Here is a 57,671-nt window from a genome sequence, read left to right as displayed (position 1 = left end):
GGGCTGGAGATGTGCGTCGAGACCCATTCGGCCATGTGCTGCGGAGCCTGATCGAACGTCAGAACCCAGCCGACCGCCGCGCTGCCCATGATCACGAGCATGACGACACCCGTCGCGACGCCCGCCTCCACCATGTTCTCGCAGAAGCGTTTCCAGGTCAGGTCACGGTAGAAGAGGATGCTGAGCAGCAGCGAGTAGACGACCGACAGGACCGAGACCTCTGTCGGCGTCGCCAGGCCGGACCGCAGAAAGACGATGATCAGGATCGGCAGCAGGATTGCCGGGAAGCTTTGCACTGCCAGCCGCGCCAGCTCGCGCTTGCGGACCTTCACGGCCTCAATGGCATACCCTCGCCTTACTGACACGTACCAGCAAACGAACACGAAGCTCGCCGCCATGATCAACCCTGGAACAATGCCAGAGATGAAGAGGTCGCCGACGCTGACGCCGCTGATCAGAGCGTAGAGGATCATTGGAATCGACGGCGGGATGAGGACGTCGATGACAGCGGAGGTCGCATTGTTGGCGGCGCAGAGTGCCGGCGGAAACCCGTGCTTCTTCTGCCAGGGGATGAGAACGGAGCCGAGCGCACTCGCATTCGCCACGGCCGAACCGGATACGCCGCCAAAGACGACCGAGGATACGACCGTGGTCGAAAGCGGTCCACCGCGCCACCGCCGCATGGCGCGTGAGGCGAGTTCCAGGAGCTGACGCCCCAGTTCGCCGCCAAGCATCAGCGTGCCTGCAAGCATGAAGAACGGAAGCGCCAGCATCGGGAAGGACTGGGTCTGGTCGTAGACCTGCTGGGCGACCACCGAGAGCGGGACGTAACCGTTGAACAGGACTCCAAGCCCCGCTGCAATGATCAGCCCATAGCCGACGGGAACCGCGAGGACCATGAGAACGCAGAAGGAAACGATCATCACGAGTGTCATAGCGCGATCTCCTCCGGCTTGATTTCGAGGCGGTGATCCCAGCCGAGGCGGAGAACGCGGACGGTCGCAGCGATGGTGACGATGGACACGAGCACCGCGCCGATCGACAGCGAATAGTATCCAATGCTGTTCGGAAGCTGCAGAACGGGGCTGTGTTCTGCCCCGGCGATCTCGGCCACCACGGTCGCCTGATACGCCAGCACCAGAAATGCGGCGACGCTGATCGCGTTCGCTACGATGAGGGCAGTCGTCCGAGCACTGCCGTCGAGCTTTTCGTAGAGCCATTCGACGGCCATATGCCCGCCCGCGTGGGCCGCAATGATGATCCCGGCGATGATGAACCATGGAAACATCAGCATCGGCAGCTCCTGGGCGAACGACAGTCCCCCACTCGCCGAAACATATCGAGCGATGACATTGGCCGTGGTGACCACCGTCAGCGCGATGCCGCTGACGATGATGACCGACCTGGCTAAGATGACGATGATACCGGCGACCAGATCGACGGCTGAATAAAACCTGCTCATGAGGCCTCCGGATCTTGGGGAGGAGCCTCAGCCCCTCGCCGCCGCTTCCACCTGGGTGACAAAATCGCCGAACGGCTTCTTCTTCCAGGTGTCCGCGACGGAAGCGGTCGCCTTGACGAAAGCATCGTGATCGACTTCCACGACCTCGACCGCGGCGTTCTTCTTGAAGTTCTCGAGCACCTCAGCGGCCTTCTCGTTCGAGAGCTTCCGCTGCAGAGCACCCGCCTCCTTTGCCGCGGCCTTGACCGACTCTAAATCAGACCCCAAGCGGGCCTGAGCAATCTTCGACATCAGGAACGGTGTGGATTCCCATTTGTGGGCGGTCAGGCTGATGAATTTGTTGACCTCGTGAAGCTTCGAGCTTTCGATATTGGCGAGCGGATTCTCCTGCCCGTCGACAACACCTTGCTGCAGGGCGATGTAGAGCTCGCCGAAGGCGATTTGTTCGGTGCCTGCTCCCAATGCCTGGAAGATGTCGATTGTCATCGGATCGGCCGGCGTCCTGATTTTCATGCCCGCTAGGTCGGCAGGCGAAGCCACCTTCCGCTTCGAGTTCGTCAGGTGCCGGATGCCGTTGTCCCACCAGTCGAGCGGTACGACTCCGACCGCTTCGAAGCGCCGGTTGAGCTCGGCCCCCACTGGACCGTTCAGGACGGCCATCGCCTTGTCGGTGTTTTCGAACAGAAACGGCAGGCCGAGCGCGCTGAGCTCCGGAACGATCGCCGAAGTTGCGCCCTGGCTGTTGGCGGTGAAATCCAGCGCGCCTGTCCTGAGACTGGTGAGCATCGCGGAGTCGCTGCCAAGAGTCTCGGCGCCTGCGACGTTGATCTGGATACGACCTCCGGTCTTCTGCTTGACGAGTTCCGCGAACTTATCCGCGGCCACGGTTCTGGGATTGCCGGGAGCGGCGCCGTGGCCAAGGGTCAGGGTCGTGGCGGCAGCGCTGGCGGATCGGCTTGAAAGCACGATTGCCGGGGCCGCGAGCGCAGCAGTGGCAGTCGCCAGGAAAAATCTTCTGTTCATCTGCAAGCTCATTTCATCCTCCATCACAAGCTTGTTTAGACGACCGTCATCTCCTCAACCGGCCGACATCGTCAGGTCGAGAGCCAGGTCTTGACTGCCTCCGTCACCTTCCCGGTCGACAGGCCGTATTGGTCATGGAGCGTCGGCAAGGCGCCCGCCTCCAGGAACTGGTCGGGCAGGCCGATCTGGCGGAAGGCCGGCGGTGCGACGCCGGCACGCAACAACGTCCCGGCGACTGCCTCTCCAAGGCCGCCTATGACGGTGTGGTTCTCGGCCACGACCACGAGCCGCCCACCTTTGCGGCACTCGGCGACGATCGTCGCCTCATCGAGCGGCTTTATGGTCGGGACGTGCAGGACGGCAGCGTCGACGCCGTCGTTTCGAAGCTGCTTGGCAGCCTCGAGCGCGCGCATCGTCATCAGGCCCGACGAGATTATGAGAGTGTCCTTGCCATCCCGGAGGAGCTTGGCCTTCCCGAGTTCGAACTTGTAGCCGTATTCCTCCAGAACCAGCGGAACGTTGCCGCGCAGCAGGCGCATGTAGACCGGCCCCCTATGGGCGGCGATCGCCGGAACCGCCTGCTCGATCTCGCTCGCATCGCACGGATCGACGATCGTCAGGTTCGGCATGCCGCGGAACATTGCGAGATCTTCCGTCGCCTGGTGGCTCGGCCCATATCCCGTCGTCAGGCCCGGGAGGGCGCAGACGATCTTCACATCAAGCATCTCTTCGGCAATCGCCAGGCAGATGAAGTCGTAGGCCCGCCGGGACGCGAAGACGGCATATGTCGTCACCCAAGGCTGAAAGCCCTCGCGCGCCATGCCCGCCGCCGACATCATCAGCAGCTGTTCCGCCATTCCCATCTGGTAGAAGCGGTCGGGATGGGCAGCACGGAACACATGAAGGTCCGTGTATTTCGCGAGGTCGGCTGACATGCCGACAATTCGGTCGTCCTTCCGCGCCAGGGCGGCAAGCGCGTTGCCGAAGGGTGCCGGTCTCGTCGGCTGATCGGGACCGGCAATCGATGCGATCATCGCCGACGTCGTCAGGCGGGGCTTGTCGACGCCGCTTTCAAGATGCGCAGGCCGGATGTACTTCGAACGCCTCATGCTTCCACTCCCGCATCGATGATCCTGAGGGCCTCGGCCCATTCGTGGGGTTCGACGCGCAGGAAGTGGTTTCGATCGCGCGCCTCGAGGAAGGGCACCCCCTTCGCCATCTTCGTGTCGCATATGATGATGCGAGGCTTCGGCTCGGCGTGGTGACGAGCAGCGTCGAAGGCCTCGACCAGCGCGCCGATATCGTTGCCGTCGACCCGCTGCACGAACCAGCCGAAGGCTTCGAATTTGGCGGCAAGCGGTTCGAAATTGAGCACACCGATCGACGGGCCGTCGGCCTGCATCTGATTGACGTCGACGATGCCGATCAGATTGTCGAGCTTATAGGAGCCGGCCGACATCGCGGCCTCCCAGGTCGAACCTTCATCGAGTTCGCCGTCGGAAAACAGGTTGTAGACGAAAGAGGACGATTTCTTCCGCTTCAGCGCCAAGGCCATGCCGACAGCAATTCCGAGGCCATGGCCGAGCGATCCGCCGGTGATTTCCATGCCGGGCGTGTAGGCGGCCATGCCGGACATCGGCAATCGGCTGTCATCCGTGCCGTAGGTTTCCAGCTCGTCCTCGGGAATGATCTTGGCTTCGATCAGAGCTGCATAAAGCGCGATCGCATAGTGGCCGATCGACAGCAGGAACCTGTCGCGGCCGTCCCATTCCGGATCTTCCGGCCGGTAGTTCGTGGCGTGGAAGTAGGACACGGCAAGGACATCGGCGACGCCGAGCGCTTGGGCGATGTAACCCTGCCCCTGCACTTCGCCCATGCGCAGCGCGTGACGGCGGATGCGCCGGGCGCGCTCTGTCAGGCTGATATTGTGGCCAATCTGGCTCATGTGGGTCTCTCTTCGGATTGAACCTCAGTGGATCAGCATGCCGCCGTTGACGTCGATGACCGCGCCGGTGACGTAGGCCGACAGATCAGAGGCCAGGAACAGATAGATGTTCGCGACGTCGGCCGCCTCTCCGAGCCGGCTCAGAGGGATGCCCTTGATGATGTCGGCGCGCATCTCATCGGTGAGCTTGCCACCCGTGATATCCGTCTGGATGAGGCCAGGCGTGACGGAGTTGACGCGAATGCCGGCTGGACCGAATTCGCGGGCCATCGCTTTGGCAAGGCCGAGCACGCCTGCCTTGGCTGCGGAGTAATGAGGTCCGCCGAAGATGCCGCCGCCCCGCTGCGCCGACACCGAGGACATGCAGGCAATCGATCCGCCACCATTGTCGCGCATGTAGGGGATGAAGGCCTGGCTGAGGAAGAGTACCCCGGTCATGTTGACCGCGACGATCCGCTGCCAGTCGGCTTCGGTGATATCGAGCGTGCCGACCGGCTGGGTGATGCCGGCATTGTTGACGAGCGCGTTTATCGAACCGAAGGAGGCGATCACCTTGGATGCGGCCTCGGCGCAGGATGCCTTGTCGGCGACGTCGCAGCGCAATCCCACGTGGCTACCGGCCTTGACGCTGGGCAGCGACGCGGCCGCCTGCGCAGCAGCGTCAGCGTCGATATCGAGGATGGCGACGCGAGCGCCATGCTCGGCGAAAAGCTGCGCCGTCGCACGGCCGATGCCGCGCCTGCTCGCCGCGCCCGAAATGACCGCGGTCTTCCCATTGAGTAACATGTAATCTCCTCCCGATGCGTCCCAGCATCTGGCAAATCTTCGGCAAGTCAGTTGGCTTGCGGGGTCGAAACTGATCGAGTTGACGCCATTCGACAAACGCGAAGTTTACAACGGTGGGTGAATCTGGTTCACTAATCCGATGTTGCAGATGGCCTCGCTCTCCGCGGTCCGCATCTTTGAAGCCGCAGCCAGGCTGGCGTCTTTTCGCGCTGCAGCCGAGGAGCTGCACCTGTCACCCAGCGCCGTAAGTCACGCCATTGCAAAGCTCGAGCGTGACCTTGGCATATCCCTGTTTGAACGGAGCACACGCAAGGTCACCCTTACCCTCGCAGGGCAGACACTCCTCTCCCATGCATCCAACGCATTCGAAGAGCTTCGTCGCGGTGTTGAGATGATTTCATCCAACAAGACCCACCTGCTGCGGGTTCACTGCGCGCCGAGCTACGCCGCGCAGGTGCTCTCGGCACGTCTTCCCGACTTCCTGGGCAAGAACGAGGGGGTTGAGGTCCGGGTGGCGGCAAGCACAAACTATGCGCGTTTCGTGGACGGCCTCTTCGATGTCGACATCGTTTACGGCGAACCATCGAACAGAGAAGATTTGATCGTTGTGCCGCTTGGAGAAGAGATCATTTCTCCGCTGTGTTCTCCAAAGATGCCTGAACGACTGAAAAACCCGCGGGACCTGGCGCGTCTTCCCCTCATCCGCAGCGACCTGAAAAGAATTCAGTGGATCGACTGGTTCGAACTTAATAACCTCGGCCCCCCGCCCCTCCCGGCCATGAGCTTCGATAGAAGCTTTCTGGCAGTCGACGCCGCGGCAAACGGGCTGGGAGTGGCGTTGGAGTCCAACACTCTGGCAAGGCGCGAGCTGGACAGCGGGCGTCTGGTTCGCCCGTTCAGCAACAGCCGCGACAACCGCTACATCGGCCACTACCTCGCCTATCCAAAAGCCGGCAGCCAGCGGCGGCTGTCAAAGGTGTTCGCCGATTGGCTGACGTCGCAAGCTATTTGACAATAGGTTTGTTCTCTCGGCAAAGCAGGGTATTGAAGCCGCAGAGATGACTGATGGACATGGTGCAGGAAGGCGGATCCGATCCCGTCGAGGCGCGCGATGCGGACGAAGCAATCGCGATCCTGGAAGCGCGGCGGGACATTACGATCGTGTTCACCGACGCCGACTTGCCGAGATCCATGAACGGGTTGAAGCTCGCAGCCGCGATCCGCGACCGATGGCCGCCGATCGAGATCATCATCACCGCTGGACATTTCCGCCTCGATGACAGCGACATTGAGAACCGTGTTCTTTCCGAAGCCATACGATCACGAACAGGTCGTGGCGGCTTTGAGCAGGATGTCGGCCTCATGTGAGACGGTTTTCAGAGGAGCGGATTCAATCGGGCAGGATTGGCTCCTCTGGATCACAATCCGATGGTACAAACTTGTTTGACATCGTGGTGACCGCCTCGCATTTTCGAACTACTCCGTCAGCGGCGGATCGAGCGCGGCAGATACAACGCGAGGCCCTTTGACCTATCCCCAACTCAGATCACAAGATCCCGAGATCGAACATGAAACCAGTAGCCGCCTTCCTAGCCTGGTGCTCGCCGCTCTCGGGGTCGTCTATGGAGACATAGGCACCAGTCCGCTTTATGCTTTCAGGGAGGCGCTGCATGCGACGATGGGGAGCGGATCGCATAGAGAAAACGTCCTCGGTATCCTTTCCCTCATCGTCTGGGCGCTGGCGATCGTCGTGACTGTCAAGTACGTCTCCTTCGTCCTGAAGGCGGACAACCGCGGCGAAGGCGGGACGCTTTCCCTGATGACGCTCGCGAGGGAAAGCCTGTCAAGTCGGCCTGCCTGGGTTCTTGTTCTTGGCGTCGCAGGTGCCTCGCTCTTCCTCGGCGACGCCATTATCACTCCGGCCATATCGGTATTGTCTGCTGTCGAGGGCATCCAGGTGGTCGCGCCTGCACTTTCCGCCTGGATCGTCCCAATCACCTTGGCAATCATCGCGGTTCTCTTCTTCGTCCAGCGGCTTGGAACGGGCGGAGTCGCTTCCGTATTCGGTCCCGTCATGGCGCTGTGGTTCGTGGTGCTGGGCGTCAGCGGGACCGCTCACATCGTCGACTATCCGGATGTTCTCTGGGCCGTCAATCCTCTCCATGCGCTTCGCTACGCCGCTTCCAACGTCGGCACCACAATCACCGTCCTCGGCGCCGTGTTTCTTGCCGTCACGGGAGCAGAGGCGCTGTACGTCGACCTCGGCCACTTCGGTCGGCGGCCGATCGTCACCGCCTGGTTCGTGCTTGTCTTTCCGTGCCTGTTGCTCAACTACTTTGGGCAAGGCGCCTTCGTGCTGGCAAACCCCGAGATGGCAGCCCATCCTTTCTTCGGGATGCATCCCGACTGGGCGAAGATTCCGATCGTCTGCCTTGCGACCGCCGCAACCGTTATCGCCAGCCAGGCGGTGATATCAGGCGCGTATTCCCTCGTGCGCCAGGCGATGCACCTGAACCTGCTCCCGCGCCTCCAGATCCTCCACACTTCGGAAACCCAGTCCGGGCAGATTTTCATGCCGCAGGTCAACTCGCTCCTCTTCATCTTCGTGGTCGCACTGGTGCTCCAGTTCCGCAATTCGAGCGGCCTCTCCGCGGCTTATGGCATAGCGGTCACCGGTGAGATGCTGATCACATCGGTGCTGCTCTATGTCGTCATGCGGCGCATCTGGAACTGGAAAACTATCATCGCCACAGCGGTGGTGCTGCCGCTTGTGATCATCGACGCCGGTTTCCTTGCCGCCAACGTCGCCAAGTTCGCGGACGGCGGCTGGGTGCCGGTCGCGGTCGCCTGTACGATGGGACTGATCATGCAGACGTGGATGTCGGGACGCCGGCTGCTTGCCGCCCGCACGAAGATGGACGAGATTCCCCTGGCTGCGATCATCGACAAGCTGGCCCAGAAACAACCGCCAACCGTGCCGGGGACCGCGATATTCCTGACGAGCGACATCGAGGGCGCGCCGACTGCCCTCCTCCACAGTCTGAAGCACTACAAGGTTCTTCACGAACACAACGTCATCCTCAGCGTGGTGACAGCGGCGACCCCCTTCGTTCCCGATGACGAGAAAATCTTCCTGGAGAGCTTCAATCCGCGCTTCAGCCGCTTGATCATAACGTTCGGCTACATGGAGACGCCGAACATCCCGCGCGCGCTCGTCCTAGTGCGCAAACTTGGCCTGAAATTTGACATCATGTCGACGTCCTTCTTCCTCTCGCGCCGGACGATCCTTCCCTCGAAGCGGCGCGGCATGCCGTTCTGGCAGGACCGGCTATTCATCGCGCTAGCGCCAGAACGCCGGGAACGCGACAGACTATTTCGGGCTCCCAACCGGCCGGGTGGTCGAACTCGGCCTCCAGACGACAATCTGACCCGCGACGGCGTCAGCGCTGCTTCATTAGGAAACGTTTTCTGATCCGTCGTCTATCTCGTCGTCCTGCTGCTCGCCGACTCCAATCGTGCCTTTCGTCGCCGAGGTCAGGCTCGGTGGCGAACCTCTCGGCAATCTCCGCCGTCTGGACATGGCACGCCGCCCGTATGGTCAGCACACCCCCTATTTCGAATGCGCTGAACATGACGTCTGCTCGCTGCCGCACGCCTGCAATCCCTTACATGTTTGGTTCGGACTGCAATGAAGGGGTGATCTTCCCGCGCTTTTGGCAATAGATGACTTCCTGATCCACATCATGTATCGAGTCCTTCATGCCCACTCCTATTGCTATTCCAAGGTCCTTCGAGGCTCTTGTCGCCGCTGGGTGAAGGTTCAGTTGGCAGGTCATCACCGTTCAAACCGCTCCAGCATTTTTCTCAGCTGTTCGTTCTGGAGCTTTAGCCTTCTGGCGAGCTGCCCCCTGAGCAGCCTGATCTCTTCATCCAGTTTCATCTCGTTTGCGGTGTCGCTGACCTGGGCGGCCTGGGGAGTGTTTGGAACGGCTACCGCATTCTTGCCGCGATTTCTTTGATTGCGCGGCGCGACCTCGACAGCCTGAATGTCCACAACACCAAGCGCAGCGATGATGTCCGTACCTGTCTCGCCGGAAAGAGCTGGATGAACAGCCTGCACGGCTCCGGCATCTTCGATTTCGACTTTATCCTGGCGATCGTTTTTGGCTTCTTCGGAACGCACAGGCTCTGCGGAAATTGAAGCGGATCGATCGTGGTGCGTCGCATCGCTTGTCGGTCGGCCGTCGCTATTCAGGTTCTCCTCGGCAGGCGCTTCAATCGGACCGGCAATAGCCAACGGGTCCGCGGCAACCCTCTTGGTCGAGCCGCCTTCTCTCCTTTGTTCGCGTCCCGGTGAGATCAGTCGAGAAAGAAATTTCCAGGGAGACGCCATCTATCTGACCTCGCGTTTAACCCGCAAGCAGGCAGTGAGTTTTGGTTCCGGCAACGGCATCTTCGCTGCCAAACTGTATGTCTTGATAAGCATAGCAATGCAGCCGGCGATTGACCGGCTACTCATATCAGTCGAGCTTGAGCCGTTTGCGCAGATCGGCATTCTCTGCACGAAGCTTTTCAGCCAGAAGCTTGCGCAGTCGCTGATTTTCCTCTTCCAACTGCAAGAGATCCGCCATCTCATCGATCGCCGTCATCGGCGCGGCCAAGGTGGTCTGTGCGGGCTTTGGAGCACGGCTAACACGCGTACGTTTAGTACTTGACGCAGCTTCGATCACCTTTGCCTTGCGCCCTCTCCTCTTCCCGCCACCGGCGCCGGTCAGCGCCGTTGCCGGCTCTGCAGTAGCGTCAGCTGACGAGGTCTCAAGTGCCGCCGCTTTCTTGGCGCGGGGTTTGCGCTGTTTCTTCGGCGCAGCGGGTGTTTCAACAACGGTCGGTCCATCGGCCTTGGTTGCCGTATCAGTCTCGTCGGCCATGCTCATCTCCTGTGTATCTGATACAGTTGTTGACGCCCCAAGAGACGGTGTCAACAACGACTTGCCGTCAGGTTCCGGGAAAGACGTTTCGCCGTCAGATTTGCCACGCTGAGAGCTATTTGATGGATGCGGCGATGTCTCTTCTTCTAGGTCGCGAGCGACTGACTTTAGATCCATGTTGCCCCAGATCGAGTTCGACTTGGGATCGAGTTTTCGCCTGCCGTTCTTGTACTCGACGGCAAAACTGCGTTGCGCTTTTTTCAATATGAGAGGCCTTGGGATAATAAGGGATGATTTGGTGATGTACGGTTACATGAATAGCGCCTACCGGACTACCGGTCTATGGGCATATCAGATCGATCGCACCATTCCGGGAGGAGAATTGGTGGCCAATCGAATGGGCCGAGGGCCGTCTATGCGCTCAAAGCCCTTGAAAGAAATCGGCACCAGAAGTTCGTGCCGAGACATTTTTCACAGGGTTCCCGACGATCCATTATGCGATCTTCCTGGCCCAGAACGTGAACACCATAGCAACAAGCCGGCCGCTGACCTCGAAAGCTCTCGCCATGCCAGGGAGGCAGGAACGTTCTGGGCCGAGGCGGATGTAGGCTGACTGCTAGAAATATCGGTTACTCGAGGGAAGCTTCATGCCTTCGAGACCTCATTCTTTTGGATAACTTTCCGCGCGCCGTAAAGGCGTCATACTATCTTGGCGGGGAATCCGGAGCGGGACATGCAATATCGCCAAAGGTCGGTGCTGTCTGCGGCACCTTGGCTGATCATCGGAGCTGCCGCAGTCAGCGCTTCGGGCGGCATAACCATTGCAGACTTCGAAAAGCCCGAACTGCTAATCGCCGCGCTGTTCGTGGGTATTATCATCGGCATGGCCGTTGAGCAGTTTCTAACCGCGACGAGCAGACAGGCGTGGCCAGAGAGAAACAGGTCGCAATCAGAGGAAAGGCGCTGGAGCGGGCGCGTCATACAGGGCCCCTGGCTTCAGACCCCAGCTGCTCAGCCATCGCGGCCAATCGATGCCACGGATCAACTGCGTATCGTGATGCGCTCGAAGTTTACCATCCAGCCATTGCTGAGCAAGAGTGAAGCCCGGGTGTTTCGGGAACTCGACAGCGTTGTAATCGGCTGCAATCCGTCATGGCAGGTGATGGCTCAGGTTTCATTAGGCGAGATCCTGCGAAGTGCGGACCCGGAGGCCTACAGTTGCATCAATTCCAAACGTGTCGACTTGCTCCTTGTCGACGGCAATTGCCAGCCGCGGCACGTCATCGAATACCAGGGCGGAGCTCACCATCAAGGCACCGCGGCGGCGCGTGACGCGGTCAAGAAGGAGGCGCTGCGCCGCGCCGGCATCGGCTATTATGAAGTGGTGGCTGGCCAAACCACGCCATCGGAACTCAGGCAGTTGGTCGAAAAGCTGGTGGACAAACCGAGTGTGACCTAAAGCGATCTCATCACGAACGCATGCGCGGTTGGACCCCTTCGCCTGGAGGAATAGATCGCCTTGTTGAGGGGCACCCGCGATGTTGTCCGATTTTGAAGCGGTGCGGCAGAACCTGTTTCCGGCCGGTATCGCAGCTATCGAGGATTGGGAAACTTTCGCCTGGCACCGTGACCCAACCAACAAAATTCAGGCCCATAAAGTGCACTCGTCGGAAGCTATTGCAATCGATGATTTCGGCACCCTCAAGATGAGTACAGATCGCGACCGTATCCTCGACGCTATGGCCGGGCGTGTGGGCGTGGCGCCAGGTGACCCAGGGGCAATAACACTCGAGTGGACGGATGCTGATCGGCTTCTAGGAGACGCGACTGTCAGTAGTTTCGCAGCGCTTGTTGTCAACTGATTGGCAGCTGCTTTGAGCTTCGCAATTGCGATAGGATCCGTGGCTTAGGATAGCGCGGCAGCATAATTGGATAGCGCCTTCAGGAAAGCAACTTGCTCCGCTAGATGCCGTTGAGGAGAATCGGTTCGTAGCGGCGCGACAGCGTAGCTCTGAGACCGGAGATAGCGACAGGCATTGAGTTCTGTTGCGTAGGCGAGTGCAAGTTCATCCTCGAGATGGCTTGTCTCCCCTACAACCGACACCGCGTTTGTTGTCGCTTCTCCAAAAGACGCAACCTCGACTGTATTGGGCGTCGCCGCACATCCCCCAACAATTATCAATAGTGAAATGGCCGCCGAGCGATACCACATCGTCCGACCCCTGAGGGTTCCCCCAATTTCATTCACACCTCCTCAATTCGAGGCAGTGCCAAGTATCGAAGCGCACCGCCCATGTGCATCGGCACCATTTCAGCCGGGCCCTGAGCTCCGCGTGCGCCCATGCCCGGGTAAGGGTCCAGCAAACCTACATTGACGACAGTTGGCTCCGGCGACGTCGGCATGTATGCTGCCGAAACCAGCACCATGGCATGGGAGACATTACCCATGAGCAGTGGGCGCTCCGATGAAAGTGCGTCGACTATCATCGAGTTGGTAATACCAAGTGTGCCGGTATCAACATCGTAAACGCCCTCGAGTTCGGCCGAGAAAGTGCGCCCGTCGTCATCGGTCCATTCCTTGCTGAGCTGCGCTGAAATCAGCGTTCCATTGGCCGGTAAATTCAGCGGCGAGCCAAACGCTTCGCTGACAATTCGCTGCTGACTGACGGAATAACCATAATAGCTAAAGATCATCGAGATGGATGCTGCCCAGCACCACATGCTCGATGTCTGGTTGTGATACGTATGTACAAACGCAGGCGGGGCTATACCTGCTTCGCACAATTGTCCGGTGAAATTCGGCGCGCCAACACACTGCTGATACGCGCGCGCGGCTGGCACATCCAGATGTCCACCCACCAAACATGCCAGACCACCTTTCACGAACGTTCTCCTGTCCATGGCTAAATCCTCAACAATCGATTGTCGTAGGGGAAATCAGGTGGCTGAAGACTTTCCAGATCAGATCCTGGGTAGCCCGCACGGTGACGGCTTCAAGTCGACACTTGCCGCCGTCGTTCGCAAATTTAGTGCGATAATTCAGCACTCGATACAGGCCGAGCGGGTATCCAGGCGGCGATTCAGCTCCACCGGTGCCCATCAGTTTACGTGATTGGACCTGGCCGAGGCGCGTCACGAAGTCCTTATACATCCGCTCCATATCGTCCCGGGATCCTATCACGATACCCTTGGCGGCGTCGTCCAGCTCGGACCATGCCTGCGTTATGTTTCCGGAGTCGGACGCAGCCAGATACGACAGTGCGATAGGCTCAGGCGATGCGGCGGGCGGAACGAATTTGACCGTAGCGCCTTCGATTGTCGGCCGGAACAGGAAAACCAAAACAAAAAGAGCCAAGGCGCCCCCTGCCCGTATCGCAGGCACACCTCCCGGACCTTTCCACTCAATGCCAAGAACACCCGGTAAGATGGCGCCAACACCAGCCGCGGCCAAACCAAGCACCACAACAAATGTAAACAATTGGCTGGGTGTCGGATTGGGGTACTGTGTGGCGAAAACCAGCATCACGGCCACAAACGTGACTCCGAATGCAAATCCCAGTAGGTTGTTGATGTTGATCTGCCCGACAAGCAATTTCCGGCGTGCGGACGTTCTTGAATTCATGCCAATTCCCCCAGATCTGATCCAGCTTCGCCAAATCTCGATTTCGAGTTTCCCCATCCACCCGGCGACACCATCCCCCGCAGATGGTTACCCCTCTAATTTCAGTCGGATGCTGCATAGCCCCATGAGCCACATCACCTCCTGCCCATGAACCCGTTGTTCCGCACCTGATACCCGCCGTTACGGTGATACCGTCCGGCTTCAACGAGACAGCTCAGCCATGTCACTCGCGGCGCAAAAGCAGTCCCAGTCCTGGCTCGACCAGGACACAGAAACGCCGCTCGGCTCGACATTGCTGAAACCTGTCGCATCAACGAATTTCTGACGCGTCAATCTAGATTTTCAGGCAAACACCCCTCATCTCTCAACAAAATCGCCAAGAGCACCCCAGACATCCTTAACCTATTACTTAATAATGCCTTTTTGTATTCAGCAGTCAACTGCTGCGGGAAATTTTCTTTAGCGCGAACTTCGACGACAGGTAGAGCGCCAAAACAATCCTTAAAGAATATTCGTTCAGTTCGGATGGTGCGGTATCACCGCTCGCGCAAGCTATCGTGCATCGCCTTAGTAAGTGGTTCAAAGAAGTAGCTGATCAACCGCGTTCGCCGGTAGTCACATCAACCGTTGACGTCATGCCGGCGGCCAGCCTGACGTCCCGCGCCGACGGCTGTGAAGGGATGGCCGTCAGCTTCAGGCGGGTGACCATTCTTGGGGAGAAATAGAAGCTTTCCGCGCGGGTTTCGACGATCTGAAGAAGGCAATACTGGCAGGACAAATCAAACCGGCAGAAGAGGCTCTCGCCGCATTCCGTCGGACGGTTCTCGTATGCCCAGACCTTATTACGTCCGACAAAATGCGCCTGCCGGCGAAGGCGAAAGAGCTGGTCGAGACGGCGTTCGCTGGCGGTATGGTGTCGGCCGATCGCCAGAAAAAGCAATCGCTAGAGCGTCTGTCAGTTACGGATCTCGATTTGTACAAATGAAGTGAAGTCCAAAATCATACTGCCAGATGGGGGAGGTGTAACTGTTGCAGACTTCGAAAAGCCGGAACTGTTCGTCGCCGGGCTGTTTGTCGGCATTATCATCAGCATTGCCGTTGAGCAGCTCCTAACGAGGACAAGCAACCAGGCGCGGCGGGAAAAAACAGGTCCTGCTGGGAGGAAAGGCTCTACCCTCGTCGGTGCTATGAGATGAGCTAAGGACAACTCACAGAGAACACCGTTGGTCTTCATCTGAAAGACCGCAAACGAACCCGTAGAGAGAGAAGTTTAGCTCATCAACCGCCGTCTCTAAGCTCCCGATACTGGAGTCGGGCGAGAGTTTGCACTCTATGTTCGATGAAGGGTGCCGGATACGTTCCAGGCAATAATGAATCGTTCCGAATTTCGGTTGGATGCTCCCTTCAAATACCTCGCCCTTGCCAAGATAGTAGCGGTTCAATCCTACGATGTTGATCATCAGATTCTCATTCCAGGCGTCGACCGTTGTCAGGTAAGCGTCCCACGTTTTGTCTTTTTCACTCTGATCGTAGCTATATTTTTCAGTAAGAATGACACGCCGCGTCCAGAACAGTCTCTTCCATGCGAGACGGGTTAAGGCTCGTGAAAATTCGCCTCGTTTGTCATCTTCTGCGAGTTGCAATGCATTTTTCTTAAGGCCTGCCCAGACGAGCAGTTTATCGACGGAATCGGTTGTTGATGCGCTAACCGTTAGGGCACCGGCCAGGGCGCCAAACGCTAGAATGAGGGTCGAACCTCGCACCCTCTCAACGAAATTCGTGGCCTTTGGCTTTCGAGCGCGAAGAACGTTTCTACCAGCCATTTTCCCTCCCCCAAGAAAATCTAGCCTTCAATAATTGAAACACTTCACAGTGGCGTCGGCGGTCACGCGTTGTGCAGCCCGAGCGCCGCCCAGCCCCGCTCATAGGCATCCTTGAACCGGTCAAAGCCGTGCGTGCCGCCGTTGACGAGGCGACGCGCCGCATAGAGGTCATTGCTGGCAAGCGCGCCACGAACACGATTTTCGGCGTTGCTCAGGAATTGCGCAAGAATGAGCCCGGCCGTCGCCGGGTCGTTGGCGTGGCCTGGGTCAGCAATTAGATCGACGCCGATCTGATCTCCAATACGGCGATAATTAGCCCGACCCGTCAGTTGGACATATCCCCGACCCTTAAATCGTGGACCGTCCCCAGCCACGTTGTTGCCAAGCCTGCCCTCATAGAGATCAAATGGCGTATGGAGCGTGTTGTATTTACTGATTCCCTCAGAGATCGGCAGAAATCCTTCCGTTTCCGCCCTTATGGTCGCAAGTGCCATCAGCACCATCGTCGCGTCCGCGATCTGGCGGGAACGCAGGCCCATAAGGACGAAGGGAAGATTTGCTGCAATATTGGCTTTCGGTGTCTGGGGAAACATCCTAGAGACCAAGTCAGTTGAAAAATCCCTGCTCTGATCGATAGCATTGACCGCCGCTGCTGGTTCCGCCGAAGCGTCGGCGCGCTTCAAATAGCTATAAAAAACATAGCCGTCCGCTTGCCCGTCGCCTTGAAGATCGACCAGCGCCCAATCACCATCACGTCTCAAGACTTTTAGTAATGTCCCTGTCGGCAGCGTCCTTGCGACGTCGCCGCTCTCGCTGGGCGTTGAGCGCAGTCTAAGCCCGCCGCGCGCAATGACGACGAACGAATCGTCGGATGAGCCGATTGCTGATTGAGGCGGCATCACGATCGCGCCCGCTCCAATGGTCGGCAACAATGGCAATGCGGGATCTGCACCGTCTGCAGCGGCTGAGAAAAGGCCGGAGGTTGGCCATCCGCGAACCGTGTCATGATCGATGCCAGCTGCAAGTTCCTCCGGGGACAGGTCCAACTCGAAATGCATGCAGTCCTTGGCCGTGTTATAGTGCCCACCCCAGTTGAAAACCTGTACCCCGTTCTTCGTCTTTATCGCCAGCACATCATCGATCATTTCAACAGTCATGTCGGTATCGGCGATATGAGCCTTGACATCAAGGGCACGCAACTCCTGCGTCGGCTTGTCTGAGAAGCGGACCTGCCGTTTATCGGGCGTCTTCATGTAGGGATTGGTCTTCCAATTAACGTCCAAGGCAATACCAAACGAGTGAAGGCTCGGGCCGGTCCCTCCTGTGATCTCCCGACAGTTGTAGCTATCGGTATCGTCAGTTCGGATCCTGTACTGATGCGCTTCGAGCACTGCCGAAAGCGCGTCCCAGGCAGCTGTCGTCGGCGGAGCGACCCGAATCCGGTCAGGACCAAACGGTATAACGACCATCTTGTGTTCGTCGCATCGAAACTGTGCCCATAATTCTCTGAGCTGCGCAGTGGTCTTTCCCATGTTACTCCCCCCCTACACGCAGTAATATTTCCTCAAGATCAATAATGACGCCCCCAAAGATGTGGGTTCTAGCAGTTTCGACTGCTTATCGCCCTTGCCCATCAGCCGGGGCAGGTAATGCCTCGCGCCGAGCACCGCGCCGACAGCTGCGCCGGGAACAGGCGGACGAAGTCGTTTCGTCCTCTTGGGCTGCAGATAAACATCCTACGATGCCATTTTAAATTGTAAATTCGCCTTAGTGAGATGGGCTAACGAATAGCGCTACTACTAATGATGTAAACAAATAGATGAGCCCATAAGGTTGTACTCCGTTTTTATGAGATAATGAGCACTAAACTTTAATATGCATTTCTGCCGAAGTTCGCTTTATTAGGGTTACAAGTTATGAATCCAAGTGCCTTTAGTGTCACTTCGGAATGAACCTTCCGCATTCCGTGTACTGGTGTCCGGAGAAAACTATGGCTACCGAAAGCCAGCAGGAATTTCAGATTGGCCTAGCTATGGCTGGCGCGATTTCTGCAGGCGCCTATTCCGCCGGCGTATTCGATTTTTTGGTCCAGGCGCTTGAAGCTTGGGAGGCGGCCAGAAACGATCCAAATTGCGTGCAGATCATTCCAAATCATCGCGCCGCTATCAAGGTCATCACCGGCGCTTCTGCCGGTGCGATCACAGGAGCGTTGGGCGCTGTTGCTCTCGCGGGTGGCGTCCAACCGACGCCTGCCGATCGGGAGGGAAACTCGAAGCAGAAGTACAAATTTCTGCTGCCGAACCTCTATGATGCCTGGGTGGTCCGCCCGCAAATGCTTTCGTCGGCGGGGCAATCGGACTTTCTCAATACGAGCGATCTTGAGAACGGTGCCGATGTCATTTCCGCCCTGAACAGCAAGGTGCTGATATCCATCAAGGACGCTGCGCTAAAGGTTAAGGCGATTGCAGATCCCTATCCCTATATTTCTTCCAAGCTCGACATATACCTGACAATTTCCAACCTGCGTGGCGTGCCGTACTCGGTGAATTTCACCGGCGGCGATTATGGCATGATGAGCCACGGTGACCGAATTCACTACCGCGTGCTCGGACTGGGGAACTGGAACAGCACGAGCGCCTTTGCCGACACAGACACCGGCCGTGTGCTCAAGGTTAAGAACCTGCTCGTCGATGGACAGCCGAGCGGAGACTGGAATGACTACTCACTAGGCGCGGTAGCGTCGGCAGCCTTCCCGCTGGGCCTTGCAGCGCGCGAATGGAGCGCTCGCGTTGACGACTACACGGGCCGCAACTGGCCGCTTGCCGACGCCGGCTATGTCAAGGAACGCATGACACCTGCATGGCCGAAAGGCTGGACAGGGGAACGGTTGTTTCCTTTTACGACAGTCGATGGCGGACTGATCAACAACGAGCCATTTGAATTCGCGCGGTACTGCCTCATGGAGAAGCCGGGCAAACCCAACCCGCGCAGCGGCGAGGACGCCGATCGCGCTGTAATAATGATCGATCCTTTCCCCGAGCCGCCTCCGTTTCCGCCTGATGGCCAGCCGGGGGGCGACCTGATGAGCGTCCTGATGGCGCTTCTTCCCGCCCTGCGGGCCCAGACACAGTTCAAACCTTCGGAGGTGGCGGTTGCCGCAACCGACGGCATATTCAGCCGCTTCCTGATCTGCCCGCATCGGGTCCCACCCGGTGGACTTGAGGAGCCCTATGCTATCGCATCCGGGTTGCTGGGCGGCTTCGGCGGCTTTCTCGCACGCACCTTTCGCGAACACGACTACCAGCTTGGCCGACGCAATTGCCAGAAATTCCTAAAGGACTCATTTGTCCTCTATGGCGAAAATAAGATTATAATATCCTGGCCGGCGGCCGCTCGCGATAGCACCGTGTTCCGTGGGCGTGACATCGATGGCCGGGCGACGTTCCAGATCATCCCTCTTCTTGGCGATGCGGCCGAGGAGGTACCCTATCCTGAATGGCCGCGCATCGATGAGACAAATTTCCAGGAACTGCAGAGTGCGATCGAGCGACGCATTGAAAAGCTCGCGGGCGCGCTCATCGCCCAGAAGGGACCGAGCTGGCTATTACGCCGTCTGATGGAGATTGGTCTGCATTTCGGGAAAAAGCGCGTCTTCACCTTCGTCAGGCTTGCGATTCTGTCTGATCTCGTCCGCCGCGATCAACTGAGCGAATGGGTTCTGCCGAAGTCCTGGAAGCGGCCTGCAAACGCCACCGACACCGAAGTCCGGCTGGTTGTCGCCGCGCTACTCAATCCGGCATTCGACTTCAGAAACGAGGCGGGCCTTGCCAAAGCGACGGGCCTCGAAATCGGCAAGGTTCGCGAGATACTCGCGGCTTGCCAGGCAGAGACGGCCGCGCGCTTCTTCGTTTGGCGTGCGCCCTGGACCGACCGAGCGGGAGATCCCGTCTACACGCTGGCATCTCGAAAGCCGGCTGCGATCTGGCGGGTGCCGGGTTTGCGCCAGATCGGCAACTGGGTCACCGCTCCGGCGATCGACCCGCCTGGGATATGATGGAGAACGATATGTTGAGCTCGGCAGCGCTCGATGTTGGTATCGGACTTGCTCTCATGTATCTGCTCCTGGCGCTCGTGTGCAGCGTGGTCCAAGAGCTCATCGCCAATATCACCAGCTGGCGCGGCCGCCACCTGCTTCAAAGCATCAAAAGGATGCTCAATGACCCAACCATGTCGGGGCTTGCTAAGCGCGTCTATGCTGAGCCACGGATCAAGAATCTCACCCTGCCGGGAAAGCTTCCGAGCTACATTTCATCGAAAGCCTTCGCGAAGGCGCTCGTCGACATCGTAACGGAGGAAGGCACCCTCACGTCCTCTTCCGTCGACGGTCCGCTCGGCCCCTTCTTGCGTGAGGCGCAAGGCGATGTGGAAAAACTGCGAGCCGCCCTGGAGGAGTGGTTCGACAATGCGATGGACCGCTTCGGAGGCTGGTACAAGAGAAACGTGCAACTCGTCATACTGGCGATAGCCGCCGTCGTAACGGTTGGGGTGAACGCGAACACGATTGAGGTTGCCCGACAAATCTGGGCTCAGCCTGCCTTGCGCGCGGCAATATCGGCCCAGGCGGCCCGGTTCGAGGCATCCTACGAGACTCGCTCGGAAGTGGACGGTCATGACGCTGGAGACTTCAACATCGACGGTCTTATGAACGAGCTAGACCAGACCCTTCCGATCGGCTGGACTAGTGCGGAAATCGATCTGCTTTTTCACGATCCCTCAGCTACTGGCGGCGTTGGTGACCGACGGCAGACGACGGCGCTGGCCTGGCATCAACGAGCCTGGAACTGGAGCGAACATATCGTGGGATGGGCGCTGACAGTTTTCGCCCTCTCACTGGGCGCGCAATTCTGGTTCGACACTCTTGGCAAGGCGCTAGGCCTGCGGGCGGCTGGTCCGAAGCCGACGCAAAACCCGGAGCAGCCTAGTGTAGCCGATTGAGTCCTGGTCAAGATCGTCGCGCACCGGGATTGAGCAGGCAAGGACAGATCGAGACCTCGGCTGCGATGTCCGTGGTTTCGTGCGAGCAGCCAATCCTGAGGAGAGACGTCAATGTCGGTCGTAAGGGACGTAGAGCGATTCGAAGCTTGGCTGAGAAGCCAGTGCGAGGTCGACGAGAAGGGCCTGCAGAAAAAACATAGTCGCATGGCGCGCAATGCTTTCCGGTTCTTCCGCGCGACATGTTTCCGCTTTGCCCGCAAGGCGCAGGATCGATTTCCGGATCTGGCGCGTGCGCCGAGGGTTCTCGGCGTGGGTGATGCGCACATCGAGAACTGGGGTACGTGGCGTGACGCCGAGGGCCGGCTAGTGTGGGGTGTCAACGATTTCGACGAAGCAGCCGTCCTGCCCTACACCTACGATCTGCTGCAGCTGGCGACCAGTGCGCGCCTAGCGCAGGACATACCGGGTTCGAATGGGGAGCGGGCAGACGCGATTCTTGTGGGCTACCGACGCGGTCTGCGTGCGCCGGCTCCCTGTTTTGTCGATGACGAAACGCCATGGCTTGAATTCTTGACGACGCGACCGACCAACAGCCCCGGGGCTTTCAAATCCGAGCTGGCGACTCTTCAGCCCGTGGTCCCGCCGCCGGCGGTGGAAAGACTTTTGCGGGGAAAATTGCCCAACAAGGCAATGGACGTGGAATTTGGAACCTGGCTGCGCGGTGGTGGCGCCCTCGGGCGTCCTCGCTACGTGGCGGTGGGCAAGTGGCTTGGGGGCCTGGCGGTGCGCGAGGCAAAGGCACTTGTCCCCTCCGCCTGGTACTGGGCTGCCGGCGTCGCCGGCAAGAAGCCCGACTTCATGCGCCTAGCAAGGGGACCGTATCGCTCTCCCGACCCGTTCCTTACAGTTCATGCTGGCTACGTCGTTCGTCGGATTGCAGCAGATTCGGCCAAGATCGATCTTGGCTCGGATTACGCCCGCGCTTACGGCCTCGAATTGCTTGCCGCGATGGGCGCTGACATTGCCGCGATCCACGTGGCGCGCGCCGAAGACGCGCCGCGGATTCTAGACGACCTCGCAACTCGTAACGACGATTGGCTCCATGTGACGGCCCGCAAGGCCGCGCAGGAGGTACGAGAGGACTACGAAGACTGGAAAATCGCCTACGAGCGTTCGCTGCTGCAAGCTGGCGCCACGCGATAGCGATGGAGGGGAACATGCGACGACGCGTTGCTTTTGAGGCGCCAGATGAGGAGGTGCGGATGGAAAACTACGCGAAGCGAAAAGGGTAAACTGCGAGGCTGAGCGCGGATGCCACGCTCCTTATCACTGTACCGACATTGCCATCCAGTGCGATCACTACGATCGGGCCTATCACGGCACAAACCAACACAACATCATCGGTGCGATTAACGCGGCGATCTATGTCCTGCAGGGCAAGCCGAGTCCGGCACCGTTTTCGATCAAGGACAAGAAGGAGGCGTTGTTCATGCTTGCTCACCTGATTGGAGACCTGCATCAGCCGCTTCACGTGGGATCGGTGTACCTCGACCAGACGGGCCACAAAGTGGATCCAGACACTGGCAAATACGATCCCGCGACCGAGACGGTCGGGGGGAATTCCATTCTCGACGGAAACAAGAAGTTTCATTCTGAGTGGGACGCCATTCCCAATTATAGCTCCGACACGGTCGACGCGATCATAGCTGAAGCGAGAGCGGTGCCCGCAACCAATGGATCTGTCGATGATTGGGCTTTGGCATGGGCAAGCGATACCATCGTACAGAGCCAGAAGGCGTTCGAACATGCGACTTTCAGCCCCGAGAATGCTGATCACCAATGGCACGTCACTTCCCTGATGTTGCCGCCCATCTGGAGGAGGAGAACGCTGAGAAGCGGGTACAACTCGCTAAGGCGGGAGCCCACCTTGCTCAGCTTTTGAACGCAATATGGCCTTAGGTATGGCCGAAAGATTCATCATGTTGAAGCAAAGCCGCCGCCCCAGATGGCTGCACCACCAGCCTTGCCGGGTCAAGCATTGCACACGACCGACAACTGACGCAGGCGGTCCCTACCATCGTCGACCCAGTAGATAAAGAGTAGATGCAATCCTTCTTGCGATGGAATGCAAATTCAGGTAGTATTAGAATGTACTGTTGGAGGCAGAGATGATAAGGATTTCTATTATACTCACTTTTATCGTGGCCATGACAGCCTTCGTGCTACCTCCGGCGCCCGTTTTGTCGGCGGGGCCCTGCGCAACTAACGCACGTGTGTGTTGAGCATCGAAAAAGCCTTCGCATGATATTCGCATTTGCAGGAGGCGAGTGTGGAAGATCAAGGTGTGCCAATTTGGCCGAGCAACTCTCCCACGAGTCTTTGGAATTATGATCTTCTTCAGGCTGAACGACGTGGCCCGATGCCGTTCTTGGGGATCCATCCTGACTGGGGGTTTTTCGCAGCCTTTATCTTCGGCGCCCTAATGATTGCTGCTTTTGCTTGGCAGCGTTTCAAGCAGCGTAGTTCAGAACCCAACGAGCTTGACTATGCGGTCATTAGAAAGCTTGCTCCAACGCAATTGCGGGAGAGCAAAGCCATGCGGCAGGCCTACTTTTATTATGCAGGCATAATGGTTGCCATTTATACCGCTTTTGCTTTTTTCGGCGGCCTAATCCTCAGGATTGTAACTTATATTCCGATGGCCGGCCTGCAGGCGGATGTTGATCAAACATCTCTTACAGGTCCTAGTTGGCCGCTCTATCTGGCGCTTGGGATGGCTGGCTTTGTACCTGCACTCAAGCCGGTGGAGGTTGTTGAAACATGGCTTCGCCGAAAGGTTCATGCTTGGGCAGGTGTTCCGATAAAGCTTAAGGATCGTACGCGGCGCTTTCTATTGGCACTCGATCGTTCAGTTCAGCCTTCGCTCGAACTGGCGCTACAGGCAAGGAAAGCTCGTTGGGACGCCAGAAGCAGCGTTATTGCTATGGGGTCAACGGGTTCAGATAGAAAACAAGAGGGTAGCAAGGAGCGAACGAAAATCTCCAAGGCGAATGTCGCATCGGACAATGACAAGATCCGACAGAAAGTGGACAAGGTTCCTGATTGGATGGTGAGCCTTTTAGAAAAGGTGGGCAGCTATGCAGGGTTGGTCCGGAAGTGGATTGAACTTGAGGTTATGGTGCAGGCGATCCGGGATCCAGGATCATGGCCGGAGACCCATATTCTTGACGAAATCCAGCCGTTGGCCAGGGAACAACGGACCATAGCGGAAAGCACCATGGTTGCCTTGGAAGACCTGATGGTCACGGACTATCCTAAAGAGATTGAGGTAACACAATTAAAGGAATCGGAAAGGCAAGCCAGTATATCCCGGCGACGTCGACAGGTCGAAACGATGCTCTTTGACACCGTAGCTAGGTTGGAGCGTTCGCGTCTAGAGCTTGCTGCGATACTATGCGTTTATGCTGAAAGAAGCCCCTTTGTTGACAATAGGCCGATCACTGCCGATCGCCTTCGCTTGAACACGCTGGATCACACGCTAAGATCGGCTGTGGAGGAGCTTTTGCCTCGGGAACGACAGCCCGCTACCATTCTGTGGGTTCTCGTTTCCTTAGCCGCTGTTTTTGCCCTCTACGCTGTCATGACAACTACTCATCTTCACCCCCTATTGAGTCCCGTCAAATCGACGAACGTCACTATATTAACAACGGCCGCTCTGGAAACGCTCCAGGTTGCGGCTTTTCTATGGCTTCCGTTGTTGGGTGTGATGTCACTTCGACAACATTTTATTGACTCCGATCATCGCGGGAGACTGCGAAAGTTAGAAGTATGGAACGAAACGTCGCAGCAAATGATCTGCCATCTATTGATAGCGCTTCTCGTTGCCGCATCCGGTCTCGCGCTTCTGGCAATGTTCTGGACGGCTCTGATCTCCGAAAATACGGCGCGGTTCATTTACATTCTTGTAACCGGACCACAACCTGCACTCGCTCTCATGCTGCCGAAGTGCGTCTGTAGTGCGATTTTTGCCTTCTTGCTGGTGCGTGCGTTGGACGGCCCGGATCGCAGCCCCCAATACGCTCTCCTGATCGCCATCGGTTCGGCGAGTTTCGTGACCGTCGCATTCTTTGCTCTGACCTTTGTTGGAATGGTATCGTTTCATGACCTAAACTCCGAAAGCTGGGCAGATCTTTACTATCAGTTCGGTTTCACGGATTTCATTGCCTGCTTCTTTATTGTGTTCGTCGCAATATGCACTGCAGCATGGCCTAGTGCTCCTCGCGAGTCGCAGCAGCGATCCACTGGATTGGCCACCTCGGGGGTCGTGACATACTGCATGTGTATTCTGACGCTGGCGATGGTGGGCAGCCCTGCCGTTGCCGAGGAACAGGATGCGCAACATCATCTGAAGCCGACCGTTCGCATCGGATTTCGCAGGGATGCTGAGCCGTTCTCGTATGAAGCGGGGCCGTCAAGTGTTCGACGCTATCGCGGCTATGTCGCTGATCTCTGTTACAGCATCTTCGATGCTCATTACAGGATCGACGAAGTGCCCGTCACGACCGAAAACCGATTCGATAGCTTTCGCAATGGACATCCAGCAGATCGTCCTACAACAAGCGTGGATATGTTGTGCGATCCGACGACACTCCGCTTTTGGAGGAAGCCGGGCGACGAGGAAATAGACGGCATTTTTTCCCCGATCGTTTTTGTCAGTGGAGTCTCCTACCTCCTGCGGCGTCCCGAACCGGGCTGGCGTAAGATAGATTTTGCCTACGTTCGAGACACGACTGCAGTAGATGTTGCGATAGAGGCTTGCAAAGTCGATCTTTTCGGTATGTTCCCGACGGATCAGCGCTGCGTCCCTGCGCCGCAGAGCCGTTGTCCCATGATTAACTCGACGGCGGAAAAGGATGCGCCGATCTTTCGATTTTGCGAGTTCGAAGATTACGATTCGCTTACCCAGTGGTTCTGCGGGCCCGAGTCGCACCGATGGCTTGTTTTTTTTGGTGATCGCGAAATCATTCAAGCAAAGTTGGAATCATTCTACAATGCAGGGCGTTGCGACAAGAACAACATTGAGAAGGAGGCCTCCTTTTACACCTATGAACCGTATGCACTGCTGATTGCGCCGGGGCCTCGTGAAGCGGAATTGGCAGCATTTGTCCAGCGAGGACTTTATGATTTCTTCTCGCATAGAGCAAAGGCGATCAGCCTTTTCAGGGCTTACTTCCCCGATGTCCAAATGTCGCCGATGATGGCAAATCTTTTTTTGCTAAATGGCGTAGACAAACCTGTCTATGACACGGTGCCAAGCTACCTATTTGACACAACGGACAGAGCAACTTTTCCGCGCACGTCTGAGTCCCAACCAGGACATTAAACCGTGTGAGCAAATTATTGGGTCTGCCGAACGTGGCCGCGGCCATGAACCCCGGCTATCCAGAAATCAAGTTCTTTTGTGCGAGCCGCTCCGGGCTTGCAACCTTCAAGCGGCTTATTAATGACGTTAGGGTCGCCACCGTTGGCAAGAAAGACGTAAGCCTCCGGTGAAGCTTGCAATTTACCCATAAGTAGCTGACTCATTTTCGAAAAGCTTTTGCTGAAATCTTGAATCGAAAGAATCACTTGTGATTCTGTAAGCCTCCGGTGAAGGCCGCATGTATGGACGGCCTCCGCGTGGCAAGGGGCAGTTTGGTGTTTCCGGCAGATTGGTCGGGTGCAGGCATGTATACGGCCTTTGATTGCGGCGCGTTCATGCCGCTGGCCCTGATGTAGTCCGCTGATCGGATCCCAGACAGGTCAACGCGCTTTCAAGCGGCACCCACTGATCGGGTTTGTCCGATCCCGGCTCGACCGTTCGCCATCACGCCATCAGCACCTCACCAATTTCTGCATTCTCTGTGAGCATTCAAAGGGCGGCGGTCGCCTCAAAGCGCCTGCCCGTCGTCATCAGCGCCCAGACGATCCGCGCCATCTTGTTGGCCAAAGCAACAGCGACGACGTTGTACGGCTTCTTCACCAGAAGTTCGGCGGCCCAACGCGTCGGTGCAACTTTAGCTTTGCCGCTGAAACGAAGCACCGCGTGCGCGCCCACAACGAGAAGCCGGCGGAGATAGGGATCGCCTTGTTTGCTGATCCTTCCGAGGCGGTCCTTGCCACCCGATGAGTTCTGCCGCGGCACAAGGCCTATCCATGCCGCCAATTGTCGGCCGGATTTGAAGAGCGACGCGTCGGTCACCGTCGCGGCAATTGCGCTGGCAGTGATCGGGCCAATTCCAGGGATCGTCTCAAGGCGGCGGCTCAGTTCGTTCGAGCGATGCCAAGCATGAATTTGGCGATCCAGCTCGTTGACCTTCTCGTGCACCTCCCGCAACTGCCCGATCAGCGGAAGAAGCGCGGACCGCGCAAGCGGCGGGATTAGATCGTGATCATCGTCGTCGACCAACGCGATCAGCATTCCGACGCCGGCGATGCCCTGTCGCGTTACGATGCCGAACTCCGCCAAGTGGCCGCGCAAGGCGTTCACCAGCATTGTCCGCTGCCGGATCAAAAGCTCGCGGACCCGATGCAGCATCAGCACACCCTGTTGCTCCTCGCTCTTCACTGGAACGAAGCGCATCGTCGGCCGCGTTACCGCCTCGCAAATCGCCTCGGCATCCGTCGCGTCGTTCTTCTGCCGCTTCACGTATGGCTTGACGTAAGACGCCGGCATCAGCCGAACCTCGTGACCCAGCGCCATAAGAACCCGAGCCCAGTGGTGTCCAGTCGCGCATGCCTCGATTCCGATCAGGCATGGCGGCAAAGCCTTGAAGAATCCAACGACATCGTCGCGGCGCAGCTTGCGGCGGCTCACCGTCGCGCCGGCACCATTGATCCCGTGAACCTGAAATACATGCTTGGCGATATCCAAACCAATTGTGGTAATCTTCTCCATGGACGGCTCTCCCTTATGTGACTTCGACAGCCACACTTTGGCACATTGCGATGCCGGGAGCGGAGGCCGTCCACCACATCAGGTCATGTGCTCCAAGGCAGCGGCCGCGAGGATGGAGCGTCCCTCACCCCGGCTGATGTTCTTCACATGCAGGTGGTAGATCGCCACTAAACTCTCCGGCAGTCAGTGAGCGCAATTACTTCTTTTCGACCCATTTTCTCTCTGCCAAACCCGCCCAGTAAGCCATAGTTTTGTCATCGATATCGAGATTCACCGCATTGTGGAAAGTATCAAAGTCTTTCTTTGAACTCGACCAGCCCTCTTTCAACAAGCCTAGAGTGCGCGCAATGTATAGATTAATGCGGTATCGGTAGCGCCCGTCGTTTTGCAGGTTTCCAATTAGCGCCTGAACCACTGGTCCTTGGCTGCTTGATGATTCCTCGTAAAGGCTCACAAGCGAGTCACTTGCAAGCTTTCGGTCCGGTCCGCTAAATCTTCCGACCAGCGTCGAGATCACCGCGGGATCGACATTCTCTCCATTATTTACGCTGCCAGGCGATGGATTGCTCTCAAGTACCCCCGGGACATCAAGTTGCTCTATCTTTAACGGCAAAGCCTGAAGGCCTGCCAGACCCGCATCAAATACCTGGAGCGCAAGGGAGGACCTGCCGTTCACAGGAACTTCGTTTCGGCTATCCGGCGAGAAACCCAACATCACCGAAAGAGTGGCCGGCGCAGCGACCGCAACGGCGCAGATTTTCCATCCATCAGGTTCAGTTGAATTTCTAACGACGGCACCGCCTAATAATCCGAAAGCGAAAACGCGAACTAGAGCGCACCCCAAAGCCGAATAAGCAATCCACGGTGTGGACAATGCTGCGAGATAGGATTCGACCGATGCCCCGCCGCTCTGGAATAACGGCACCGCTGCAATAGCAATCCCGCTAAGAAAACCGATCCGCCAACGATACGTAACCACCATACCCCCCAACGAAGTCCAAGAGCGCTCACTCTTGTAGGATTGTCGAACCTCGGACGTTTCGCGGAGAGGGGTCTAGGGCCCTCCCTGGCGCAATTGCCGGCTTTCCCCGGACGCCGTGTGGCCGGTCGGGAAACCGCGCACCGCATCGCATCCCGGTTAATGCGTACACCTGGGCGACGTAAGTGCACTGTACGCATCCTACACGCAAGCACTGGTTTTCTTCAAGCTTTCTGCTGCTCATTGGGCCAACGAAACGACCGCCTTGACACGACGACGCACTATGATGGCTTTGGCGTCGAGGGTGTTCTTGAGATGCACCGCATAGTGCTTCTCGATCATTTCCACGCTGGTCCGGCAGTTTTTAGCGATCTGGTAAATGTCCGCTCCTTCAAGGAGGCGTAGGCAGATATAGGTATGCCGGAGGCTGTAGGCCGAGCGCCTGTTGACCTCACGGTCGAATTTCAGCTCACAGTGCTCCAACACCCGGTTAAACTGCTTTTTGTGGTTCTGCGGGAAGACGAGGTCCGTGGGTTTGGGAGTGTTGCGCTTCATGTTGCCGCCTCTCCTGCGACGCTTCCGCTCTCTCCATCCAGGTATTGAATTGATTGCACTTGAAACGGATGATCGGGAAGTCGAGGCTTGGCTTGAGGCCGGATCCATAGACGTCGGCGTCGTCCTCAATCCGCGACCGGACAGCGATGCCGTACTGATTGGACAGGATGCATGGGTCGCTGTCCTACCAACGGCGCATCGCCTTGGACGACGTGAAACCGTCTCCCTTTCTGATCTGGCTGCGGAACTGTTCGTGCTCGCGACCGGTGGGGCAACGTCCATGCGCGCACACTTGCCGAAGCGGCCGGACTATCACTGGCGGATGTGCGAATGGAGGTGCGGGACTGGACCAGTGCGATCGCGCTGGTCAGGGAAGGTGTGGGCGTCAGCCTCGTTGCGGAATCGACCCTACCCGAGAGACGGAAGGGCCTGCGTACTGCACGACTCGCTCCGCCGTTGTGTCGCCGCTTTGGCCTGGTAGCGTCCCCGACGCGCTGCGTGGACGGGCGGCAAACCTGCTGATTTACTCGCCCGGCGATGAGAGCCCAACTGGTCTGGCGGTCTCAAGTTCACGCTAGCCCTCCGGAGATCATCGTCCTTGCATAGCGAAGATTACCAAGACCGAGCCTCGGCGGTCATTTAGCCCGCTATCCCAACCCTCAATGCTGAATAACTAAATACTAACGCCTTGAAGGGATACGGACCTAAGACCCGTAATCTCGGCATCATTGAAATGATGTATCCATATGATTTTGCTGGAGACAGCCGGTTTTGCGCCTCTCACGCACAGACTGGATGAAACCTGACTATCCCACGCATCACTTTCGCGTAGGACGCGCCGCTCCATCGACGATTTGCTTACCCTCAGCAACTCGCTCGCCCGCGTCTGTGATCGCGACGATTACATACTCTTCAACCTTGTCTCTGCGTACCAAGCCAGTTCGCTCAAAGGCACCCCTGAACTTGCGAGCCTTCAGACGTAAGCTAGGGTCCACTGTTATGCCTGACCCTGTCCGACGCGACGTCCGCCTTACCAATCGTCCGCCACGGACTCAGCAAGAGCGTGGATACGGTCCAGGTGGCGATCCCAAGTGGGTTCGATCGGTAAAGAGTCGAACATAGCCTGTGGAGATATTCCAAGCTCCGCCTCGAATGCACCATCGGAACCCGAAAGGTCGTAGCTTGCCTGCAAGCTCGCTACGAAACGGTTATGGTAATTGGCAAGCCAAACGAATTTTCTGCGTACCTTCGCATCGTCATTTCGTAGGCCCTCAACGATCAATTCCCGATGCCCGCGTAGGAATGCAAACTGCCCCACCACACCCGCGTCAAACTCTCCCGGCCCAGCTGCGCGGAGGTAGTCGAGGAAGTACGATCCATCATCCGCTACACCAATGAACGACCTCGTAAGACGTGCCTCTCCTCCGTCGAATTCGGCGTTCTGCCAAAGGCTGTCGTCCTGTGCATATGCAGCCAAGACCGCTTCGTCGATCATTATGCGGGGGTAAACCGCCTCGTTCTGCTCGATCTCGAATGCACGAACCATCGCAGGGCCGAAGATTGGTCCCTTGCCATTCAGGCCGACATAAGCAGGACCGATTGTGACTCCACCACGAATGAGAATCCCCCTATTGAGGCACTCGATTATAGCGTGCAGGAGATCGATGAGCTCGTAGACCAATGGGCCATCCGGCGACTGCGTATCCACTGTTCGCACGCGAACGACCGCATCCGATACGGACTCGGAGAAGGCTTGAGTGTTCAGACGGATCTCATCCATGTGCGAGGGGGAATCTTCGTCGTCACCGTCACCCGCGGCGAAACTCCGCAGTGCATTCACAACCGCAGCTAGCTCGGAAGCATGCTTGGTTTTCAAAAGATTTCGATAGCCGAGGATGTCGATGAACGTGACGATGCACCGTTCATACCCTCGCTCATAGAAATCGGTCATTCTTGAACCGCCCCCCTCACAGACCGGAATGCTTAGTGGCACGATTTTTTTATCTGCTTAGTGCCGACCAAAGCGGTGTCAAGGTTCTGAGACGCAAAGGCTTGTCACTCTTGAGATCTCCATGATCTCTTCGAAAAGTACCCGATTGCCTTATTGTCCAAGAGGTCAGCTTCAATATTGAAAGCCGCCGCCACGATGTCGTCCATTTCCCTGGCTCGATCGACCGTTGCGTAACGCGCTTCGAGCCTTTGCTGTTGCAGGTCGATGGTGTCCTTCCAATAGCGGGTGCCTTTTATATCTGCGTGTGTGTCAACGAAGCGGGCAAGTGGTCCCCCGGCCCCCCAGCCAACGAAACCTGGGCATGCGCAGCAAAACTCGTAGAGTTTTTCGTCACGGGTCGCGATCCACACATCGTGCTCGATCACTCCAAACATGAACTGCTCTCGTGAATTATTCACGATATCAGCGGCGGAGATCAGTTTCAGGTCGTTAGCCCCGTTCAGTGCGATACGCTGCAGCTCTTGGACACGGGTCAAGCCTTTGGCGCCGCCCTTCTTCAGTTTCGTGAAATTGTTCACAGTGGCCGACTTCCGCGTCCTGACGACGTCAGTCATGCCCTTTTCAGGAGCGAATACGTACCGCGCGATCGACAATTCCTTCAGGCTGATGAGGTTAAGGACTTCCTCGCAGTAGTCGATGTAGAGCGTGAATTTTTCAAACCCGTCCAAAGCTTCCAGGCGATGGATGATGTTTAAGGCCAGCAGTGACGCATAAGAGCAGGCGATGGTCGTCTGACGCTCCGGTGATAGTGCACTGAAGGCCTCGGGCTCAAAACTTTCGCCGGCGAAAGGAACCTTCACTGAGTTGGGGTCATCCCGGAACTTGGGCAGGTAGTCTTTGCAAAACCTTTCGAACGCGGCCTCGACCGGAGCCCGTCGCCCCGGCGGAAGCTCCTGGTAGGCAGCAGCAGGTGATATGAAAACGCCGTATTTTGACGTCGTCTCGATCAACCTTGCCAGATCGATAATGCCTGCGTCTTTCAAGTCCTTGTGCCGCTGCGATCCGTTGTATGCGATCTCAATCGTGAGCAGGATGTTGGTGTCCACCATGACATTTGTCTGCCTTCGGTTCCGGTGGTTCTCCCGGATTAGGCCTTTGTTGATTCTAATTATTTCGGGAGAGCTGGAAGAGGATTTGAAAGTGTGTACGGTCATATTCTCTGTTTCTGCATTGAGCGTTCATTCATTTTGCCCGGTCGCCATACATTTGCCACCGCCAAGCCACCCAAGTAACAACCTGAGGTTACTAATTCTCTACGTTTTTGGCCGAAGAGACGAGCTGCGCTCGCAGGTCTGGACTAATCATCACAGCGCCTAAACCCTGCGCGACGTTCTCAGCGAGAGCGCCGCTTTGCGGGCGGTTCAGTGAAACTTCCGGTTTTCGACTTTCAAGGTATCGATATGGAGATCAGGCACATAATGTCTCTGGCTGCGACAACGGCTTTGCCTATCCCTGGGGATCGGGTCCTCCGCCGTGAGCAAACTCGACATCCCGGCCCGTGGGAGTTTAAAGGCCGTCTGTTTTTAGTCGTCGCCGAAATTGCCGCTGCTGGGTCACCGCTTTATGGTCGGGAGTCACGTCGCGGCTGCGAACAGTCGACATCCACAGATTGTTGCTGATCTCGGACTCCCGCTCTCGACTAATCGGAATGCGCGAGATACTTTGAGTCGGGGAGATATTACATGCCGATTTCAGAGAAAGTTATAAGCGCTGCAGTTGCTCGGTATGATCGGGAACGCGATCGTTACCTGAAGCTCGCCGCGCGGGTCTCGGACATTTGTCGTACCAGCATTGTTGAAGACAATGCGATCCGCGCGCAAGTAACGTTCAGGACAAAGACCGTCCGAAGTTTCGAGGGGAAGCTTAAACGCTTCTCTCGGCGGCAAGATAAGAACTACGCGACCGTTGATGATGTGTTTGCTGGCGTTGGCGACTTTGCCGGGGTCCGTATCGCCACTTACCGGCCCGAAGATGAGCAAAGGGTGACGGAAGAAATTCGCAAGTTGTTCGAGGGAGAATCTGGCGGAGACGTCTTTGTCGATAAGAAGGACAAGCTCGCTGTTAACAGTTATCAATTCTATCGTGCGACCCACTGCCAAGTTTTTCTTCGCAACGAGGATTTAATAGGTAACTACGAGAATTTGCGCGGCACGAGTTGCGAGATCCAGGTATGCTCAATGATGGCGCACGTTTGGAACGAAATCGAGCACGACATAGGTTACAAGCCAGAGGGCGGCGGACCCGGAGAAGCGGAAAAAGGTTTACTTGAAGCGCTGGGGCACCTTACCCGTTCCGGCGATGCTGCGATCACACGGTTGCTGGCTGCAAACGCTGCCCGTATGCAAGAAAACGTTGGCGATTTTGTCGATATTCATGATTTTGTCGCGCAGCTGCGGCCGCACTTCCCGGGCTCCGATTTGTCCGTCAACGCCGGCCAGGCCTTCGACACTGCTGTACAGCTGGGCCTCAATTCTGTTCCGAAGCTCAAAGAGGCGCTTGGAGAAGAAGCCCTGACGCCGGCAGTTTCAACCGGCCGGATCGAGGCTTTCAATAAGTATCTTGCGTCAGTCGAGAGCGGCGAATTCGCTCTCAACCCAGTGTCTGCCGACGCTGTTACAGTAGCCCTGCTGCATAGTTTCGCTGGGAGAATTGTGGAAAGCAATACGACCGATCGTACCAAAGGCAGACCTGCAAGGATCTTCGAGATCGCTCGCCTCTACAATCGCTTTCTGGATGGCCAGAAGACTGGCGAGCGCGACGCGGCATGAAAATTCGGCATCAGTCTTTGATGAGAGCATTGCCGCGCTGGTGGTTCGCCGAAGTAACCGCGCCGCTCAGACGTGCCAATAAGCCTCAATGGTCCTCCCCGGCGACCGCGGTCATTCCGTGTCGCCACCAACATGATCAGATTGTGAAATGGTAGGCAACGTTACGACTCTTCACTCGGAATCGCTTGCCCCAATGCAATACGGTCGCAACCGGATACAGATGGTCGATGATATTGGCGACCTATCGCTGGCCCAGGCGATCGGAGGTGAGCTTCTGTCCGTTCGCCTCCAGCGGGTTCTGGACGCCCCCGACCTTCAAGCTATTCGCTTTGCTGACGTTGTTCTAAACCTCGACACCTTCCTTGATAGCCTGCGGACGCGGCCAAATATCGGCAGAACGTCAATCGGTGAGATGGCTGCTCTCGTAAAGCTTTTGACGCCAAGGCTGCTGGCAGAGCGTGGCGTGGCGCAGGAGCACATTGCGCAGGCCTGTGAAACTTTGTTCGGCGACGAGCAGAAGGTCGAGAATGTTTCGGCTGACAAGATCCCAATGTTCGACACGCTGGAGGCAAGCCTTGATTGGCTACTTGGGCAATGCAATGCCCGAGACCGGTTGGTTGTCGAGCGCAGGTTCGGTCTCCGATCGAACCCGCGGGAAACGCTGGAGGAGATAGGATCTGACTATGGCGTGACGCGCGAGCGGATCAGGCAGATTGAAAAACGCGCTTTGACACGCATGCGGGTTCGCATGCGACTTGTACCGCTAGCCGATTTTGTCGCCTCTGCATCTCCAGCCGCATGGTTGAAGCTCAGCGAGGGGCGTGGATGGGTTTCAGATAAGACGGTGGACTCCGTGTTGCGCGATCTGGATGGCGCTATTCAGCTTTCGCTCGAGCTGATCGGAACGCAACCTCGGACGTGGCTCTCAAGCATAGCGACGAGGGCCACCCACGGTTGGATCGGCGCACCAGCTAGTGCCGAGCTCGCGATGGCGGCTGCCGATCGGTTCAGGGCACTCGCTCATCTGCCTCTGCCGCGCTCCATCTCTGAATACGGAGCGGACGGCATACCTCATGTGGAAGCTGCGCTTCGGGTCGAGCTCGGTCTCGAGCTTTACCAAGGGTACGTCCTTCGGTCGAAACCGGGGCCAAGGATGCGTCGAGCCCTTGGTCTGCACCGACTGTTGGCCGCAGCGGCGGAGCCTATTCCTGCAGAAAATTTGATTCAACTCTACCACCAACTTTGTCCGTTCGATCCCTGCTCAGCGCGCGACGCCGATATCGTCATGCAGGCGGCGCCGCACCTATTCATCGAAACGTACGATCAGGTATGGTTTGGCATCGGCCTTGGCGGCGAGCTCCCTGTACCAGATGATCGCGAAGACTTTTTTCGCGAAGCGCCGTCCACACATGAGGGCATATCTGGTGATGACGAGGGTGCCACGTGTGTCGCAGCGCTTGCCGCTGCACTCGATCGGCGTGGTCCAGAGCGTCTTTTGACGCTTTATCAGAATGCGCATGAGATTCTTCCGCCAGGCCGCTCACCCAACAGCGTCGGGCCAACCTTGCTTCTGAACCCTCAAATCTTTTTGCGGTTCTTGCCAGGCGTATACGGCCTTCGTCATCAGTTGCCATCACCAGAAAGTCTGATCACCGATCCTCCTCCCTACCTTTTGGATAACAACCAGGTGCGCCTGCTTGCATTCGGGCGCCGGGCCGGCGAGAGACGCGATGTGTTCCCGCTTTGGTCGTCTGAAGGGGAGTTTGCGCTTGCAAAGTGGGGCCGCCACAATGCTACCCAGGAAAATTATCGCTCACTCCTTGCCGTTGCGGACATCGACGCCTGGCCAATCTCTGGCTCGGAGCGCGCGCATTGGCAGGAAGTCGCGCGGCGCGAAGGCCGGTTTGAACTCGCGGACACACCGCGTCAGGATGCCTACGTCCGGCCAGAACTGCATCGTATTCTTGCCGGCTGCATCGAAGCAAGCAACGTGGGCACGCTGAACTGGATGGCTGTCAACCGCATGGCAGGTCGTCGAATCGACAGCCATGCGGCCGTGTCGGTTTTGGCAATCTTGATTGCCCTTGGGATTTTAAACGCCGAGGACACCGAGTACTCGGGTTGGCAGCGAACCCATCTTGCTACGGATCGTGCCAGAGATCTGGTCAAGCAGATGACAAGCGAAATGTCTTCGACTGGCATCCTTTCCTGGAACCGCGGCATTGGATCAATGATGCGAGACGAGATTTGCGCCGCGAGTACGTCTTTAACGGGATGGCCTGAACCGGATCGGCTTATAGCGATTTTTGACAGCGACGAGGTATCGGCGGCGCCTGATCCTGCGGAGATGGATTCGCTCGACATGCTCATGGCGGAAAGCCGCCAGTCCGCCGAGAGGCAAAATCGCGAGGACTTGCTACGGTGGTTGCTCGAGGAATGACACGGCATTGGACTTTGAATGAGTAGAGCAACTGGACATTCGGGCTTTCGTCCTAAAAGTCACTATCGTAGCGGCCGCGATAGCCTTGCCGATGACTTTTTTGCGCCTTGTATTCGGGAGGCCGTCCTTTATCGCCGAGCGGCTGGATACTTCTCAAGCACTGCTCTGCTTTCCTGGATCGACGGACTTCCTCGGGCGGCGCTGAAGATGCTGACGATCCGTCTGATTTCGTCGCCGATGATATCGGAATCTGACAGGCGCACCCTGACGACGCTTGAAGACGAGCAAGCGCGTGCTGCCTATCGGTTGATCGTCGTCGATCGTATCCTGGAAGAGATTGCCGAGCTGGCGCTGTCACCCAACGACACTGCTATCCGTGCTCGCGTCTTCGCGTGGCTTATTGCCAATGACAGGCTCGAACTCAAGTTTGCCTTTCCGGAGCATTTAGACGAACCCGGCATATTTCACGAGAAATTCGGCATCTTTGATTTGGCGGCCGGCGGGACGATTGCCTTCACCGGTTCGGCGAACGAAACAACTGGCGGCCATAGCCGTAACTACGAAAGTATCGATGTTTATTGCGACTGGATCGCTGGGGAAGAGGAGCGGGTCGCCACCAAGTCTGAGCAGTTCGATGAAACCTGGGCAGGCGAGGCAGCGGGCTTGGCGGTGATCGCGCCGTCGGCGAAGATCCTGGAAAGGTTCCGGAAGAATGCAGACTGGCCATTTGTCGAGACAGTTGTCGAGAAGCAGCCAGAGGCCCCGGCAGAAGTTGATCCGCGCTGGCGTCACCAGGAAGAGGCGGTTTCGGCATTCCTTGAAAAGCCTGCCGGCATTCTCGAAATGGCGACAGGCACGGGCAAAACCAGAACCGCGCTCAAGATATTGGCAAACCTTGTCTCCAATGGCGCGATCGAGTGCGCCATCGTGACGATGGAGGGCACCGACCTCCTTGAACAATGGGCGGCCGAGTTGGACGCATGGAACTTGGATGGCGGGCCAAAGTGGCTGATTTATCGGCATTTCGGCCCTCATCACGAGATGGGAGACTTTATCGTTGACCCAAAAATGTCACTCATCGTTGTCTCTCGTGGGCAACTCGCACGATTACTGATGCGCTTGCCTGATCATATCAAGGCCAAGGCCCTGATCGTCCACGACGAAGTTCACGGCCTTGGCATGCCGAGTTTGGTCGGTAGCGTGAAGGGTCAACACAAAGCCTTCGGCTGGCGTGTCGGTCTGAGCGCCACGCCTGAGCGTGCTTACGACGGCGTAGGAAACGACTTCATCACCGACGAGGTCGGCCCGACGCTGTACCGCTTCCCCCTTGAAAGGGCGATATCTCGTGGGGTGTTGAGTGAGTTTGACTATCGGCCGCTCCCTTATGATCTGACAGACGCTGACCGGGAGCGACTTCGCCTCGTCTACGCGAAGAAGGCAGCACGCCAGCGCGAAGGCCGACCGATGGGGAACGAGGAGCTCTGGACCGAGATCGCGAAGGTTTACAAAACTGCCGAAGCGAAGCCCGAGGTTTTCGAGGAACACCTAAAAAACTTCCCCGAGATACTGAACCGCAGCATCGTTTTCGTGGAGACGAAAGAATATGGAGAGCGGATCCTCGCCTCGATCCATCGCCGTACCCACCGCTACCGGACATATTACGCAGATGACGATCGCGACCATCTCATCGCGTTTGCGCGCGGCGATATAGATTGTCTCATTACCTGCCATCGTATTTCGCAAGGAATCGACATCCGCTCGTTGAACACGGTAATTCTTTTTGCCTCTGCACGCGCGAAGCTTGAAACCATTCAAAGGATAGGGCGCTGCCTTCGGATCGATCCGGCGAAGCCTGATAAGCGCGCTCTTGTGGTGGATTTTGTTCGACCGGAAGCTGAAACTGATGCCGTCCCAAACGCAGACCAAGAGCGTTGTGCTTGGCTCTCTGAGCTGGCGAAGGTACGGAAAGGAGACGACTATGACACTTGATACTGCATTGGCGGAAGCTCTGCGTGAAGCTGTCGAGGAGAAGGGTCAGCCCCGTGCGCTGTCACTGCGGCTCGAAGCATGGCTGTTGGCCATGACCGAGGGCGACGACGCGCAAGAAGCCCAGGCGCAAAGATACGAGGACGTCCGCGAAGCGGTGCAACTGGAGGAACAACCGAGTGCGCATTGATATTGCCGGATGGTCAACCTCCGGGCTGCGTTGTCCTGACGTCACGATCGATTTGATCGGACCAGGGTCCACCGTCCCCAAAGTCACACTTCTCCAGATGCCTAACGGGACCGGGAAGACGACAACCCTCGAGATGCTGATCGCAACACTAAGCGGTGTTGCGACGTTGTGGGACGAAAAAACCGTGCGCAGCTATCGCCGAAAGGGCGATGAGCGCGAACTCGGCACATTCGTCGTGTCGCTGCTCGTCGATGGTCGACAATTATCGATTGAACTGGTTCTTGACTTCGAAATGGGTGTCGCGCGCTATCGAACGACCAATCCGGGTAGCGGAGGCGTCGTTCAGTCTTGGCAACCACTGCCAGCTGTGCGCCGCTTCCTCGCGAAAGAATTTCTCGGTCTCTTCATCTTTAACGGCGAGTTTGCGGCACGCCTCCTTGATGAACGTCAGACCGCGGCGGATGACGCGATCGACGCGCTTTGCCAACTCTATCTTCTGAACGAAATTGGGGAGTTCGTCGAGCAGGAATGGTCGCGGCGTACCAAGCAAGCCGGTCCGAAGAGCGACAATGCACTCACCCGTTTGCGAACTCAGCTTGATAACATGACGGCCCGGCGGGCGACCATCGCAAAGGCGAGGGTTAAAGCTGAGGCCCAAGTCCGTGAAATCGCTGCGGAGATTGCAGAGCTAGCTGCCAAGATTGAGGAGCGGCTCGGAACTGGTCGATCAACACGTGAACAGTTCAATGAAGCCAAAATCGAAATGACGCGGACTGTCGGCGCGCTGTCCATCGCAGCAGGCAATGCGATGCAGGCGCTCCGTCAGCCGTTGGCAATACACCCATCCTTCGCCACATCGCTGATTGCGCTCAAAGACAATCTTGACAACTTGCGTCTGCCAGAAAACACCTCAGCTCAGTTCTTCAATGAGCTTCTTGAGGAGGACGAATGCATCTGTGGCCGGGAAATGACGCCGGGTGCCAAGCACGAGATTGGGATCAGGTCCCTACGTTATCTCGATGCATCAGAATCGGGTGTGATAAATGCTATCAAGCAGGACATTGGCGATTTCACCGCCGCGTCCGAGACTGAATCACCCGAAGAGAGGCTATCCCAAGCCATGGCAGTGCTAGGCACCGCCAGGCGCGATCAGAAATCAGCTCGCCAGACAGTCAACGCGCTTAAGCAAAAACTGATCGACGAAGGCGATGAAGAGTTGTTCGCGTGGCAGCAACAGCTGGACAAGCAAACCAAACTCCATGGCGACTGCACTCAGCTACTTCAGAAGATCGACGCTGACGATGAAAAGGATGACTCAGCGGAACCTTGGTCGCTCAAGCTAATCGACAAAAAAATCAAGGAGTTTGGCGGCAAGATCTCGGAAATTACAGAGACCGTTACGCTTCGCAAGCAGACCGACGTTATCAAAGCCGTTATGGCCCGGACGACGGAGCTGGCCAGATCAAAGATCAAGGCAGAGCTTATTGACCTATGTAACGCTCGCCTCGGGAAGGTACTTGCCAATGACCCGTTGACCATTGGCCGGATCGATCGCTCGATCCGCCTAGAGGGACAAGGCACCGGCAGTACTGCGCAAGTGCTGGCTGCAGGTTACGTCTTCCTGATGAGCGCGCTTCGCCGCGGCAATAACGACTTTCCGCTCGTCGTCGATAGCCCCGCCAACCCGATGGATATGGGGCGGCGACGGCGCATTGGCAGCCTGATACCAGAACTTTGCAGTCAGTTTGTGGCTTTTACAATCAACACTGAACTGCCGGGGTTCGTGCCAGCACTCGCGGATTCAACCGACGAGATCCGGTATTTGACGATGTTCCGCAGGACGACGGGAACGGCTCGCCTGCTTGCGGGGCTTCCGGCGACGGGTGTCTCCCAGAACGATTACTCGGTTGTCGTGGAGGGGAAAGATTACTTCATGAGCTTCGACGTCACCGACGAGGAGGACGACTAAGCATGGCCTATTTTCGTCTGCGCACAGACGCACAAAGCTGGTTTTCCGAAATTGCGGACTCACCGCCATTCAGAACTAAGTTCGACATCTACTACTTATGCCTGATCGCTGGCCTTGCGAGCGGGCGTGCGATCGAACTGACCGGTACAGCACATCCCGCCTCCGATCTCGTGGAAAAATTCGTCGAGGATTATCGCCCTGCCAGCCGTTTGATTATCGGATTGCTCGTCACGGCGGAACTCCGCAAGAGCGGCATCGACGTCACCGAAAAGGCGCAAGTGCGTGCACTCTTCAAACGGCTTGTCGACTCAGAAAGTCCCAATAGTTTGACGGACCAGGGGATGCGGCGGCTCAATGCATACGCAAGCGGCGGATATGAATATCTGGCGGAGCAACGGGACATGAAGCCTTATACGGCCGAAGAGTTCATCCAAGGCTACACGGCGCTCATCGAAGGCGCAGTCGAGAAGCTGGCGCCGATCTAAACGCGCAGTAGCCGTGGCCATTCTCTAACCCGAAGCGGCCAGAGGCCTCCTGAACACGGGCTTCAGGCGGCGCGCGTGCTATCCTTCAATGAGCGCGTGTCGTTTCCGAGGAGCTTTGCGGCTTCGACGACATCGTCTGGACTGGTAAAGCGGCCAGGTGCGATACGGAAGGCCTGTCGTGCCCGTTGTGTGTTGCCAAACATGGCCAGTAGCACATGCGAGGTTTCCATCTTGTCGGTCGCGCAGGCACTAGACGCTGAGAAGCTGATCCGCCCTCTGAGACGCCTCATCAATGCCAGCGGTTCAACACCTTCGACGGATATAGAGAGATTGTTGGCCAATCGCCCGGAAGTCGGTCCGTTGATGACGGCTTCCGGTACAAGTTCGCTGAAGATGGACCAGAAGGAAGAACACAAACCGGACACGTGTTCGGCGTCCCTTGCCGATCGCTCCTTGCATATAGCAAAAGCCCGGCCGAGACCGACAATCGCGGCGGTGTTGAGCGTGCCGGGACGCAAGCCCTTCTCCTGTCCTCCGCCGAAAAGCAACGGCGCCAGCTTAACCCTTGGTTTGCGGGCGCGGACGTAAAGCGCGCCAATTCCTTTCGGGCCGTATGCCTTGTGGGCGGACAGACTGGCGATATGTACGTTGTCTTTCTCGACATCCACCGGGTGGTAGGCCAGCACTTGTGCGAGATCGCTGTGGAACAGAGCACCACGCGCGTCACATATTGCACCGATTTCCCGAATGGGCTGGAGGACACCCACCTCGTTGTTTGCTGCCATCACGCTTACCAGCGCCGTCTCCGGCGTAATCGCGCCAGCCAGTTCGTCGAGACTGACGCGGCCGGTCTCGTCGACGCCCAGATAAGTGACGCGGTAGCCTTCGCGCTCGAGTGCTCGCATCGGCTCCAAAACCGCCGGGTGCTCGATCGCGGTGGTGACGAGATGACGTTTCTCCGGGTTGGCTCGTGCCGCGCCGAAAATGGCGATATTGTTCGCTTCCGTCGCACCGGCGGTGAAGACGATTTCCGTTTCGCGGGCGCCAATTGCGCTCGCCGCGAGGGCTCGTGCTGTGTCGATCGCGCGACCGGCTTCAAATCCGTGTTGATGCTCCACGCTCGACGGGTTGCCGAATATTTCCCGCAGGTAGGGTTCCATCGCATCGACCACGAGCGGATCGATTGGTGTTGTCGCGTTATGATCAAGGTAGAGGGGTTGGCTCATGCTGCCTCCGGAATAATCGCAAGTAGATCTGCCGCCGACTTCGCCCGTACCGAAAGCGTGCCCACGCCGCGATGGATATGTGCCCTCATACGCTGCAGCATTTCTTCGTCTGATAGTTCACTCTCACCTCCTTGTTCCTCCACAAACCGCAGGAGTGCGATGTAAAGGGCGGAATGTTCTCCGGTAAGTGTGTAGGAATTGAACTCAGATCCTTCCTCGTCGGGAGGCGGTACGTTCCCGATCAAGCCTTCCTCGAGAGAGGTCATCAGCGCGATCCGGCACAAGAGGTTTGGCGTCAGTCCGGTCCTTTGGCGGAGAAACCTGAGTTTGCTGGTTGCGTCAGCAGAAATCCTAAGCTTGCTGTAGTGCACGGCCTGCCTCCTCGTTGTCGACATCGAAATATCCGGCGGAAACCGTAGAACGGCGCTCTGCATGATCGTAGACCAGCTGATAGCTGTGGGAGACGAAAGGCTCCAGCGTCTGCATCGCTTCGTTGCTGATCTCGGTATCAGTCGATAAGAGGATCACTTGATGCGACGCCACCGGAAAATATCGCTCGATGAGCCTCGATCGATGTTCTGTATCGAGCCGCGCCAGCGGAGTGTCGATGATCATGGGCAGATGGCGTCCACTCGTTCTCGCCAGAGCCCAAAGCATGGCGGTTGCATAGATTTGCTTCTCTCCGGCGGAGAGTTCGCTTTTGGGGACAAGGTTTCCGCTCGCATCGAACAGCGAGACCGTAAAGGTCGACTGGTCGATACGAGCCTCCGCAACCAGATCCGGCTTGCGGGCGAGATGTGCGAAACATCTGACGAATTCCGACTGAAGTTGCTTGAGCTTGAGTGCAAGAAGCTTTGCTTCATACTCTAGCAAGGTCTTTGCGGCGCGGTATCCTAGATCGTTTCGTCTGGACCCCATCTCGTCGTTCGCCTGTTCTGCGAGAAGCTTCGACCGCTCGCGCTCCAAGGTCGCCACCGCGTTTCTCGCTAATCTCAATTCTTCCTGTTTTGCGGCCAGAGCAGCTTCGGTGCTACCGAGATTACGGTCGGCATCTCTCAGTTCGTCGAGCATCGCGCTTGCCTTGGCGTGATCCGCTCTTGCAAGACTTGCTTCGAGAACATCCCGTTTCGAGACCAATGATTGGAGACCCCGCATCAGCGTTTCCGATTGTGGCCGGACATCCGTGCCGACCAGATCGAGCACAGCGAGTGCACTCCGTCGATCCGATAGATCCTTGAACGAGCCTGTATCCGTCGTCGCGGTACTCTCAAGAAACGCGCGGAAATCCCGGCGATGCGCTGCCGTCCACGTAGTCGAGATACCGTCCCATTTCTCGAATTTTTCGAGAACGCGCCGCATGCTGTCCATATCAACGCTGCCTTCCAACGAAGAGGCAAGCGCGGACTTGAACCTGCTCAACAGGCGCGGTGCGTACGCAAACGGCATTAGCTTGTTCGCAGCATCGCGGAACGCTGCCTCTGCAGAATGAAGGTTTGCCTTGTTTTCCTGGATTTCGGCTTCGAGCTTGACGCGGCCAAGAGCGATGTCGCCACCTTCGGCCGTGAACCGGCGTCGAACCTGCTCCGCGACCCTTGAGTTGGCTTCCCGCTTCGCGGTCAGTTCGGCAGCATCTTCAAATAATTCATCCGTATGCCGCTGAGCCACCTGGATGTCACGGATGTTGGCCTCCAGTCGCGCGGTAAGGCTGTCTGAGCCTTCCTGGGCTCTGTGACGTGCAAGATAAAGGCCAAGGTCAGTGCGCAGCCTGCTGATAAGTTCGATACCCAAGAGCCCGCGGACGGCGTCAGCGAGATATTCTTCTTCGCCACTACCGTCGGCGATCTCTTGTATTTTCTCCCCATCGAAAAAGAAGAGCTGCGAGAGTCCCGGAGGGATGAGCTCCTGCAGGAAGCTGTGCCACTCGTCCTTCGGAACAGAAGTGATCGTCTTGCCGTCTTTTTCGAGTTCGATGGCTTCGGCCACCGACCCGCTTCTTGCCGACCACTCGCGCCGCACCGCATAACGGTGAACGACGCCTGCTTCGGCGTAATCGAACTCGAGAGCGACGGCAGCAGTCATGCTTCCGCCGCCTCGATTGAGACGCGAACGCAGGTACTGCTCGTATTCCGACTGCCCTACCCGCGTCCCAAGCGCCCGTTTTCCGTAGAGTGCGAGACGCAAAGCTTCGAGGAAAGTTGTCTTACCCGCGCCATTCTTGCCGCCAACGAGGACGATCGGGGTATCTCCGCCAGATCGCTTGCGCGGCGCGAGGTCGAACTGGATGACCCCTTGGTAGAGGCCGAAGTTTTCAAGTCTTAAAGAATGTAGGATCATGTGTTTGTCTCGACGTCGAATGCGAGTTCCGGCCGCTCGTCCTCGTCAGAATTATCGACATCCGGTATCGAGCCATCTGCCACAAGCTGCCGACGGCGTTCAGCAACGATCTCGTCCACGTCGCGCCACTCCTGCTTGAAGATGTCTTCGATCCTGGTGTGGACCGCATGCCTGCGTTTCAGACCGTGCGCCGCACGCTCCACGTCAAGCAATCGGGCGATGAGCTCAGTGGGCACGCCGTTTGAGGCGCAGAGTTCGTCCAGCAGACCAGCGTCCTCGCGGGTGAAGCTGACATTGTCCTCTACGACCCAGTCCAGATCGCGGCCGAGGACGTCGCGGACTATAGAGGGGACGCTGTCAGCCCAGTCGCCGCGCTCGGCTCGCCAGATCTTTCTGATCTCGTGGAGTTCTGCCTCATGGATGAGGGGCGCGTTCTCGCCCGGAGGGGCATTGCGATGGACCTCGACCTGCGTCTGCAGCAGCTTGGTGAGAAGCTCTCGGCAGAAATCGAGGGTGTATGGCCCTGGAACCGGGGTAGCGCTGTCACCGATGAAGGAGACCTGCCCGCTTCTACGCCGAAAATCCCTATAGAGGCGTTTCTTCGCGGGGTCCTGCGTCTCTGCGAGCATATCGCGGTAATCCAGCAACGGTTCGAGCCAATCTTCGCCGGAATCGATCATCGCCTCCATCGACTTGTCCTTGGTCACGACGGTGCATACCCAGCATCCGAAACGCGAGTTGCCGCAGCTTGGCGTCGTCGTATCTACCACGAGCGGGCACTCGCCCGACGCCGCGTTTCTGTACATCGCGACAAGGTCACGATTGTCGTTGCCCCATGGGGAGGCGTTCTGAAGCAGGTAGGTCCAAACGTCATCGGTCGAGAAAGCCTCGATCGGAGCGTAGACGAAGGCGTTTAGAAGCGACGAATGGCGTGAAAGCAGTGAGCCTTTTATCTTGTGAAACGACATCGACTGCGCGCGCGTTGCGCTTTCCGAAGTGCGCACACCGAGTACCATCACCACTTCGCCATATTCGGCGACCCGCTCGCGAATGAACTCGTCGGCAGGTTCGATCTTCAGGCGCTCCGTGCACCAGCGGAATCTCCGCGAAGGCGCTGGATATCCACGGCCGATCAGATTGACCCAAAAGCTTCGATCGACCCTAGGCATAACTTTCTGCGTCTGAATCGGCAGCCCCTGTGTGCGCGCTGCTGCATCGATCCGTTCCAGCGTTACGTCGATATAGCGCACGATGACAGGGGTCTCGACCAGCGTATCAGAACTGATCACGAAAACGGGTTTGCGCCTCTGTTCTTCCGGCAGCCCGGAGAGTGCCTGCCAGACGATCTGGAGGGTGCACGTGGAATCCTTGCCTCCCGAGTAGCCAACAACCCACGGTCTGTTGTCGGAAAGGTAGACGCGCTGAATTTCTTCGATACGGGACGACAAGCCTCCGCCGGCAAAGATACTTTCGTCCATCAGCCTGCAGCCTTTATTCTGTGCACGTTCTGCGGTGCATACAAGTCTTCAATCTTCTGCGCCTGCTCTCCCAGACGCAGCCCCAGTCCGCGGATAACCACGTTGCTGACCAGGATGATGCTGTTTTTGGATCTGTTGACCTTCCCGGTCACGATCGCCCTGCCGTCCCAAAGCGCTCGGTTGGCGCGAGACCAGTCCACGTTTCGAAGTCCGGCAAGTTTGGGCTCCCAGTCCGTGGGATGAGTGGCGACAAGCTGTGCGCCGGCGATCGCAATCGCCTGAACGCCAACGCCATGGGAATGGATGTAGTCCTGGCGCAGCTCTGCGGCTGATACATGGCGAGTTCCGACTCGCTGCCAATCTGGCATTTCTTCGATAACCCGCTCCCAGAAGCGCCGCACCAACGGCAGGTCGCCGTCACTGACAGTGTCACTACGCCCCTTACCCAGAAAAGCAGCCGTCGCCTGGTGAAGCGAGCTGAAAGTGAAAAACTTGATGGAGCGGTTCGAGATGCTGGCGCTGTCGAAGCAGGTGAAATCCCGAAACAGTGGAATTTGCTTCACCACCTCTCGGGTAAGCGCCGCAAGATCGTCGCGGTGGTCGTAAAGTAGCTTGATGGAGCTGTTCGGTCGGACGGCATGGATATTGAGATCGGCAAACATCTGCTGCGCCCGACGCAAACCCTTGTCGACAAACAGCACGACCGAGATAGTTTCGGATGCCAATGCCGGACGCTCCCGAAGCGCCTGGACGAGTGCGGCACGACGGTGCTGGCCGTCGTTGATGAGGAGTGTTGCGTCAAGCGAAATACGCAGCTGCCCGACGTTTCTGAGCGGCCCCTCGGAAACGGCCGGCTCGAAGGCAATGTCTCCGTCTACGGATCCGCACAACGACGAAAGGATATATTCCTCAGGGTTGGAAATAATGTAGTCGGCGATTTGCGGCACGCGTGCCTTGTTCAGCAACCTCTGCGCTCGCAAGTCGGCCGGCACGGCGTCATCATCGAATTTGAAGAGCACCGAGAGCGTCTTAAGCGGCACCATAACGACGTAATAGGCACAACCGGCCTGGACGCCCCGGATCGCTGCAAAGTTCAGAAAGTTGCCATCCATAGCCGATTCTCCCTGAACAGACTTTAAAGGTTCAAGCATGGAAGTCAACAGAATGGAGCGAGGAAGTAAGTTATCTCGCTTCCTTTTCGCGCAATTATCTCAGGTCTAGCGCTCAGTGTCGCGTGGCTGTTTCGTTCCAATTCTCGTTATCCTCATCTTTGCAACACGCCCGCCCAACTGCCCAGCGCTGCGTCTAAGGACCGTTCTCCGCAATTTATAATCATCCGTGAAACGTGGCCCTACGATTGTGACAACACCACCGTACGCCACTTTACCTCTTGTCTACCAAGGAGGTCTTCACGTTCGCCAAACTCTTGGAGCTTGAGGCCAAGCGGCCTGCCTATGTCGCGAAGCTCGTCAACTGTGACTGAATAAATCTCACGGGCAGGATCAGGCGGGCCAAGGCGCAAAGTGACGTAGATTTTGCCGGATGCGCTTAGGAGGCCTTTCAGTCTAGCGATCGCGTCTGGCCTGTCTTTCGGATGAACGTGCATCCAAACAGCGCTGAGAATGATCCAGTCAAATCGTTGCGCAGTCAGCTTTTCCAGCCTCGGAAGCCGATCATCCAGCCACTGAGCAGCCGAATTCGGATGGAGCCGCGTGGCAAGCGCGCGGAACGATGCCGCCGGCTCTATCGCAGTTACGCTATGGCCATTTGTGGCGATCCAGTTGGCATCGCGGCCTGTCCCTGCCCCCACATCCAAAACAGATTTTGGTGGCTTTCCTCCGAGCTCACTAAACAGCAATGGATGAGCCTGCTCAAAGGGGATTAGCTCGTAATTCTCCGCCAGGTCTTTGGCTTGGCGTTCGTAGAACGCAACTGCTCGGTCGCTGTTGCTCTTATCTCCCACCCAGCCTGCGTTTACCATCGTACCTACCATCAATACCGAGCTTGTTATCGCTGCCAGAAATAGAAGCAGCTGGAATATCGATCTTACCATGAGCGGACGCGTTAAGAAGCTTTTCCCCGGCGCGCCCACAAAACCACTAGCGTTGAAAGTCTCCAGCCAATCTAGGTGTCGCTGCATGACATAGCGCAACCGAAACAGGACGAAGAGAAGACCGAGGTTTGCAATCGCCGCTAAGACAAGCAATGAAACCTGGAAAAGAGGTGACGCGTCTGCCTTCGACACGCCGAACCAAAGCCCTCCTGTCAGCGTCATTGAAATTAGCGGGATTTGCCACATTTGCTGGTTCAGAGACCGAAAGCTCTCGGAGTTTTGCCCGTAGGCGGCCAGCATCTTTTGCTCTTCTAGCTCGCTCAAAATGCCCCGCCGGAATGAGAGTACGGTACGAACGGTGACGCCGAGCGCAGATTTGTTGGCGTGTTCATGGTCGCTTAATCCGGTTGGGCAGCCTTACTATGGTGCCGTCTTGACCCAGCGCTTCAGCATAATCCTTTCGCAACTCAGCAGTTTTCTGGCTGTCAAAACCGAGCATATAGCGAAGTAGGCGGATTGATAACCGTGTCCGTCCAGCCAAGATTTTTTCTTCGCTCGCGCTGTACAGCACCCCCAGATACGGGCGCTCTGTGAATCGTCTCGGTAGAAGTGTCAGCGTGGAAATCGCTTTGGCGAGCGATCCCTCTTCGTTCTTCAGCACCCGCAAAAGTTTGAGGAAGATTTCCAGTCCGACGGATCGGAAAAGGATATTGCGATTGACGTGCCGCTCGACCCTTATCACATCTCTCGCATCGGATCCTGTCTTGGAGAAGTAATCCTTCAACTCTGGAAACGAATTGACGAACCTCTCCAAGAAGCGGACGACATCCCGGTAATATTTTTCCAGATCATCGTCTTTGGGTCGTTGATATTTTAACCTTGCCCGAGCGTCACGATCAAGCGAGCCAACGAGATAGGTAAGCGTCTCAGTGACAAGATCGTAGAGCTTTATGATAGTCATAAAGTGTTTTGAGTCTGTCGCCGGCAGATTGGTCACTCCGTACTCGGTTCTCACTTGGCCATTGGAAAAGAATGGATGAGTTTCGACCAATCGACGCGTGATGATAGCTGCGGTGTCAGACTCGTCCAACGCAATGATTTCAGACTTGTTCACCGGTATGGCGGTCTTGTTTAAGGTGGTAAAAAGCTTTCGTGTTCTTTGGCGTCCGAGGTCGGTCGTCTTGTGGGAGAGGAAAAGTACCGTCACCTTCTCGTCAGCCAGGCTCGGCTTCTGCTCGACAGCAAGCTTGATACCAGCAAGCCGATGCTGACCATCCAGTGCAAACAACGTCTCTTTGCCAGATAGATGCAGATAACCAAAACTGGAACCCGCCCAAGCCGGAACTTGTGTTGAGTACCTTTTGGCTCGGCTTTGAGGGGATATATGGACGTCAAACTCCATGAATTCGGGGTCGCCTCCATAAACGGCCACCACGAGAGCGTTAAAGAAATGCTCGCTATCTCCAACAAGGTATTTGGCAATCTCCATTGGACGCCCATCTTTCAACGCTCGTTGGATGAGATCGGAGAGTTGTTTGCCGTCGCGGATTTCGGCTACTGAACTGGCGAACTCAATGTAACTTGCGGCGTCCCCCATTCTCATGACAGTGCTATAGTACTGCCAGTCGCCCATCTCGGCGGAAAGAGCAGGCAAATAGATCGACTTTCGGGTCATCAGAAAGCTTTCCTTACCGGACGCGTTGTGGCGTTGAAGTCGGCGATATTGGCATCTGGCCACAACGACGAGATAAGCTCGGACTCCAGCTGCTTGATATCGTGTTGGTTCGGATCGACGTGGCAGTAATAGAAGCGGACGTAGCCATCATATCGATAAAGGTATGCCCCAACTTTTCTTCGAATATTGACCTTGAGTTCATCCAAATATTCTTTGTAACGCACCCATAGCGTTCGCGATGAAGAAGCCGTCGATCCGACCTCCCCGACGTAGAACAACCACGAACTCGGAGGAAAATTGGAGTGTGGAGGCTGTACCGCAAATGCGTAGAGTCCTGGGACTTTGGGCACCTGAGCCCGGGACTTTGCATCGAAAACCACGTGTTTCCAAGACAGCGTCGCGGCAGACCTGTACGCATTCCACGACTTGGGATGGAGGGTGACGCTTTCGGTGTGAACTTTAACATCATCGACTTGCTGAGCGAAAATATCGGCAGGAATCCGTTTTGAACTGCTTACGGTTGCTTGTGTTTTTCTAGGCGCCTTACTCACAAATCCCACCACATCCCTCAGTTGCTGACCTTCAACCACTACCCCTAAATCGTTGAAGTTTGATTATCCGGCGACACCATGCGTATGTGAAGCATCACAATACGCTGGTCTCGTAAGTATTGTGGATCAACGTCGCGAGCCGATGGATGTGATCTGAACCCTTCAAACTGGACCAGTTTTGGTTAGAGTTTTCCGGTGCATTTTCCTGGCTGGGAAAGGACGGAAGACGATGAAGGCATCGCAGTTTTCGGACGCGCAGAAGGCGTTCATTCTGAAGCAGGGTGATGAAGGTGTGCCGGTGGCGGAGATTTGCCGAAAGGCGGGCATCAGCCAGGCGACCTATTTCAATTGGAAGAAAAAGTACGCTGGCATGTTGCCGCCGGAGATGAAGAAGCTGAAACAGCTCGAAGACGAGAACGCTCGGCTGAAGAAGATCGTCGCGGACCTAACGTTGGACCGCGAGATGCTGCAGGATGTCATCCGCCGAAAGCTTTAAGGCCTGCTCGCAAGCGGGAGGTGGTTAAGGGCATGTGCCGGGATTGGGCGATCTCGATCCGGCAAGCTTGTAGGGCACTGAACTTCGATCGGTCGACCTACCACTACACCTCTCGCCGTGCCGATCAGGCCGGCCTGGAACGTCGTATTCGTGAGATTTGCGAGACCCGTGTCCGTTACGGCTACCGTCGTGTTCATGTACTCCTGGAACGCGAAGGTTGGGGCACCAATATCAAACGAACTTATCGGATTTACAGGGGCTTAGGCCTTCAACTACGAAATAAAACGCCGAAGCGCCGAGTCAAAGCCAAGCTACGGGAGGACCGGCAAAAGGCCGTTGAACCCAACGATGTCTGGGCGATGGACTTCGTTCACGACCAACTCGCGACCGGCAAGAAATTACGAGTGCTGACGGTGGTCGACACCTTCTCGCGCTATGTGCCGGTGCTTGATCCGCGGCATAGCTATCGGGGAGAAGATGTCGTGGAAACATTGGAACGGGTATGCCGGCAGGTCGGCTATCCGAAGACGATCCGTGTCGACCAGGGGACGGAGTTCGTGTCACGCGATCTCGACCTCTGGGCCTATGCCAAAGGCGTGACCTTGGACTTCTCACGCCCTGGCAAGCCGACTGACAACGCCTTCATCGAGGCGTTTAACGGCCGCTTCCGGGCGGAATGCCTGAACCAACACTGGTTCCTGACCCTTGCGGATGCCCGCGAAAAGATGGAGGATTGGCGTAGAGACTACAATGAGGTTCGGCCGCATGGTGCGATCGGTAACAAGGTGCCGATCTCGCTGATGAATTCCGGAGGCGCAACCAGCCCGCCTCCCTGAGTGAAGCCGGAAAACTCCAGCCTCCGCTGGTCCAGAATCCTGGGGCGGTTCAGATGCGCTGACCGCGCAGCTCGTCAAACTACACCCCACGCCCGAAACCTCCCCCTCCCCGTCATCTCGCGCAGGCCGAGCTCGCCCACAATCCGCCGCGCCGCCTGCGGCGTGACGTCGAGCGTCTTCGCCACCATCCCCGCCGACACCAACGGTTTCGCCATCACCAGCTCGACCAGCTCCGGCAGTTTTGACGACGTCCGGCGCCCTTCCAGTTTTCGGTCCATCATCGTTTTCGCCAGTGCCAACCGGTCATGCTCCTTCACCCCGATCTCGGCGGCCGCGATCAGCCCGTGGGCGATGGCGAGCAGCCGGGTTTCTCGATCGCGATGTCGGCGCCGATCGACGCGAATGGTTTTGAGGCCAAGGTTGATGGCGGCCAGATGGGCGCCGGTGGTGATGCCGGTCTGGCGCAGGATCGAAGCGCACAACTGCCGGCCCAGCCAAGGCGCGTGTTGCAGGACGGAAAGCTCGTTCCAGGTATCGAGGGCAACAATCGCCTGCAGCACCGCCGGCAGATGTTCGACCTGGCGCAACACCCTTCCCCATTCGTCGAGCCGCGCGTCCTCATCCCAGTCGAGATCATAGATCATCGGGTCCTTTTCGGCAGCACGGCCGCTGATGCGGCCCGGACGCTTCGCGTCTTCGATCGCGGCATCCGATCGGGTGAGCAGCGCATCAATCGCGGCATAGTCGACGCCTGGCAGATTTCCCGCAGCGTCGCCATCTTCACCCTCCCCTTCCCGCTCGACCACCTGTGCAGACCCAACTCTGCGGTCGTTCGCAGCGCTGTCAGGACCGTCTGATGGTCCAGGCCACGCCTGGGGTTGTCGTAAAGTTCGGATACCCTCCGCCGACAATGCCCAGGCCGGTGGCTGCGCAGAAATCCGTCGCCGGGTGCGCAGCACGTCGCGGGCGATGGTAAGTTCGTGGGTGGGTGTGCGAATGTCGCGGGTGGCGTCGTGGAGGACGAGGTCTTCGAGATGGACGAGTTCGCCGTCGATCCACAGCGAGGCGCAGGCGTCGGCGAAATGCATGCGCTCGATCCAGCCGGATCCCACCGGCGAGCGCGCAATACGCTCGTCGAGACGAGCCAGAGCGACGCTGGCGTCGAAAGCCGGCCGCATCAGGGCTGTCATGCTGTTTTTCGCGGGATCGTAAGCCATTGAAAACATGGTAAACGACTTGCTAACGGAACTCTATGTAAATGTTATGGTTCGTCACCTCATATGATCGATAGTAGCGTACCTCACTTCCGATAAGTACCTCTTATCGGAAGTGATTGATTTCAGCCCGCAAATCAGGGAAAACGGGGCCGAGCACGGCCGCCGGCGCCGTTTCGGCAGCCGGATTTACGCCGTTTCAGGAGTTCCTGTGGATATCATCGCCCCTATATCAGCACCCGACGCCATCGCCCGCCGCGCTGAAACCCTCGACACCATCGCCGCGGTGCTGCCGATCGACCGGCGCGACAAGCTCGCCGAGATTCTTTCCGACCAGGACGTCGAAACGCTGCGGCACCTGGTCAACGAGGGCATGGGCGACAACACGCTGCGGGCGCTCGCCTCCGACCTCGGCTACCTCGAAGCCTGGTGCCTGGCGGCGACCGGAGCACCCCTGCCCTGGCCGGCGCCGGAAGCGCTGCTGCTAAAATTCGTGGCCCACCATCTGTGGGATCCGGCGCGGCGCGACACCGATCCTGGGCACGGCATGCCGGCCGCAGTCGGCCAGGCCTTTGAGGGACGGCGGTCTTCTTCGATCGACCGGGCCGCATGCGCCGGCGACCGTCGGGCGACGGCTGGCCAGCTGGTCGACCCTAACGAAGTGGCGCGGACTCGACGGCGCTTTCGCCTCCCCTGCCCTCAAATCCGCCATTCGTCTGGCCGTCCGCGCCGTGCCAAGACAACGTCTTCGCAAGAGCGCCAAGGCAGTCACCGGCGATGTTTTGGCCAAACTGCTGGCGACCTGCAGCGGCGACAGCCTGCGCGATCTGCGCGACCGCGCCATCCTGATGGTCGCCTTTGCGTCGGGTGGTCGCCGGCGCAGCGAAGTCGCAGCCCTGCGCAAAGAGCAGCTGACGATCGAGCCGCCGGTGACCGGCGAGGACGGCAGTCCCCTCCCCTCGCTGTCCATTCACCTCGGCCGCACCAAGAATTCCGGCGCCGGCCAGGACGAGGTCGTCTATCTCACCGGCCGGCCGGTGGAGGCGTTGAATGCCTGGCTGGCGGCCGCGAGGATCAACAACGGCAGTGTGTTTCGGGCGATCGATCGCTGGGGCCATGTGTCTCGCCGGGCCCTCGATCCAAAGGCGATCAACGATATCGTCAAGCGGCGGGTGGCGATGGCCGGGCTGGAGGTTGGGGAGTTTTCGGCGCATGGACTGCGATCGGGTTATTTAACCGAGGCTGCGAACAGGGGGGTTCCGCTGCCAGAAGCGATGGAGCAGTCGCGCCATCGCTCTGTGCAACAGGCCTCAAGCTATTATAACAACGCAACGCGTCGCAGTGGCCGGGCTGCGAGATTGCTCTGATCTGAGTATGCATGGTTGAAGGTGCATACGGCTACCCGGTCGAGCGAGTGGCGAAGCGTGATCGCTTCATCAATTCGATCGGCAAACTCAAAAAGTTGCTCGCGAAGGCTGTTGCGCCAGAGCGTCTCAAGGTCACCGTGGCCATCCCTGATGCTCGCCAACTCCTTCCCCATGGGAACCAGCTTCTCGACCGATCGCGCTAGCCTTACGGCTTCCATTTTCGCGAATTCAATCTCCAGAAAATTTGCAAATCCTGTATCCAGTGCGACTGAGCGGTATCCATCAAAATGGAGGAAGCACCGCAAGCGGTAGTCGGCATAGACCTCGCTGGTAGAACCAGACAGTGCGAGCGCCAAGACCGAATGCGAAAATATCGTTGCCTTGAGAATCTCGATCCTCTTGCTGATTCCAAAGAGGTCATTCATCATCGTGACCAGATCAGAATCATATCTGATCACATGTGATCCGCACCCGCTGCGTCGATCCGCATCAAGCTCCTGCAGGTAAAGTTCCGTCTCGTCGTCCGTGTCGATTTCGCTATGGCCGTAAAGAACATGTGAGAACTCGTGACCGATCGCGGTGACACCGGCGAGAGCAACGAAAGCACCGATATCAAAATCAAGACAATCAAGATTTTTCATTCCAACGACGCGGTTGAAAAGGCTTTCGATGAAGGCCAGCGCGATGACCGCACCATAGACCGGCTCATTCTTCTTTTTTTTGATGAATGCCGGCTTCGTTGTGTTTGGATCTGTCACAATTTTTAGGAAGAAATCCGCATCCTTTTTCAGAGCGTTCGCCGAAAGGCTGTGAGCGATTTTCGCCAAGAGAACGGCCGTCTTCATTACGAGATCGCGGGCTTCCAGATCGTGATCTGAGGGATAGCGCTTGGGATGGTTGAGGTATTCATTGGCAATGGTGATAGCGCTTGCTCGTTGAAGGCTGACATAGAGCTCCTGAAAATTGGTTAGGCCGGCCGGGCCTTATGATTCCCGTCTTGGCAATCCCACGGCTGATACCGAAAAAGCAAGCTCAGAACCACCCCAAGTCACGGGCGCCACTCCCCGCAATCCCTCCAGCGACGCTCACAAATGACCATTTTCCCACGCATTCCTTATCTGTACAAACTACCTTGAACCGAGACTATTAAGGGCGCCATGGCAAAGCGGCAAACCGTTAACATCTATCAGCCTCCTAAGCGGCTGATCGGCTACGTCCGGGTGTCGACCGACGATCAGATCCACGATGCCCAGATCGATGAGTTGCGGGCAGCCGGCTGCGATCGGATCTATCAGGACCACGGCTCCAATGCATCGCGCGCCCGACCGGTGTTGACGCGGATGCTCGGCGAAATCACCGCGGGCGAGGGCGGCGTCCCAATCGCTGAGCGCTTGGTTGCGGCGGCCAAGATTGCCAGCTGTGTTAGCGGGGCCAAATGATGGTGAACTTTGTTTCGCCAGTGGGCCATGCCAAGCCGAATCCATTGTCGAGCGCAAGCGCCTTGTCATCAGCGCTGACAACCTCGGATTCGACGACAATCAACTGTCGTTCCGACCACAGCTGGTGTTGTCGGTAATAGAGGAGTTGTCCGATCGCAGCCCGAATTGCAAACCGCACCGTCGAAGCACCTGTCGGCTTTATCTCTACCATCGTTGCCCGGCCCCTACTATCCACATACCGCAGGTCATCACGAAAACTTGGCGAAAAAGATACGCCGAGAACCACTTCCTTCAGATAGTCGACAAAGCGCTTCTGCAGCTTGCTGTGCCTTGGGCTTACAATCGCCTCGTACGCACGCACATATCGGCAATATTCATTTGCCGCAGCTTCGCCGGCTCGGCCTCATTTTCGGCCGTCTTTCGGCTTTGTACCGGCGACGATTTCCTTGCCCTTTATTGGATTTCTGATCGACTGCACAAATCGATGTGCTTCAAGGTTCTCAGTGTCTTCGGCGTACCACCAGCTTGCCTGACCGCTCCAACCGGGGCCTCGCCCAAGCGCCAGCTTCAAATTCCGCTGACCGATGCCGATCAGGAACGCATCTTCTACCTTTGCCCGAACTCGGAAGCTGTCGATTTCATCTTTCTTGTACCGGTCCGAAGGGTAAAGGCCCTGAAAGTTTTGTCGATATCGATACAAACGCGCGTTTCGGTACCAACCGACAACGCACCGGGGGTCATTTCCCTCTATCGGTGCGGTCCATACCACATCGACCTCGTCGACAAAGTCGGCGCTTCTGGCCGCACCGAGCCGTTGGATATACACTTGGCGGTCAATATCGCCTTTAATCGTTTCGAAGTGCCCTAAACGTAACAATCCTCGCAGCCGACAAAGTTAAGTTCTTCACCACAATAGCGCTGAGACCTAGGAAAACCTCCGCTGCCCTTTGGCGGATCTTTCGGATCACGTCCGGCATATTTTTTATCCAAGAGATAGTGCAAAAAAGCACAGGCATGCGTACGCCCCTCCTAAAAACCAGCCTCGGGTTAGTGATGCAACCACGGGCGTGCGCCGAGCTTGCTCAGCGCAAATCCACGTTCCGACAACAGAATTGTCCTAGGCTGTTTTAACAAGCGCGGAGACCTGCGGTGCCCGCCCTATCTTTCGGCTAAAGCACACAACGCTCAGCCCTCCTTGCCTCGAACGCGGGCCGAACGGCGATCAACCGCTCACTCCCCCCTCTTGACCAAGCCGGCACCACTGTGTTTCTGCGACTGCCAGAACAATCATTGTCAAAAATCCATGCATTTCAAGTGATTAGGCCAGTGGTCAGCTGACCACTGAAAAAGCGACGTGCGGGAAGCCTTTACTGCCATGATGCATCAGGCTTCTCGTCCTGGCAATTTTAACGGGACAGTACCGTCGCCGGAAACGATCTCGAAGAGCGCCCTGGCAGAGCTGATGCGATCAAGCAGGAGATGCATCCACAACATCGCGCCATTTCCCACCCCACCTTGCGAACAGGCCGTGACTAACGGAACGATTGAAGACCAATTCTCGGTGGCGCACGCCTTCCTCTCCGCTATCCGGCTCTGACCTTAAAGGTAAGGTACGATGAGCCTTCTTAAGGAGTAGCCGGCCACTGCCGACTTCAGGAAGAGCACACTGCTGAACAGCAATCGCTAACCCATGACCGCATTGCCTCTCTCGATCTCTCGCACGTCTTCGTTTGACTCGAGCAGCTCGGATTTTATCCTGAGCGCCGCGCTCGATCTAACCAGCACCCGAAAAGCAGCCGCCGGTCTGCCAGGGGTCGATCAGACACCTCGGCCAGAATACGACGCCTCATGTACAAAACACTGATGCCGAAAACCGGGTCACCCACCCCGTCGCTGGTCTACCCTCGCTGTCTGTGACCTTCCGGCCTTTTATGTGGCCGGTTCGACAGCCTGGCTTCTCAGATCCTTCGTCGGCGCGAGCGTCAACCTACATTCGAAACAAGCCGTTGTAGAAGGCCGTTATTCTTCAAACTGATAGATCGGTGGTCAGCTGACCACCAACGAAATCGGTGTTGGAACGGACCATCATCTGCCAAAA

Annotated in this window: 44 protein-coding genes and 5 pseudogenes (1 of these 49 running past the window's edge); 20 read left to right on the top strand and 29 right to left on the bottom strand. The window is 57.3% G+C overall.

What is annotated here, in order from left to right; genetic code table 11:
• The 6 genes in view from NXC14_RS22090 to NXC14_RS22065 are tightly spaced (at most 59 nt apart) and all read right to left on the bottom strand, a layout consistent with a single transcriptional unit that may run on beyond the window.
• Positions 1 to 935 carry the 5' portion of a TRAP transporter large permease subunit gene (locus tag NXC14_RS22090; protein WP_020919315.1) on the bottom strand. 325 nt of this gene lie to the left of the window's left edge, so 935 of the gene's 1,260 nt are visible here — the first part of the coding sequence; its start codon is at positions 933 to 935; its stop codon lies off the left edge, out of view.
• Complete coding sequence (locus NXC14_RS22085) at positions 932 to 1,462, bottom strand: TRAP transporter small permease subunit (protein ID WP_020919314.1); 531 nt, start codon at positions 1,460 to 1,462, stop codon at positions 932 to 934. The genes NXC14_RS22090 and NXC14_RS22085 overlap by 4 nt, the downstream gene beginning before the upstream one ends.
• Positions 1,463 to 1,489: 27 nt before the next feature.
• A complete protein-coding gene (locus NXC14_RS22080) occupies positions 1,490 to 2,497 on the bottom strand; it encodes a TRAP transporter substrate-binding protein (RefSeq protein ID WP_041679384.1) in 1,008 nt (335 codons plus the stop codon).
• 59 nt (positions 2,498 to 2,556) lie between these two features.
• Entirely contained in the window at positions 2,557 to 3,594 is a 1,038-nt protein-coding gene (locus NXC14_RS22075; protein WP_020919312.1) for a transketolase family protein, read from the bottom strand.
• Positions 3,591 to 4,430 carry a transketolase gene (locus tag NXC14_RS22070; RefSeq protein WP_020919311.1) on the bottom strand — a complete coding sequence of 280 codons (840 nt, stop codon included), beginning with the start codon at positions 4,428 to 4,430 and terminating at the stop codon, positions 3,591 to 3,593. The genes NXC14_RS22075 and NXC14_RS22070 overlap by 4 nt, the downstream gene beginning before the upstream one ends.
• A 24-nt stretch (positions 4,431 to 4,454) precedes the next feature.
• Positions 4,455 to 5,216 (bottom strand): SDR family NAD(P)-dependent oxidoreductase, encoded by a 762-nt coding sequence (locus NXC14_RS22065; RefSeq protein WP_085780280.1) that lies wholly within the window; start codon positions 5,214 to 5,216, stop codon positions 4,455 to 4,457.
• A gap of 139 nt (positions 5,217 to 5,355) precedes the next feature.
• On the opposite strand from NXC14_RS22065, the gene NXC14_RS22060 reads away from it, so the two are divergent.
• The 3 genes and pseudogenes from NXC14_RS22060 to NXC14_RS22050 all read left to right on the top strand — a co-directional run bounded on the left by NXC14_RS22060 (position 5,356) and on the right by NXC14_RS22050 (position 8,644).
• A complete protein-coding gene (locus NXC14_RS22060) occupies positions 5,356 to 6,228 on the top strand; it encodes a LysR substrate-binding domain-containing protein (RefSeq protein WP_085780279.1) in 873 nt (290 codons plus the stop codon).
• Between the two features lie 53 nt (positions 6,229 to 6,281).
• Positions 6,282 to 6,584, top strand: a complete 303-nt coding sequence (locus NXC14_RS22055; RefSeq protein ID WP_245362197.1) for a response regulator — start codon at positions 6,282 to 6,284, stop codon at positions 6,582 to 6,584.
• Positions 6,585 to 6,741: 157 nt separating this feature from the next.
• Positions 6,742 to 8,644, top strand: a pseudogene (locus tag NXC14_RS22050) (potassium transporter Kup).
• Between the two features lie 407 nt (positions 8,645 to 9,051).
• Here NXC14_RS22050 and NXC14_RS22045 read toward each other — a convergent pair.
• Positions 9,052 to 9,609 carry a hypothetical protein gene (locus NXC14_RS22045; RefSeq protein ID WP_085780278.1) on the bottom strand — a complete coding sequence of 186 codons (558 nt, stop codon included), beginning with the start codon at positions 9,607 to 9,609 and terminating at the stop codon, positions 9,052 to 9,054.
• Between the two features lie 127 nt (positions 9,610 to 9,736).
• Positions 9,737 to 10,408, bottom strand: a complete 672-nt coding sequence (locus NXC14_RS22040) for a transcriptional regulator (protein WP_085780277.1) — start codon at positions 10,406 to 10,408, stop codon at positions 9,737 to 9,739.
• 469 nt (positions 10,409 to 10,877) lie between these two features.
• Between NXC14_RS22040 and NXC14_RS22035 the strand changes: the two genes are divergently transcribed.
• Both NXC14_RS22035 and NXC14_RS22030 read left to right on the top strand, forming a co-directional pair.
• Positions 10,878 to 11,603 carry a DUF2726 domain-containing protein gene (locus NXC14_RS22035; RefSeq protein WP_085780276.1) on the top strand — a complete coding sequence of 242 codons (726 nt, stop codon included), beginning with the start codon at positions 10,878 to 10,880 and terminating at the stop codon, positions 11,601 to 11,603.
• Positions 11,604 to 11,682: 79 nt separating this feature from the next.
• Entirely contained in the window at positions 11,683 to 12,006 is a 324-nt protein-coding gene (locus tag NXC14_RS22030) for a hypothetical protein (protein ID WP_348630260.1), read from the top strand.
• Between the two features lie 382 nt (positions 12,007 to 12,388).
• Here NXC14_RS22030 and NXC14_RS22025 read toward each other — a convergent pair whose 3' ends face one another.
• From NXC14_RS22025 to NXC14_RS22005, 5 genes are all read right to left on the bottom strand, one after another.
• Positions 12,389 to 13,045: a papain-like cysteine protease family protein gene (locus tag NXC14_RS22025; RefSeq protein WP_085780275.1), complete on the bottom strand. Its 657-nt coding sequence runs from the start codon at positions 13,043 to 13,045 to the stop codon at positions 12,389 to 12,391.
• Positions 13,046 to 13,055: 10 nt separating this feature from the next.
• Positions 13,056 to 13,766, bottom strand: coding sequence for a DUF4019 domain-containing protein (locus NXC14_RS22020; RefSeq protein WP_198175554.1), 711 nt, complete (start codon positions 13,764 to 13,766; stop codon positions 13,056 to 13,058).
• Between the two features lie 595 nt (positions 13,767 to 14,361).
• The gene (locus tag NXC14_RS22015; protein ID WP_085780273.1) at positions 14,362 to 14,706 is read right to left on the bottom strand and encodes a hypothetical protein; all 345 of its coding nucleotides are present in this window, start codon (positions 14,704 to 14,706) and stop codon (positions 14,362 to 14,364) included.
• Positions 14,707 to 14,974: 268 nt separating this feature from the next.
• The gene (locus NXC14_RS22010; RefSeq protein ID WP_085780272.1) at positions 14,975 to 15,589 is read right to left on the bottom strand and encodes a hypothetical protein; all 615 of its coding nucleotides are present in this window, start codon (positions 15,587 to 15,589) and stop codon (positions 14,975 to 14,977) included.
• Between the two features lie 62 nt (positions 15,590 to 15,651).
• Complete coding sequence (locus NXC14_RS22005) at positions 15,652 to 17,121, bottom strand: M15 family metallopeptidase (RefSeq protein ID WP_085780271.1); 1,470 nt, start codon at positions 17,119 to 17,121, stop codon at positions 15,652 to 15,654.
• A 416-nt stretch (positions 17,122 to 17,537) separates the two neighbouring features.
• Here NXC14_RS22005 and NXC14_RS22000 point away from each other — a divergent pair, with 416 nt between their 5' ends.
• From NXC14_RS22000 to NXC14_RS21975, 5 genes and pseudogenes are all read left to right on the top strand, one after another.
• Positions 17,538 to 19,643: a patatin-like phospholipase family protein gene (locus NXC14_RS22000; protein ID WP_157131462.1), complete on the top strand. Its 2,106-nt coding sequence runs from the start codon at positions 17,538 to 17,540 to the stop codon at positions 19,641 to 19,643.
• An 11-nt stretch (positions 19,644 to 19,654) separates the two neighbouring features.
• The gene (locus NXC14_RS21995; protein ID WP_085780269.1) at positions 19,655 to 20,584 is read left to right on the top strand and encodes a hypothetical protein; all 930 of its coding nucleotides are present in this window, start codon (positions 19,655 to 19,657) and stop codon (positions 20,582 to 20,584) included.
• A gap of 111 nt (positions 20,585 to 20,695) precedes the next feature.
• The gene (locus NXC14_RS21990) at positions 20,696 to 21,787 is read left to right on the top strand and encodes a DUF2252 family protein (protein WP_085780268.1); all 1,092 of its coding nucleotides are present in this window, start codon (positions 20,696 to 20,698) and stop codon (positions 21,785 to 21,787) included.
• 121 nt (positions 21,788 to 21,908) lie between these two features.
• Positions 21,909 to 22,526: pseudogene (locus NXC14_RS21985) on the top strand (S1/P1 nuclease); the annotation flags it as partial.
• 387 nt (positions 22,527 to 22,913) lie between these two features.
• Positions 22,914 to 25,967, top strand: a complete 3,054-nt coding sequence (locus tag NXC14_RS21975; RefSeq protein ID WP_157131461.1) for a hypothetical protein — start codon at positions 22,914 to 22,916, stop codon at positions 25,965 to 25,967.
• Between the two features lie 14 nt (positions 25,968 to 25,981).
• Here the strand turns inward: NXC14_RS21975 and NXC14_RS32540 are convergent, their stop codons facing one another.
• From NXC14_RS32540 to NXC14_RS21945, 6 genes and pseudogenes are all read right to left on the bottom strand, one after another.
• Positions 25,982 to 26,212 (bottom strand): hypothetical protein, encoded by a 231-nt coding sequence (locus NXC14_RS32540; protein WP_157131460.1) that lies wholly within the window; start codon positions 26,210 to 26,212, stop codon positions 25,982 to 25,984.
• Positions 26,213 to 26,495: 283 nt separating this feature from the next.
• The gene (locus NXC14_RS21970) at positions 26,496 to 27,521 is read right to left on the bottom strand and encodes an IS110 family transposase (protein WP_085780264.1); all 1,026 of its coding nucleotides are present in this window, start codon (positions 27,519 to 27,521) and stop codon (positions 26,496 to 26,498) included.
• A gap of 196 nt (positions 27,522 to 27,717) precedes the next feature.
• On the bottom strand, positions 27,718 to 28,500 hold the full coding sequence (locus tag NXC14_RS32535) for a hypothetical protein (RefSeq protein WP_198175553.1): 783 nt from the start codon (positions 28,498 to 28,500) through the stop codon (positions 27,718 to 27,720).
• A gap of 240 nt (positions 28,501 to 28,740) precedes the next feature.
• A pseudogene (locus tag NXC14_RS21960) lies at positions 28,741 to 29,040 on the bottom strand (site-specific integrase); the annotation flags it as partial.
• Positions 29,041 to 30,085: 1,045 nt separating this feature from the next.
• Entirely contained in the window at positions 30,086 to 31,006 is a 921-nt protein-coding gene (locus tag NXC14_RS21950) for a hypothetical protein (protein WP_085780262.1), read from the bottom strand.
• Positions 31,007 to 31,110: 104 nt separating this feature from the next.
• Positions 31,111 to 32,115, bottom strand: a complete 1,005-nt coding sequence (locus NXC14_RS21945) for a hypothetical protein (protein ID WP_245362196.1) — start codon at positions 32,113 to 32,115, stop codon at positions 31,111 to 31,113.
• Positions 32,116 to 32,748: 633 nt separating this feature from the next.
• Here NXC14_RS21945 and NXC14_RS21940 point away from each other — a divergent pair.
• The 6 genes from NXC14_RS21940 (at position 32,749) to NXC14_RS21915 (ending at position 40,904) form a co-directional block, all read left to right on the top strand.
• Entirely contained in the window at positions 32,749 to 33,834 is a 1,086-nt protein-coding gene (locus NXC14_RS21940) for a RelA/SpoT domain-containing protein (protein ID WP_085780260.1), read from the top strand.
• A 193-nt stretch (positions 33,835 to 34,027) separates the two neighbouring features.
• Complete coding sequence (locus NXC14_RS21935; protein WP_245362195.1) at positions 34,028 to 36,274, top strand: sigma factor-like helix-turn-helix DNA-binding protein; 2,247 nt, start codon at positions 34,028 to 34,030, stop codon at positions 36,272 to 36,274.
• Between the two features lie 207 nt (positions 36,275 to 36,481).
• Entirely contained in the window at positions 36,482 to 38,263 is a 1,782-nt protein-coding gene (locus NXC14_RS21930) for a DEAD/DEAH box helicase family protein (RefSeq protein WP_085780258.1), read from the top strand.
• Positions 38,253 to 38,450, top strand: a complete 198-nt coding sequence (locus NXC14_RS21925; protein WP_085780257.1) for a CxC ATPase DNA modification system associated small protein — start codon at positions 38,253 to 38,255, stop codon at positions 38,448 to 38,450. Before NXC14_RS21930 ends, NXC14_RS21925 begins: the two co-directional genes overlap by 11 nt.
• Positions 38,440 to 40,419 (top strand): hypothetical protein, encoded by a 1,980-nt coding sequence (locus tag NXC14_RS21920; RefSeq protein WP_085780256.1) that lies wholly within the window; start codon positions 38,440 to 38,442, stop codon positions 40,417 to 40,419. The genes NXC14_RS21925 and NXC14_RS21920 overlap by 11 nt, the downstream gene beginning before the upstream one ends.
• Positions 40,420 to 40,421: 2 nt before the next feature.
• Positions 40,422 to 40,904 (top strand): hypothetical protein, encoded by a 483-nt coding sequence (locus NXC14_RS21915; RefSeq protein WP_085780255.1) that lies wholly within the window; start codon positions 40,422 to 40,424, stop codon positions 40,902 to 40,904.
• A gap of 62 nt (positions 40,905 to 40,966) precedes the next feature.
• Here the strand turns inward: NXC14_RS21915 and NXC14_RS21910 are convergent, their stop codons facing one another.
• The 8 genes from NXC14_RS21910 to NXC14_RS32530 form a co-directional block, all read right to left on the bottom strand.
• Positions 40,967 to 42,130 carry a cysteine desulfurase family protein gene (locus tag NXC14_RS21910; protein ID WP_085780254.1) on the bottom strand — a complete coding sequence of 388 codons (1,164 nt, stop codon included), beginning with the start codon at positions 42,128 to 42,130 and terminating at the stop codon, positions 40,967 to 40,969.
• A complete protein-coding gene (gene dndE, locus NXC14_RS21905) occupies positions 42,127 to 42,501 on the bottom strand; it encodes a DNA sulfur modification protein DndE (protein WP_085780253.1) in 375 nt (124 codons plus the stop codon). Before dndE ends, NXC14_RS21910 begins: the two co-directional genes overlap by 4 nt.
• A complete protein-coding gene (gene dndD, locus NXC14_RS21900) occupies positions 42,482 to 44,464 on the bottom strand; it encodes a DNA sulfur modification protein DndD (protein WP_085780252.1) in 1,983 nt (660 codons plus the stop codon). Before dndD ends, dndE begins: the two co-directional genes overlap by 20 nt.
• A complete protein-coding gene (gene dndC / locus NXC14_RS21895) occupies positions 44,461 to 45,942 on the bottom strand; it encodes a DNA phosphorothioation system sulfurtransferase DndC (protein ID WP_085780251.1) in 1,482 nt (493 codons plus the stop codon). The genes dndD and dndC overlap by 4 nt, the downstream gene beginning before the upstream one ends.
• Positions 45,942 to 47,054, bottom strand: coding sequence for a DNA sulfur modification protein DndB (gene dndB / locus NXC14_RS21890; protein ID WP_085780250.1), 1,113 nt, complete (start codon positions 47,052 to 47,054; stop codon positions 45,942 to 45,944). The genes dndC and dndB overlap by 1 nt, the downstream gene beginning before the upstream one ends.
• 239 nt (positions 47,055 to 47,293) lie before the next feature.
• Positions 47,294 to 48,295, bottom strand: a complete 1,002-nt coding sequence (locus NXC14_RS21885) for a methyltransferase domain-containing protein (protein WP_085780249.1) — start codon at positions 48,293 to 48,295, stop codon at positions 47,294 to 47,296.
• Between the two features lie 88 nt (positions 48,296 to 48,383).
• A complete protein-coding gene (locus NXC14_RS21880; RefSeq protein ID WP_085780248.1) occupies positions 48,384 to 49,670 on the bottom strand; it encodes a DNA sulfur modification protein DndB in 1,287 nt (428 codons plus the stop codon).
• Positions 49,670 to 50,260: a hypothetical protein gene (locus tag NXC14_RS32530; RefSeq protein WP_157131458.1), complete on the bottom strand. Its 591-nt coding sequence runs from the start codon at positions 50,258 to 50,260 to the stop codon at positions 49,670 to 49,672. Before NXC14_RS32530 ends, NXC14_RS21880 begins: the two co-directional genes overlap by 1 nt.
• Positions 50,261 to 50,450: 190 nt before the next feature.
• Here NXC14_RS32530 and NXC14_RS21870 point away from each other — a divergent pair.
• Positions 50,451 to 51,553 (top strand): IS3 family transposase gene (locus NXC14_RS21870; protein WP_157131457.1). Its coding sequence is split into 2 segments (ribosomal slippage): positions 50,451 to 50,712 and positions 50,712 to 51,553, totalling 1,104 coding nucleotides; the frame shifts between segments, so codons are not numbered across the junction.
• Positions 51,554 to 51,627: 74 nt separating this feature from the next.
• Here the strand turns inward: NXC14_RS21870 and NXC14_RS21865 are convergent.
• On the bottom strand, positions 51,628 to 52,779 hold the full coding sequence (locus NXC14_RS21865) for an RHE_PE00001 family protein (RefSeq protein WP_085780246.1): 1,152 nt from the start codon (positions 52,777 to 52,779) through the stop codon (positions 51,628 to 51,630).
• 199 nt (positions 52,780 to 52,978) lie between these two features.
• On the opposite strand from NXC14_RS21865, the pseudogene NXC14_RS21860 reads away from it, so the two are divergent.
• Positions 52,979 to 54,134: pseudogene (locus tag NXC14_RS21860) on the top strand (site-specific integrase).
• Here NXC14_RS21860 and NXC14_RS21855 read toward each other — a convergent pair.
• Positions 54,086 to 54,979 carry a hypothetical protein gene (locus tag NXC14_RS21855; protein ID WP_085780245.1) on the bottom strand — a complete coding sequence of 298 codons (894 nt, stop codon included), beginning with the start codon at positions 54,977 to 54,979 and terminating at the stop codon, positions 54,086 to 54,088. The pseudogene NXC14_RS21860 and the gene NXC14_RS21855 overlap by 49 nt on opposite strands.
• A gap of 312 nt (positions 54,980 to 55,291) precedes the next feature.
• Here NXC14_RS21855 and NXC14_RS21850 point away from each other — a divergent pair.
• Positions 55,292 to 55,501: pseudogene (locus tag NXC14_RS21850) on the top strand (recombinase family protein); the annotation flags it as partial.
• A gap of 43 nt (positions 55,502 to 55,544) precedes the next feature.
• Positions 55,545 to 56,441: a hypothetical protein gene (locus NXC14_RS32525; protein WP_157131455.1), complete on the top strand. Its 897-nt coding sequence runs from the start codon at positions 55,545 to 55,547 to the stop codon at positions 56,439 to 56,441.
• Positions 56,442 to 57,671: the final 1,230 nt, after the last annotated feature.

Source organism: Rhizobium sp. NXC14 (assembly GCF_002117485.1).
In the GTDB taxonomy this organism is placed as follows: Bacteria; Pseudomonadota; Alphaproteobacteria; order Rhizobiales; family Rhizobiaceae; genus Rhizobium.
Note: the sequence above shows the minus strand (reverse complement) of the source record. Positions and strands in the feature narration are given on the sequence as shown.

Coding starts and splice junctions, on each gene's coding strand:
- NXC14_RS22085 (WP_020919314.1), bottom strand. CDS start 1,462: ATGAGCAGGTTTTATTCAGCCGTCGATCTGGTCGCCGGTATCATCGTC.
- NXC14_RS22080 (WP_041679384.1), bottom strand. CDS start 2,497: ATGAGCTTGCAGATGAACAGAAGATTTTTCCTGGCGACTGCCACTGCT.
- NXC14_RS22075 (WP_020919312.1), bottom strand. CDS start 3,594: ATGAGGCGTTCGAAGTACATCCGGCCTGCGCATCTTGAAAGCGGCGTC.
- NXC14_RS22070 (WP_020919311.1), bottom strand. CDS start 4,430: ATGAGCCAGATTGGCCACAATATCAGCCTGACAGAGCGCGCCCGGCGC.
- NXC14_RS22065 (WP_085780280.1), bottom strand. CDS start 5,216: ATGTTACTCAATGGGAAGACCGCGGTCATTTCGGGCGCGGCGAGCAGG.
- NXC14_RS22060 (WP_085780279.1), top strand. CDS start 5,356: ATGTTGCAGATGGCCTCGCTCTCCGCGGTCCGCATCTTTGAAGCCGCA.
- NXC14_RS22055 (WP_245362197.1), top strand. CDS start 6,282: ATGGACATGGTGCAGGAAGGCGGATCCGATCCCGTCGAGGCGCGCGAT.
- NXC14_RS22045 (WP_085780278.1), bottom strand. CDS start 9,609: ATGGCGTCTCCCTGGAAATTTCTTTCTCGACTGATCTCACCGGGACGC.
- NXC14_RS22035 (WP_085780276.1), top strand. CDS start 10,878: ATGCAATATCGCCAAAGGTCGGTGCTGTCTGCGGCACCTTGGCTGATC.
- NXC14_RS22030 (WP_348630260.1), top strand. CDS start 11,683: ATGTTGTCCGATTTTGAAGCGGTGCGGCAGAACCTGTTTCCGGCCGGT.
- NXC14_RS22025 (WP_085780275.1), bottom strand. CDS start 13,045: ATGGACAGGAGAACGTTCGTGAAAGGTGGTCTGGCATGTTTGGTGGGT.
- NXC14_RS22020 (WP_198175554.1), bottom strand. CDS start 13,766: ATGAATTCAAGAACGTCCGCACGCCGGAAATTGCTTGTCGGGCAGATC.
- NXC14_RS22010 (WP_085780272.1), bottom strand. CDS start 15,589: ATGGCTGGTAGAAACGTTCTTCGCGCTCGAAAGCCAAAGGCCACGAAT.
- NXC14_RS22005 (WP_085780271.1), bottom strand. CDS start 17,121: ATGGGAAAGACCACTGCGCAGCTCAGAGAATTATGGGCACAGTTTCGA.
- NXC14_RS22000 (WP_157131462.1), top strand. CDS start 17,538: ATGAACCTTCCGCATTCCGTGTACTGGTGTCCGGAGAAAACTATGGCT.
- NXC14_RS21995 (WP_085780269.1), top strand. CDS start 19,655: ATGTTGAGCTCGGCAGCGCTCGATGTTGGTATCGGACTTGCTCTCATG.
- NXC14_RS21990 (WP_085780268.1), top strand. CDS start 20,696: ATGTCGGTCGTAAGGGACGTAGAGCGATTCGAAGCTTGGCTGAGAAGC.
- NXC14_RS21970 (WP_085780264.1), bottom strand. CDS start 27,521: ATGGAGAAGATTACCACAATTGGTTTGGATATCGCCAAGCATGTATTT.
- NXC14_RS21950 (WP_085780262.1), bottom strand. CDS start 31,006: ATGACCGATTTCTATGAGCGAGGGTATGAACGGTGCATCGTCACGTTC.
- NXC14_RS21945 (WP_245362196.1), bottom strand. CDS start 32,115: ATGGTGGACACCAACATCCTGCTCACGATTGAGATCGCATACAACGGA.
- NXC14_RS21940 (WP_085780260.1), top strand. CDS start 32,749: ATGCCGATTTCAGAGAAAGTTATAAGCGCTGCAGTTGCTCGGTATGAT.
- NXC14_RS21935 (WP_245362195.1), top strand. CDS start 34,028: ATGCAATACGGTCGCAACCGGATACAGATGGTCGATGATATTGGCGAC.
- NXC14_RS21930 (WP_085780258.1), top strand. CDS start 36,482: ATGCTGACGATCCGTCTGATTTCGTCGCCGATGATATCGGAATCTGAC.
- NXC14_RS21925 (WP_085780257.1), top strand. CDS start 38,253: ATGACACTTGATACTGCATTGGCGGAAGCTCTGCGTGAAGCTGTCGAG.
- NXC14_RS21915 (WP_085780255.1), top strand. CDS start 40,422: ATGGCCTATTTTCGTCTGCGCACAGACGCACAAAGCTGGTTTTCCGAA.
- NXC14_RS21910 (WP_085780254.1), bottom strand. CDS start 42,130: ATGAGCCAACCCCTCTACCTTGATCATAACGCGACAACACCAATCGAT.
- dndD (WP_085780252.1), bottom strand. CDS start 44,464: ATGATCCTACATTCTTTAAGACTTGAAAACTTCGGCCTCTACCAAGGG.
- dndC (WP_085780251.1), bottom strand. CDS start 45,942: ATGGACGAAAGTATCTTTGCCGGCGGAGGCTTGTCGTCCCGTATCGAA.
- dndB (WP_085780250.1), bottom strand. CDS start 47,054: ATGGATGGCAACTTTCTGAACTTTGCAGCGATCCGGGGCGTCCAGGCC.
- NXC14_RS21885 (WP_085780249.1), bottom strand. CDS start 48,295: ATGCTGGCCGCCTACGGGCAAAACTCCGAGAGCTTTCGGTCTCTGAAC.
- NXC14_RS21880 (WP_085780248.1), bottom strand. CDS start 49,670: ATGACCCGAAAGTCGATCTATTTGCCTGCTCTTTCCGCCGAGATGGGC.
- NXC14_RS21865 (WP_085780246.1), bottom strand. CDS start 52,779: ATGTTTTCAATGGCTTACGATCCCGCGAAAAACAGCATGACAGCCCTG.
- NXC14_RS21855 (WP_085780245.1), bottom strand. CDS start 54,979: ATGAAGACGGCCGTTCTCTTGGCGAAAATCGCTCACAGCCTTTCGGCG.